Here is a 57,659-nt window from a genome sequence, read left to right as displayed (position 1 = left end):
GTCGGCCCCGAGCGCCGGGGCCCTGTCCGGCAAGCCCTCGGTGCCCGCCGCCGGCACACCGCCGGACGGGTCCGCCGGAGCCGGGTGGGCGGCCAGCCAGCGCTGGATGGCGATCCGCGCGGCGGCGGTGTGCGCGTGCTCCAGCCACTCCCTGGAGGGCTCCGAGGCCGGGTCCTGGCCCATGAGGAGCTGTACGGTGTCCCCATCCCTCAGGACCGTGCTCAGGGTCGCCAGCCTGCCATTGACGCGGGCGCCGATACAGGCGTGCGCGTCCTCGCCGTACTGCGCGTACGCCGCGTCCACGCAGCTCGCGCCCTCCGGGAGCCCCAGCGCGCCCCCGTCGGCGCGGAACACGGTGATCTCCCGGTCCTGAGCGAGGTCCTCGCGCAGCGTCGACCAGAAAGTGTCGGTGTCCGGGGCCGCCTCCTGCCACTCCAGGAGCCGGGAGAGCCAGCCGGGCCGGGTGGGGTCGGCACGCTCGCCGTCGGCCGGGTCGTCGGATCCGGGGGCGTAGGGATTGCCGAGCGCGATCACACCGGCCTCGGCGACCTTGTGCATCTGGTGCGTGCGGATGAGGACTTCGGCGACCTCGCCGTCCTCGCGTGCGACCGCGGTGTGCAGTGACTGGTACAGGTTGAATTTGGGGACGGCGATGAAGTCCTTGAACTCCGAGACCACCGGAGTCAGGCAGGTGTGCAGTTCGCCGAGGACTCCGTAGCAGTCGGCGTCCTCGTTCACGAGTACCAGGAGGCGTCCGAAGTCGGCGCCGCGCAGCCTGCCCCGCTTGCGGGAGATGCGGTGCACGGAGACAAAGTGACGGGGCCTGATCAGGACTTCGGCCTGGATCCCGGCCTCGCGCAGGACCGTGCGCACCTGGTCGGCCATGTCGGCGAGCGGGTCGTCGCCGTGTGCCGCGTTCTCGGCGATCAGCTCTCTGGTGTGCTCGTACTCCTCGGGGTGCAGGATCGCGAAGACGAGGTCCTCGAGTTCGGTCTTGAGCGCCTGGACGCCGAGACGTTCGGCGAGCGGGATGAGCACGTCCCGGGTGACCTTGGCAATACGCGCCTGTTTCTCCGGGCGCATCACACCCAGGGTGCGCATGTTGTGCAGCCGGTCGGCGAGTTTGATCGACATCACGCGCACGTCGTTGCCGGTGGCGACGAGCATCTTGCGGAAGGTCTCGGGTTCGGCGGCGGCGCCGTAGTCGACCTTCTCGAGCTTGGTGACGCCGTCGACGAGATAGCGCACCTCCTCGCCGAACTGCTCGCGTACCTGATCCAGCGTCACATCGGTGTCCTCGACGGTGTCGTGGAGCAGGGACGCGGTCAAGGTCGTTGTCTCGGCGCCCAGTTCGGCCAGGATCAGGGTCACGGCGAGGGGGTGGGTGATGTACGGCTCGCCGCTCTTGCGCATCTGGCCGCGGTGCGAGGACTCGGCCAACAGATAGGCGCGGCGCAGAGGTTCGAGGTCGGCGTCGGGGTGATGGGCGCGATGCGCCTCGGCGACATGGCCGATCGCGTCGGGCAGCCGGTCGCGGGTGGCGGGGCCGAGCAGGGCAGCCCGGCCCAGGCGGCGCAGGTCGATCCGGGCGCGGCTCTTCCTGCGGTTCGCCCCGGGCGTCGCGGGGGCGGGGTTGGCAGGATTCGTGGCCTCCGCACTCATTGGGCACCTCCGGCTGCGTGGACCGGCGGACGGGATGCCCCATGGCTTACACGGCGCAGGGGTTGGCGCCGGTCCCCCGTCCGGTCCGGTGCTTGATGCTACCGAGCCCATCACGCGCACCCGACCGGCTCTCGCCGAGCGTGAAACGGATCACCCATTCGAGCGAAGGCGGCGAGGTTTGCGCTTTTCAGCCACCCAGAGAAGCGTCGGCCGTCGATTCAAACGCCCCAAGCCGTCCATGGGCTGCGGTTCGGACCACCTTGGGCGGTCCTGGCTGGGATACGGAGCCACATACGGCACGGCCGGGTGGGATTTTCAGCCATGGAACCCTGCGGAGGGTCACCGTCCGTGTGCCACGCCGTGCTTCCACGCGCCGCCCGTTCGCCCCCAAGGGGCCGCTCTTCGGCGCCTCTTGACGATCCGTCGGAGGTCAGCGGAGCGCGGTCTCCAGCCACTGGGCGTCGATCTCGCCCTCGGCGACGATCACCGCGGGGCCGGTCATCTCGATCTCGCCGTCCGGGCGCTCGGTGATCACCAGGGTGCCGCCGGGGACGCCCACGGTGTACGTCGCCGGGGTGCCGGTCACGGCCGGGTCGGCGCCGTCCCGGCGGGCCGCTGCGACGGCCACGGCGCACGCGCCCGTTCCGCACGAGCGGGTCTCGCCGGAGCCGCGTTCGTGGACGCGCATCGCGACGTGCCGGGGTCCCCGGTCGACCACGAACTCGACGTTCACCCCGGCCGGGTAGGCCGAGGCGGGGCTGAACGGTGGCGGGGTGAACAGGTCGCCCGCGTGCGCGAGGTCGTCGATGAAGGCGACCGCGTGCGGGTTGCCCATGTTGACGTTGCGCGCGGGCCAGCTGCGCTCACCCACGCTCACGGTGACGTCCCCCTCGGGCAGGAGCGCCCTTCCCATACCGACGGTGATGTCACCGTCCCTGGCGATGTGCACCGTCTTAACACCTGCACGGGTGGCGACTGCGAGTTCACCCTCGGCCGCGTGCCCGGCACGCTGGAGGTAGCGAGCAAACACCCTTACGCCGTTGCCGCACATTTCCACGGCCGAGCCGTCCGCGTTGCGGTAGTCCATGAACCACTCCGCCTCGGCGGCCATCTCCCTGGCCTCGGGGTGCGCGGCGGAGCGCACGACATGCAGCAGACCGTCGCCGCCGATGCCCGCGCGGCGGTCGCACAGGGCGGCGACGGCGGCCGGGGGCAGGTCGATGACGTTCTCGGGGTCCGGGACGATCACGAAGTCGTTCTCGGTGCCGTGACCCTTGAGGAAGGCGATCCGCGTGCTCATTCCTCGATCGTACGATGTCGGTGCGACATCCCCGACGACGTGGTCCGACGGCGGACCGTGACTCAGCGCAGTCGGGCCACGCGCCACACGGCGAGCACGACGACCGCGGCGAGCACCACGGCGTACGCCAGGACGACGCGCCAGTCCGGGCGCCGTCCGGAGCCGCGCTTCGGCAGGCCGGGCCAGGTGTGGCCGACGCGACGCGCGGCCATCATGCCCCAGCCGGCCGCACACGAGCAGATCAGCAGACCGAGCATGGCGACCACGGCACCGCCGTCACCGAACTCGAACGCCAGCGGGAAGGCGAACATCAGGGAACCGACCGTCGCCAGCGCCACGATGGGGGCGAGCTGCCAGATCCGCAGCCGGCGCTGCGGGCGCAGCTCGACCTCGACCTCGGGCCCGACGGACAGCTCGTCCGCCCCCGGCCCGTCGGCGGTCACGCCGACCGGGGGCTGGTCGTCGGGGCCGTCGGAACTGAGCCGCTGGTCCCCGGCCTCCACGGCCCCGGGCTCCACGCCTTGTGCGGTGTCGCGAGGGCCGGCCTCCATCGCCACGCGCCCTCCCAACTCGGACTCCACTTGGTCGATCGAAGCTTGATGATGGCATGCCGTCACAGGCCCGGACGGACGCCGGAGCGTCCCGATGCCATCACGTGATCAGGCTGTAACCGGTCGTTCGACCAACGCCAGTGCGAGGTGCGGAAGTTCCGCGAGGTCGGCCGCGGCACCACTGAGCCAGTGCACCCGCGGGTCACGACGGAACCAGGAGTCCTGGCGGCGGGCGAAGCGCTTGGTGGCGCGTACGGTCTCGGAGCGCGCCTCCTCAAGAGTGCACTCCCCCGCGAGCGCCGCGAGCACCTGCTGGTACCCGAGCGCGCGCGAGGCGGTACGCCCCTCGCGCAAGCCGTGTGCCTCCAGCGCACGCACCTCGTCCACGAGCCCCGCCTCCCACATCCGGTCGACCCGGCGCGCGATGCGCTCGTCGAGCTCGGGGCGCGCCACGTCGACGCCGATCTGGACGGTGTCGTAGACCGAGTCGTGGCCCGGGAGGTTGGCGGTGAAGGGCCGGCCGGTGATCTCGATGACCTCGAGGGCCCGGACGATACGGCGGCCGTTGCTGGGCAGGATGGCGTGCGCCGCCTCCGGGTCGGCGGCCGTAAGACGCGCGTGCAGCGCTCCCGGGCCGCGCAGCGCGAGCTCCTCCTCGAGCCGGGCGCGTACCTCGGGATCGGTTCCTGGGAACTCCAGGTTGTCCACCGCACCGCGCACATACAGCCCGGAGCCGCCGACCAGGATGGGCCAGCGGCCCTCGGCGAGCAGCGCATCGATCCGGGCGCGGGCGAGGCGCTGGTACTCGGCCACGGAGGCCGTCACCGACACGTCCCAGATGTCCAGCAGATGGTGCGGGACGCCACCGCGCTCCTCGGGTGTCAGCTTGGCGGTGCCGATGTCCATCCCGCGGTAGAGCTGCATGGAGTCGGCGTTGACGATCTCGCCGCCGAGGCGCTGGGCCAGAAATACGCCCAGATCGGACTTTCCGGCCGCGGTCGGTCCGACGACGGCGATGACCCGCGGGGCGGGGGCTGCACTACTCACCGCAACAGTCTCGCAAACCTCCCGACCCACCCTCGAACGAGTTACGTGACGCCCTCCGCACAAGGTCGTTGCCTGATGCGAGGTTCCGGTCACCGGTTCGAGAACAGGTGAACCGGGCGATGCAAACGGGCGCACCGGGTTACGCGGTATTTCGTCCGCACGAGTAACGTATGGAGTTGATATGGGCGTTTTTGAACGGCTTTTCCGGAGGTCGACGACGACGGAGGAGGCGCAGTCCGCCGAGGGCCCGGAGGCCACGCAGGCGCCGGCCGGGGTCGAGGCGGAGGCAACGGACGAGGCGAAGGGTGCGGCCGCGGCGGGGGCCGGGGCCGGAGCGGAGGCCGCCGCGGAGGAGTCCGCGCAGGCCGCCGCCGACGAAGGCGTCGGAATCCCCAGGCAGCAGTCCGCCGAGAAGGTCGCCGAGAGCGAGGCCGACGAGGGCGCCCGCACATGATTGCCCCGCAAGGGAAGGTGGACCATGCATCTCGTGCACAATCTGAAAGCCAAGGCCTCTGACCTCGCACAACGGCACGGGGGCAAGGTGGAGCGAGGCATCGACAAGGCCGCGAAGCTGGTCGACGAGAAGACCAAGGGCAAGTACAGCGACAAGATCCACACGGGCACGGACAAGGCGAAGGGCGCGATGGACCGCATCGCGCACCGGGACGCCGGCCCGGCGGCCGGCGGGCAGACGCCCCCGGACGTCCCGCAGCCGCCCTCGGCTTCCTGACACAGGAAGACACATCGACGCACGGCCGCGGGGCACCCGGCCTCCCGGCCGTCCGTCGTGCGCGCCGCGTCGGGGGCGCCACGACCAGGCCGACCGTCGGAACAACCACGGCCAGGCGCTCGCCGGGCCCTTAGCCGTGCCGACACCGCGGACAGCCGCGTCGATACCGCGCAGGCCCAACCATCAGAGAAACCGCCGGGCCCCACCGGCCGCGCCGACACCGCGGAGGCCCGACGAGCGACCAGGGCAACCGGCGACATGGCCACGGTCAGGCGACCGCCAGGCGCCGCTACGACCAGGCCGACACCAGGTAACCCACGCCGTACGGCGCGTCGTCGTACAGGAGGGTGCCGGACAGACGCGCCTTCTCGGCCGCGCCCGCGAGGAACTGCCAGGGAGCCCGGCCGCAGGCCTGCAGCTCATGGGCCAGGCCGGCGTCCAGCGCCTTCAGGGCCGGGACGTCCGCCGCCGCCAGCGCACGCGCGACCTCGGCGTCGAAGCCGGCCGCGCGCTCGTCCAGATAACCCGGCGCCTTGACCGTGCGGCACGCACTGGCGTCCCCCATGACCAGCAGGGCGACCCGCTCGTCCTGCCCGGCGAGCTGTGCTCCGGCCTCGACGCACCGCTCCGGGGGCAGCAGCTCCCCCACTCCCAGCCCCTCGACGGGCGCGTCGGCCCAGCCGGTGCGTTCCAGCAGCCACGCGGCGACGGCGAGCGAGAGCGGCAGCTCACGCTCCTGCGCCCCCGGCTCCGCCCCGCCGGCGCCCAGCCGTACCTCGACCTCCGCGCCGAACCCGTGGAACGACCCTCGCGTGCCCTCCGGGAACGGGCCGCGCCCGTCTTCTCCGGCGGGGCCGACGACCACCAGCCGGTCCGGACGGGCGGCGGCGAGCACGCCGAGTGCGTCCTCGCACGCGGCACGGGCGGCGTCCAGTTCGGGGGCGGCACCCGCGGCGACCTCGGGCACGAGCAGCGGCGGACAGGGGCAGACGGCGGCGGCGACAAGCATGATCCGCAGCGTAACCCCCGCCGGGCGGCGGCCCGTACCCCCGAGGTTCCGTGGAGCCCTCGCGAAGCCGGGCTCAAGCACCTCACTGCGTCGGAGCCGCGATCACCTCAGTCGCAGCCGGACGCGCACCTCAGTCGCAGCCGCACGCGCCGGCCGTGGCCGCGGGCAGGGGCTCGGGGACGCCGATCTTCGGCAGTCCGAGCATCACTCCGGCCGGCTTGGCGGCCTCCACGGCGTTCCGCTTCGCCCACGCTTCGCCCGCGCCCGTACGGCGCACGTCCAGAACCGGGCCCTCGGCGAGTAGGTGGTGCGGGGCGGCGTACGTGACCTCGACCGTCACCACGTCGCCCGGACGGACGGCCTCGTCCGGCTTGGTGAAGTGGACCAGCCTGTTGTCGGGGGCGCGGCCGGACAGCCGGTGGGTGGCGCCGTCCTTGCGGCCCTCGCCCTCCGCGACCATCAGCTCCAGGGTGCGGCCGACCTGCTTCTTGTTCTCCTCCCAGGAGATCTCCTCCTGGAGGGCGACGAGACGCTCGTAGCGCGCCTGGACGACCTCCTTGGGGATCTGGTTCTCCATGGTGGCGGCGGGGGTGCCGGGCCGCTTGGAGTACTGGAAGGTGAACGCCTGCGCGAATCGGGCCTCGCGGACTACGTGCAGGGTCTGCTCGAAGTCCTCCTCGGTCTCGCCCGGGAAGCCGACGATGATGTCGGTGGTGATCGCGGCGTGCGGGATGGCGGCCCGTACCTTCTCGATGATCCCCAGGTACCGCTCCTGGCGGTACGAGCGGCGCATCGCCTTCAGGACCGTGTCCGACCCGGACTGCAGCGGCATGTGGAGTTGCGGCATCACGTTCGGCGTCTCCGCCATGGCGGCGATCACGTCGTCGGTGAAGTCGCGCGGATGCGGTGAGGTGAAGCGGACCCGTTCCAGGCCCTCGATCTTCCCGCAGGCGCGCAGCAGTTTGCTGAAGGCTTCGCGGTCGCCGATGTCCGAGCCGTACGCGTTGACGTTCTGGCCCAGCAGGGTGATCTCGGAGACGCCCTCACCGACCAGGGCCTCGACCTCGGCGAGGATGTCGCCGGGGCGGCGGTCCTTCTCCTTGCCGCGCAGCGCCGGGACGATGCAGAAGGTGCAGGTGTTGTTGCAGCCGACGGAGATCGACACCCACGCCGCGTACGCGCTCTCCCGTCGCGTCGGCAGGGTCGACGGGAAGGCCTCGAGGGACTCGGCGATCTCGACCTGCGCCTCCTCCTGCACCCGGGCGCGCTCGAGCAGGACGGGCAGCTTGCCGATGTTGTGCGTACCGAAAACGACGTCCACCCAGGGCGCCTTCTTCACGATGGTGTCGCGGTCCTTCTGCGCGAGACAGCCACCGACGGCGATCTGCATACCGGGACGCGAGGCCTTCTTGGGCGCGAGGCGGCCGAGGTTGCCGTAGAGCCGGTTGTCGGCGTTCTCCCGCACGGCGCAGGTGTTGAAGACGACCACGTCCGCGTCGCCGTCCGACCCCTCGGGCGCGCGCACGTACCCGGCCTCTTCGAGCAGCCCGGACAATCGCTCGGAATCATGGACGTTCATCTGGCACCCGTAGGTGCGGACCTCATAGGTACGGCTGACGTCCACGGGCTGGCTCCGGTCGATGCTGCTCATGCCATAAGGGTAGGCGGTCCCGGAGAGCGCCCCGCCACCCTCGGTACCGCACCGCGAAGGGCGGTATCGGTCATCGCGGACGTCTCCGTGCTCAGGAGGTCTCAGGCCGTCACACCCGCTCGGCGTCCCCGCCCCCGGCCCCGCGTCCACGCACCGCGACCGTCGTCGACAGGACCGCGACCGCCGACAGGACCGCCGCGAAGCAGATCATCGTCGTCTGCATGCTCACATGACGGATCACCTCGCTGAAGAGGATCGTGGGCAGGCCCATGCCCGCGTAGGCGACGACGAAGTAGACGGCGAGGACCCCCGCCCGGGAGGCGGGATCGGCGGCCGTCACGGACTGCGCGACTCCGGCCTTGAACAGAACGCCCGCACCCGCCCCTGCCACCGCCGTGGCGCCCAGGTACAGCCATGGCGTGGAGCCGTACACGGACAGCGCCACCAGGGCAAGCCCGGCCGGGAAGGCCATCGTTCCCACGGCCAGGAGGCGGCGCGCCGGGAGTGGGGCCAGGGCGAGCTGCGCCAGCGCGGCGGCGATGAACATGAGGAACGGCGCCAGACCCGCGACGAACGCCGAGGAGATGCCCAGCTCGGTGTGGAGGATGACCGATCCCAGCGCGTTGACCAGCCCGAAGAGCGCGAAGGAGCTGAAGCCGAGCCCGGCCGCGGAGACGAACGCCGGGAGCCCGCCGGGCCGCAGGGCGAACCTGGCCGGCCTGTGGCGCGCCGTCCGGGTCCGGTCCACGGTCTCCGGTGAGACCAGGGTGAGCAGCAGACACACCGCAAGGGCCACGGCGAAGCCGAACTGCGTGACCGTCAGCGGATGCGCCACCCACTGGGCAATCACTCCGGCCACCAGCGGACCGAGGGCGAGACCGCCCAGGTTGGCCGCGGTCGCGACCACCTCCGGCAGCCCGGCGCGGGACCGGTCGGGGTGGGCCCTGCGGTACAGGTCGTGCAGATACGTGGTGGCCGTGGAGGCCATGAGCCCGATGCCGACGCCGTTCAGGAAGCGGCCGACGACCAGACCGGGGAGGGTCGTCCACCAGGTCAGGGCGACGGCGGCGGCCAGGGTCACGGCGAGGGCCGACACGACGATCCGCCGGCGGCCGAGGCGGTCGGAGAGGTGCCCGAGGGCGAGGAAGCCGAGGGCCGCCCCGCCGACCAGTACCGCGAACACCACCGTGATCGTGGTCACGCCGAATCCGTCGCGAGCGGCGTAGAGCGGCCAGAGGGGGGTGGGGGCGGTGCCGAACGCCATCAGGACGGCGAACGCCGCCGCCACGAACCAGAACCCCGTGCCGTCGGTGAACAGGGGCATTCCCCCGCCCGATGGGGTCGGTGCGGTGGATTCGGCAGTCCGTGTCCGATGCTCGGCCGGCATGGGATGACCTCTCCGCAGGGTGGGCGCCGCCCGGGCGCCGTGGAAGTCGTGCACCCCGGAGTCACCACGATACGAGCATCAAATCCCGCGCCGCTCTTGGACCGTGTCCATCGCATGCACTGATGGAGCGCACGGCAATGACGGCCCGCCCACCGGGCTGCGGGTGCGTGAGCTGTAAACCGCGCCGATGGGACTCCTCCTACCGGTCGGTCGTCATGGACACGTGGCGGCCGGCCGTTCGGCCCCTCGCGGACCCGTCCCTGCGGTGGACCCTGTCGTGGGAGTCTCCGCGACCCGCCGGGCGAGTGCGCCCCTGCGAGCCCTGCTGGACGTGCTGGACGTGCTGGCCGGGGCGGCGCCGCCCCGGCCCTGAGGCCTTACGGTCCCCGCGTGGCACAGTTCACAACGGTTCAGGGCTTGCGCAACCCTTAAAGTGCAGACATGGATCTTCATGTCGCCACCAAGTGGGAGACAGCTGTGCTCACGGGAGGGCCGGCCGACGGCCTGCGCATGCGGGTCGCGGGCCGGCCCTCGGTGCTGCAGGTGACCTACCCCTGCCGGGTCGAGGCCCCGGCGGACGGTGTACAGGTGGCCGCGCTGTATGTCTACCGGCGCCAACTCGCTGTGCACAGCGAGCCGTTGACGTACGGCTACGACAGCGCCAGCCCCTGACGGGGCCCGGCCGGGCGGGTCTCAGTGCGCCGCGGTCGGCCGCTCCGCCGCGGCGGTCTCCGCCGCGGTCCGGATGGCCGTCGGCATCACGGGAGCGGGTTCGGACTCCCCGGGCGACGAAGGTGCGTTCTCCTCCTTCATCGCCTTCGCCTCGCTCTTGAGGATGCGCATGGACTTGCCCAGCGCGCGTGCGGTGTCGGGCAGCTTCTTCGAGCCGAACAGCACGATGACGACGATCGCCACGATCAGCAGGTGCCAGGGTTCCAGTCCGTTGCGGAACATGAGCGGGTCCGCCCTCTCCTCGCCTCGGCCGAGGACGCCTTCCGCCGCTCGCCCGTCCAGTATTGATTGCTACATTGCGCAACTGTACAACCATGCAGCGGGACCGGACCGGATGAGGTGCCGATGACCATGACCAGCAGCCGACGCATCCCGTCTGCGCGCCGCCAAGACGGCGGAGCGGGCCGGGGCAGCGCGTCCCGCAAGGGGAACGGCGACGGCCGGGGCAGCCGCCGGATACGTATGGCGCTTGCCCTCTGTGTGTCGCTGCTGGTGCTGGTAGTGGCCGGGGCCGGCTGGATCTACCTGCAGCTCAACGGCAACATCAACACCTTCGACGCGGGGGGCCTGTCCGACAACCGGCCCGCCGGATCGTCCAACGGCGAGAACGTCCTCGTCATCGGCTCGGACGCCCGCACCGGCGGCAACGACGCCCTCGGCGGCGGCAGCAGCGACGACGTCGGCCGCTCCGACACGGCCTTCCTCCTTCACGTCTACGCCGATCACCGGCACGCCATCGCCGTCTCCATACCCCGCGACTCCCTCGTCACCGTCCCCCCTTGCAAAGTCCCCGGCGGCACCTGGACCAAGTCCCAGCCCAACACCATGTTCAACGCCGCCTACTCCGTCGGCGACACCCCCCAGGGCAACCCCGCCTGCACCCAGAACACCGTCGAACACCTCACCGGACTCCGCGTCGACCACACCGTCGTCGTCGACTTCAAAGGCTTCGCCGGCCTCACCCAGGTCGTCGGCGGCGTTCAGGTCTGCCTCCCCCAGAACATCTACGAGAAGGACCTCAACCCCCACCTCCCCACCCGCGGCAACCTCCTGTTCTCCAAAGGCGTCCAGACCGTCTCCGGCCAGAAAGCCCTCGACTACGTCCGCATCCGCCACGGCATCGGCGACGGCTCCGACATCGGCCGCATCAAACGCCAGCAGGCCTTCGTCTCCAGCCTCCTCAAGGAAATCAAGAGCAACGGCCTCACCCCGACGAAACTCCTCCCCCTCGCCGACGCCGCCACCAAGTCCCTCACCGTCGACCCCGGACTCGGCAGCGCCGACAAACTCATCTCCTTCGCCATGTCCCTGAAGGACATAGACCTCCACAACACCAAGTTCCTCACCGTCCCCTGGCGCTACCAAGGCGAACACGTCGCCATCGTCCAGCCCGACGCCGACGCCCTCTTCGCCGCCCTCAGGGCAGACCGCACCCTCGACGGACACGACGCCGGCGGCGCCAAGCACGGGGCGAAGACCACCGCCGCCGCGAACCCCAGCCCCTCCGCCGCGGTCTCCGGCGCCGGCCGGCCCGTCGCCGTCTACAACGGCACCACCACCAGCGGCCTCGCCGCCCGGGCCGCCACCACGCTCACGACCCACGGCTTCACGGTCACCACCACCGCCACCGCACGCACCCAGAGCCACCCCACCACCCTCATCGAATACGGCCCCGGCGGGCAGGCCACCGCACAGGACGTCGCCGCCCTCTTCCCCGGCGCACAACTGGAGTCCGTCACCGCACCCGGCGTCAGCATCGTCCTGGGCCAGACCTACGCCGACGCCCCCGCCGCCACCGCATCCCCCACCCCCACCGCCGTCCCCAGCAGCGTCGCCGACAGCGCACGTTCCGCCGACGACAACCCCTGCTCCAACCTCACCTACGGCTGACCCGTACCGGCACCAGAGCCAGGGCCATCGGGCGAGGAGTTCAGCCGCCCTCGCCCGAGCGCCGTTCGTAGCGCGTCCTGACCGCCCACAGGGCCACCGCGTACAGCGCGAGGACGACGGTGAGGAGCAGGAAGTACTCCATGGGCAGGGCGGACAGACCGAGGAGGGCACCCAGCGGGGTGAGGGGCAGAAGGAGGCCGACGGCGGCGAGGACGGCCGCCGCCCGTCCGACCGGGCCCGGGCCGCGTCCCTCGGCCAGGCCCCGCCCGGAGCGCAGGAGCAGCATCACCAGGGCCTGGGTGAGCAGATTCTCGGTGAACCAGGCGGAGTGGAAGACCACTGCGTCGTCGAGGGCGTCCGGGCCGTACAGCGAGAGCGCGAGCACGCCGAAGGTGGCGAGGTCGGCGACCGAGTTGAGCAGGCCGAAGCCGGTGATGAAGCGCAGGAAGTCGCGTGGGCGCAGCACGGTGGGGCGCCTGAGCACACCGGGCGCGGGGCGGTCGTACGCGAAGGCGAGCTGTGCCGCGTCGAAGCACAGGTTCTGGACGAGGACCTGGGCCGGGAGCATCGGCAGGAAGGGCAGGAGGAGGCCGGCCGCGAGCATCGCGACGACGTTGCCGAGGTTCGAGGACAGCGTGACGCACAGATAGGTGGCGATGTTGCCGCTGCTGTGGCGGCCGGCGGTGACGGAGTGGTCGATCGCGGTGAGGTCCTTGTGCGCGAGGACCACGTCCGCGCTCTCGCGGGCCACGTCGACCGCGTCGCGCGGGACGATGCCCACATCGGCGGCGTGCAGCGCGGGCACGTCGTTGACGCCGTCGCCGAGGAAGCCGACCGTGTGCCCGGCCTTGCGCAGGGCGGTGACGATCCGCGCCTTGTCCTCGGGGGTGCACCGGGCGACAACGGTCGCGGCGTGGTCGTCCGCGGAGCCGGCGGTCCGTATGTCACCGGGGTCGAGGCCGAGGTCCCGGCAGACGCGGGCCGCCGTGCCCGGATGGTCGCCGGTGAGGATCCGGACGGTGACGCCACGGGTGGCGAGGTCCTTGAGGGCTCGCGCGGCGGTCGGGGCGAGGGCGTCGCGGAAGGTGACGAAACCCCGGAAGGTCAGGCCGCGTTCGTCGGCGGGAGTGTAGGGACGGATGCGGGCGGGACGGTCGGCAGTGGCGACGGCGAGCAGTCGCAGACCGTCGTCTGCCTCGCGCGCGGCCCGCGCGAGCAGGCGTTCCCGCTCGGCCGGCTCCAGCGCGCAGCGCTCGAGTACGTCCTCGGCGGCGCCCTTGACGACGAGGATGTGGGTGCCGAGCCGACCGCGGACCACGGCGGTGGCGAGCCGTCGCACCGGGTCGAACGGCAGGGCGGCGACGCCTTCGTACGGTTCCCGGGCTCCGTCGGCCGCGTCCAGGAGCGCCTCGTCGAGGGCATCCGGAACGGGCAGATCGGCGAGCTGGAGGGTCCACCAGGCGTTGACCGCCGCCCAGTCCAGGACGTCGGGCGCGTCCTGGCCGTCGCCGTCCAGGGCCCGTTCGACGACCGGCCGGTCCTGGGTGAGGGTGCCGGTCTTGTCCAGACACAGCACGTCGACGGCGCCGAGGTCGTGCAGGGCCGGCAGGCGCTTCACGATCACGCCGTGGGTGCGGGCCAGCAGGGAGGCACCGCGGGCCAGACAGGTGGTGACGATGACCGGCAGCATCTCGGGGGTGAGACCGACCGCGACCGCGACGGCGAAGGGAAGCGTCTCCAGACCCCGGTCGCGCAGCGTCGCGTTGGCCATGAGGACCAGCGGCGGGGTGAGGAGCATGAACCGGATCAGCACCCAGGAGATGCCGTGCACGGACCGGTCGAAGGCGCTCGCCTCCCGCCGGGCGGGCATGCCGTGGGCCTGCGCGAACCGGGTCCGGGCTCCCGTCTCCAGGACAAGGGCGGTGCCACTGCCGGAGGCCACGCCGCTGCCCTGGTAGCAGAGGTGGGGCTGTTCGAAGGGTCCGCCGTCGACCGGGCCGGGCACGTCGAGCGCCTTCTTGACGACCGGTGCCGACTCACCGGTCAGGGCGGCCTGGTGCACGGTGAGGCCGTTCGCACGGAGCAGCCGTACATCGGCCGGGACGAGGTCACCCGGCGCGAGCCGGATCACATCGCCCGGCACCAGTTCGGCGGCGGGTATCTCCCGTTCCAGCGGCAGCCCGTCCGCGTCGGGACGGCGCAGGACGGTCGCGGTGGTGGCGACCAGGTCGCGCAGCGCGGCCATCGAGCGGTCGGCGCGGTGCTCGCCGGTGGCACGCAGGACGCAGCTGACCACGACGAGGGAGAGGATCACACAGGCGGTGCCCCAGGCGGTGACGGTCGCCGAGACCACGCCGAGGCAGAGCAGGACCGTGGTGAACGGGTCGCGCACACCGCGCACGAAGAGGCGGGGCCATGAGGCGGTACGGGCTGCGGGGAGCACGTTCTCCCCGACGTCCGCGAGCCGTGCCTCGGCCTCGGCATCGGTGAGCCCGCGCCGGCTGCTCTCCAGCCGGCGCAGTTCCTGCAGGGACGTGGGCCCCGTGACGGCCGTGCCGGACGGCGGGGTCACCGAGGGTGGGGCGGTCTCAGAGGCCACGGATTCGGGCCGCCGGGGCGCTGGGCTGCACGGCGCGGTCGGTGAGCTGGCCCACCATGAGGCGCACCACGGTCACGACGTCCGCGTCGTCGACGAAGTACACCTGACGGCGGCCCTCGCGGCGGGAGCGGACCAGTCCGGCCAGCTTGAGCTTGGTCAGGTGCTGGCTCACGGCCGGCAGCGCACCGCCGACTCGCTCGGCGAGCCCGGTCACGTCACTCTCGCCCTGCGCCAGCGCCCACACGATGTGCAGCCGCGCGGGCGATGCCAGCAGCCCGAACGCCGCGGCCGCCTCCGACAACACCTCGGCGGACGGGTCCTCGAAACCACCGCCACCTGCCGTCACGGTCGTCCTCCCCTTCGAACCGGGTCCTGTCACACGAGGGTCTCAGTCTAGGCGGCGACGAGGCGCGGACCGACGGGCCGAACGCGCCGACCGGTGCGTGAAGCCGTGAAAGCCGTGCGGGTTCACCCCTGGACCTCTGACGACGTCCAGCCCTGGCTGCGGAGGATCGCCGCGATGTCCGGGGCGCGGTAGTGCTCGCCCTTGAGTACCTTGCCGTCGGGCCGTCGGGCAACCGTGCCGTCGGGGGCGATCTTGGTCATGTTGGCCCGATGGATCTCGGCGATCACGGCGTCCAGGTCGATGCCGTGCACCAGGGCCGTGCCGTACGCCACGTAGACGACGTCGGCCAGTTCGTGCGCCAGCCGGTCGAGCGGGCCGGTGACGGACACCTCGGCGGCCTCCGCGGCCTCCTCGGCGAGCAGCTCACCGCGGTGCGCGGCCAGCTCCGGGGATACCTCCGACGGCACCGTACGGGCATCGAGACCGAAGGCGAGGTGGAACTCATGGACGAGGGAGGCGGGAGAAGGGCGCATCCGGTGACCCTACCGGGCACCCGTGGCATCCCCCCGCGCCCTGCCCTGGTCAGGCCTGTGTGCGGCCTGGCAGGATCACGCGCATGCTCAAGGCACTTCCCCGTATCGGCAGACGCCGCGCGCTGCTGGGTTCGACGGCCGCGTGCGCGGTCCTCGGGCTGCTGCTGTGGTGGCTGCTGCCGCTCGGCGACGTGTCCCCGAGCGGCACGGTCACCTTCAGTACGGGCACCCCGACCGGCGTCTACCAGAAGTACGGCACCCTGCTGCAGCACGCGATCGCCCACGACATGCCGAAGCTGGACGTACGGCTGCTGAACAGCGACGGGTCGCAGGAGAACGTGCAGCGGGTGGCCACAGGGAGGGCGGACTTCACCATCGCGGCCGCCGACGCGGTGGAGACGTACCGGCTGGCGGGCAAGCCGGGAGCGGACCGGCTGCGCGGATGCGCGCGGTTGTACGACGACTATGTGCATCTGGTGGTGCCGCGCTCGTCCACCGTGCAGTCGGTGGCGGACCTGAAGGGCCGCAGGGTCGCCATCGGACCTGGCGGGTCGGGAGTACGGCTCGTCGCGGAACACCTGCTCGCCGCGGCCGGTCTTGACCCCCGGAAGGACATCACCCCGCTGTCCGACGGCATCGGGACCATGCCCGAGCAGCTGGAGCGGCACCGGATCGACGCGTTCTTCTGGTCCGGCGGACTGCCCACCAGTGCGATCACGGAGCTGTCGAGGCACTTCGCGATCCGCCTGGTGCCGATCGGCAGCGACCTGGTGGCGAAGCTGCACGAGCAGGGCGGCGCGTCGCGCTACTACCGAGCCGCGGTGATGCCCGCCGACGCCTACCCGTACGCGGAGCAGGGTTCCTCCGTGCAGACGGTGGCCGTCGCGAACCTCCTGATGACGCGGCAGGACATGAACGCGGACCTGACCGAGAAACTCACCCGGACGGTGATCGACAGCCGGGACGGCATCGGCGCGCAGGTGCACGCGGCCCAGCTGGTGGACCTGCGCACGGCGATCTACACGGATCCGCTGGAGCTGCATGTCGGCGCGCGGCGCTACTACCGGTCCGTGAAGCCGTGACCCACCTCGACGCCGAGGCACCCGGCGGCTGCCGCCTCCGGGTCCCCTCTCAAGCCTGAACGGCTTCGTCCTCGATCCCCGGACCGCCTCCTGCCCGGACACTCGTCCTCAATCCCCAGGCGCACTTGCCCTCGACCCCCGGATGCGCTCGTCCTCAATCCCCGGACGGGCCGTTCGAATCCATCATTCGCGGGACCGTGACCGTCACCTTCAGGCCCTGCGGTTCACGGCGCTCGTACGAGATCGAGCCGCCCCCGGCCGCCAGCAGTGCCCGCGAGATCGACAGTCCGAGCCCCGAGCCCTTGATGTTCTGGTGTGCCGCGCTGCGCCAGAAGCGGTCGCCGACGCGGGCGAGTTCCTCGTCGCCGAGACCCGGGCCGGCGTCGGTGACCACGACCATGGCGGTGTCGCCGCCCGCCACGACCTCCACCTCGACGCGCTCTCCCTCCGGCGTGAACTTCACCGCGTTGTCGATGACCGCGTCCAGCGCGCTGGAGAGGGTGACGGGATCGGCCCAGGCCGTGGTCGCCGGGCAGGTCCCGGTCAGCCGTACGCCCTTGGCCTCGGCGGCCGGACCCCAGGCCGCGACACGCTCGGCGGCCAGCGCGCCGATGTCGGTGACCTGGAGGTCCGCCTCGGCGTGCTCGGCGAGCGCCAGGTCGAGCAGGTCGTCGAGGACCTGGGCGAGGCGCTTTCCCTCGGTGCGGACGGAGGCGATCTCCTCGTTGTCCTCCGGCAGTTCGAGGGCGAGCAGCTCGATGCGCAGCAGCAGCGCGGAGAGTGGATTGCGCAGCTGGTGGGAGGCGTCGGCGACGAATGCGCGCTGCTGCTCCAGCACTTCCTCCACGTTGTCCGCCATCTCGTTGAACGACCGGGCCAGGCGCCTGAGTTCCGGTGGTCCCCCGGCGGCCGCCACCCGGGACTTGAGGCGTCCGGTCGCGATGTCGTGAGTCGTCGCGTCCAGGACCCGTACGGGCCTGAGCACCCAGCCGGTCAGGCGCAGCGCGGCGCCGACGGCGAGCAGCATCGCGGCACTCTCCCCGGCTCCGACGAGCAGCCAGCCGTGCAGGGTCTTCGCCCTCATCTGCCCGGTGGGCGAGTCGGTGACGACGACGGCGACGACATCGCCGTCGCGGATGACGGGGGAGGCGACCACGAGCCGGGAGCGCTGCCAGGGCCAGACCTGCTCGGGGTCGTGGCTGCGGCGGCCGAGGAGTGCCTCGTTGAAGGCGTCGCGGCCCTCGCCCCGTTGAGGCAGGTACCAGTTCGCCGGGGCATTGGCCATGGGCGAGTCGTCACGGTAGAACACACCGGCCCGGATGCCGTACACGTTGTAGTACATGGCGAGTTCCTTGCGCAGGGTCTCGCCGCGCTCGTCCGCGGCCCCCACCCGGGAGCCGGTCGGCCGGTCGGTGACGAACTGCGCGAGGGCCGCGAAGCGCGCGGTGTCGTCGATGCGGTCGACGACGACTCGCTGCTGCTCCGCGGCCGCGAGGCTCACCGCGAGCGGACCACCGAGCGCGAGCAGCACGGCCGCCATCAGGACGATGAGCAGCGGAAGCAGACGAGCGCGCACCCGTTCCCCGCTAGGCGGCGGGGGCGACGAGCCGGTACCCGACGCCGCGCACGGTCTCGATCAGCGCGGGCATGCGCAGCTTGGAGCGCAGGGAGGCGACGTGCACCTCGAGGGTGCGTCCGGTCCCCTCCCAACTGGTGCGCCACACCTCGCTGATGATCTGCTCCCGGCGGAACACCACGCCCGGGCGCTGGGCCAGCAGGGCGAGCAGGTCGAACTCCTTGCGGGTGAGCTGGACGGCCGAGCCGTCCACGCTGACCTGACGGGTGGGCAGTTCGATGCGCACGGGGCCGAGGCGCAGCGCGGTCTCGGTGGCGCCGGTGTCGTCCAGGTGCGGGATGCGCCGGGCGACGGCGTGGATGCGCGCGAGCAGCTCCCCCGTGTCATACGGCTTGACCACGTAGTCGTCGGCACCGAGGTTCAGGCCGTGGATCCGCGAGCGCACGTCGGAGCGGGCGGTCACCATGATCACCGGGGTGTTGCTGGTGCGCTTGCGGATCTTGCCGCACACCTCGTAGCCGTCCTGGTCGGGCAGGCCGAGGTCGAGCAGTACGACGCCGAAGCCAGGGCCCTCGGGCACCAGCGCCTGCAGGGCCTCCTCGCCGCTGCGGGCGTGCGTGACGTCGAAGCCGTGCCGGGCGAGCACCGCGGACAGGGCGGCCGCGACGTGGTTGTCGTCCTCGACGAGAAGCAGTCTCAAGCCGGCCCCCTCCGGTCCCTCCGCCGTACCTGCTCGGTCTCCGTATGCACATCCGCAGGTACAAGGGTTCTCTGTCGCCTTGCGCGAGAAAAGCGTCGTCCACACGAACGTGTGCACGCTCGCGCGTGCACCATGGCAGTCACGCCGATGAACAAGGACGGCGTCAAGGGGCTTCCGGTTGCGGACGGCTTCCGTTATGCAGCCGGTACGAGGCCGGCGCACACCTGCTACGGCATGTGTCCGGCCGCTATCGGATTGTGATGCTCAGATCTCCCTCAGATGTAATGACGCTGGTCGTATGCCGTTATTACTGTCCTCCGAAACCGAGCGAGGACGGAGCCAGTCAGCAATGACCGAAGTATCGGTGGCCAAGGACTCGGTGGCCGCGACCGACGAACTGGTCGTCCTGAGGAGCGTCAACAAGCACTTCGGCGCGTTGCACGTGCTCCAGGACATCGACCTGACCATCGCCCGTGGTGAGGTCGTCGTGGTCATCGGCCCCTCGGGGTCGGGGAAGTCCACCCTGTGCCGCACCATCAACCGCCTGGAGACCATCGACGCGGGCGAGATCCTGATCGACGGCAGTCCGCTGCCCCAGGAGGGCAGGCAACTGGCACGGCTGCGCGCCGACGTCGGCATGGTCTTCCAGTCCTTCAACCTCTTCGCGCACAAGACGGTGCTCGAGAATGTGATGCTGGGCCAGCTCAAGGTTCGCAAAACGGACAAGCAGAAGGCCGAGGAGAAGGCGCGTGGCCTGCTCGACCGTGTGGGCGTCGCCAGCCAGGCGGACAAGTACCCCGCTCAGCTCTCCGGCGGCCAGCAGCAGCGCGTCGCGATCGCCCGCGCGCTGGCGATGGACCCGAAGGTCATGCTCTTCGACGAGCCGACCTCGGCCCTGGACCCCGAGATGATCAACGAGGTCCTGGAGGTCATGCAGCAGCTCGCCCGGGAGGGCATGACCATGGTTGTCGTCACGCATGAGATGGGCTTCGCCCGCTCGGCCGCCAACCGCGTGGTCTTCATGGCGGACGGCCGCATCGTCGAAGAGGCCGCGCCGGACCAGTTCTTCAGCAATCCGCGCAGCGACCGAGCCAAGGACTTCCTGTCGAAGATCCTGCACCACTGACGAGCCGCGCCACACAACTCACCACCCGCGCCGCACAACCAGAGGCCCGCGCCACACGACCAGCGGCTCAGGGCACACAACCAGCGGCCCACGTCACACAACCAGCGGCCCGAGCCGCTCCGACGACCTGCTCCACGCCCCTGAAGAACTGCACCACTCCCCCGACGACCTGCACCACGCCCGTGTCGGCCCGGCGCACGCCCCCTGACGGCCTGCGCCACGTCACCCAGGGCACCCCCGGCGAACCGGGCCCCGTCACCAACGGCACCCCATGACGACCAGCGCCATCCGCCACCGACGGTCCGTCCCGGTCCTCGGCCCCCAACTCTTCACCAGGCAAAGGATGTTCACCATGAAGCTCCGCAAGGTCACCGCGGCCACGGCCGTCGTCCTCGCCCTCGCCACTGCCGCCACGGCCTGCGGGTCCGGCAGCAAGAGCGGCGGCTCCTCCTCCGGCGACGGCAAGACGATCAAGATCGGCATCAAGTTCGACCAGCCGGGCCTCGGCCTGAAGAAGCCAGACGGCTCCTTCTCCGGCTTCGACGTGGACGTGGCGACCTATGTCGCCAAGCAGCTGGGCTACAAGCCCGACCAGATCGAGTGGGTGGAGACCAAGAGCGCCGACCGGGAGAACGCACTCGCCCGCGGCGACGTGAAGTTCATCGCGGCCACCTACTCGATCAACGACAAGCGCAAGAAGAAGGTCGACTTCGCCGGCCCCTACCTGCTGGCCCACCAGGACCTGCTGGTGAAGGCCAACGCCGACATCTCCAAGGCCACGGACCTCAACGGCAGGAAGCTGTGCTCCGTGACCGGCTCCACCTCGGCGCAGAACGTCCACGACACGATCGCCCCGAAGGCCCAGCTGCGCGAGTACAGCGGCTACTCGGAGTGCATCGCCGGTCTGCAGAGCGGCGCCGTGGACGCCGTGACCACCGACGACTCGATCCTCGCGGGCTTCGCCGCCCAGGACAAGTACAAGGGCCAGTTCAAGCTCGCCGGTCTCAAGTTGAGCAACGAGAACTACGGCATCGGGGTCAAGAAGGGCGACACCGCGACCATGGACAAGATCAACGCCGCGCTGCAGAAGATGGTCGCCGACGGCTCCTGGAAGGCAGCGGTCGAAAAGAACTTCGGCCCGGCCAACTACAAGAACGAGCCCGCTCCGAAGATCGGCCAGATCGTCAAGTAACCCAGGGATCCGCAGCTAACGCAGGGTTCCGCAGGCGCGCCGTCGCTCGCCGCGATCACAGCGGCGGCGCGCCATGCCCTCCTCGTACGCCACACACCCGGAAGCGCGGGAGATCGTGTTCGACTTTCTTCAAGGTTACGACGTCCTAGGGGCGTTCTGGATGACGGTGAAACTCGCCGTCTTCTCCGCCCTGGGCTCCCTGGTCTGGGGCACCCTGCTGGCCGCGATGCGGGTCAGCCCGGTCCCGCTCATGCGCGGGTTCGGCACCGCCTACGTGAACATCGTCCGGAACATCCCCCTCACGGTCATCATCGTCTTCACCTCGCTCGGCCTCGCCGACATCTTCGGCGTGACGATGGGGACCTCCGACTTCAAGATCCAGGGCTTCCGGCTGGCGGTACTCGGTCTCGTCGCCTATCACGCGGCCTTCGTCTGCGAGGCGTTGCGCTCCGGCATCAACACCGTTCCCGTCGGACAGGCCGAGGCGGCGCGCGCCATCGGGCTCAACTTCAGCCAGACCCTCCGTCTCATCGTGCTGCCGCAGGCCTTCCGCGCGGTCATCGGCCCTCTGGCCAACGTACTGATCGCCCTGACCAAGAACACGACGGTGGCGGCCGCGATCGGCGTGGCCGAGGCCGCCAGCCTGATGAAGTCGATGATCGAGAACGAGGCCCAGACCGTGGCCATCGGCGCGGTCTTCGCCTTCGGCTTCGTGGTACTGACCCTGCCGGTCGGCCTCTTCCTCGGCTGGCTGGGCAAGCGACTGGCGGTGAAGCGATGAGCTCCGTTCTCTACGACGCGCCCGGCCCCCGTGCCAAGCGGCGCAATGTGGTCCTCTCGATCGTCTTCGTCGCCCTGCTCGTCCTGCTCCTGTGGTGGGTCTGGCGGACTATGGACGACAAGGGCCAGCTGAAGTGGCCCCTGTGGGAGCCCTTCACCACCGCCGAGGCCTGGACGACGTATCTGCTGCCCGGGCTCGGCAACACCCTGAAAGCCGCGGCACTCGCCATGGCCATCGCTCTCCCCCTGGGCGCGGTCTTCGGCATCGCCCGGCTGTCCGACCACCGGTGGGTCCGGGTTCCGGCCGGTGTGGTGGTCGAGTTCTTCCGGGCGATCCCGGTGCTGCTGCTGATGCTGTTCGCCAACGAGTTCTACGTCCGTTCCACGGACATCGGCAGCGACCAGCGGCCCCTCTACGCGGTCGTCACCGGCCTGGTGTTCTACAACGCCTCGGTCCTCGCCGAGGTCGTACGGGCGGGCATCCTCGCTCTCCCCAAGGGCCAGACCGAGGCCGCGTACGCGATCGGTCTGCGCAAGAGTCAGACGATGACCGGCATCCTGCTGCCGCAGGCCGTCACGGTGATGCTGCCGGCCATCGTCAGCCAACTCGTCGTCATCGTGAAGGACACCGCGCTGGGCGGTGTGATGCTGGCCTTCCCGGAGTTGCTGAACGCGCGCAGTACGCTCGCGGCCAACTACGCCGATGTCATCCCCAGCTTCATCGTGGTGGCGGTCGTCTACATCGTGGTGAACTTCGCCCTGACGAGCTTCGCGAGCTGGCTGGAGGGCAGGCTGCGGCGCAGCAAGCGGAGCACGGGAGCGGTCCTCGCTCCGGACGAGGTCGAGGAGCTCAACCCCGCCCAGACCGCGGGCACCTTCGGGACCGGCGCCGGCGGGACGATCTGACAACGGCCGATCCGGCCACGGCCGAAGGGCGTGACCTGCACGGAGGCAGCGGCGTGATGTCGCTGCCTCCGTCGCTTGCGAGGGGCCCCGGCCGTGCGTCCCGCTTGACCGGCTGGCGCGCAGTCTGTTGCATACGTTTTGTGATCGTGCACCCTGCTCCGACCTCCTCTTCACCTAAGCACCTCGGGACACCGCTGTGGGCAGGGGGCTCCGCGCCGTGGACCCGGTGATCATTGTCGGAGCGGGGCCCGTGGGCCTCTCGCTCGCGCTGGCGCTGGCACGCCAGGAGGTGCCGTCGGTGGTTCTCGACGAGGGCCCGGGCAACGACGAACAGCGGGCCGCACGCACGGTGGTGCTGCGCGAGGACACCGCCGACCTGATGGAACGACTGACGGGAACGACTCTCGACGAGGCCGGACTGCGCTGGACCGGATGGCGGTCGATGCGCCGCAAGCAGGTGATGCGGACGGTCACGTTCGCGTCGGCGGGTACGCGGGAGCAGCGCACGGGCGGGTACGGCGCCGCCGCAAACCGGAGCGACCAGGCCGACGAGCCCGGCGCCGCCGAGGTACCGGCCCCGCTGCACATCGCCCAGCATGTGCTCATGGGCGCCCTGCGGGCGGCCGTCGCCGCCGAACCGCTGGTCGAACTTGCCGTGGAGAGTCGTCTGGACTCCGTCGAGCAGGAGTCGTCGGGCGTCACGGCGCACACGCGCGGGCCCCGCGGCACGTGGTGGCGCGGCAGTCATCTGGTCGGCTGCGACGGACCGCGCTCCACGGTGCGCAAGCTGCTCGACATCCGCTTCCCCGGCCGTACGGCCGTGGAGCGCCACGCCGTTGCAGCGCTGCGCACCGAACTGCCTTGGCCGGGCGAAGCGTTGCTGCACCGCATGCCGCCGTGGCGGACGTCGGGCCCCTCGGCCGGCGAGGTCACGGCACGCCCTCTGCCCGGCGGGATGTGGCGTCTGGACTGGCTGCTGCCACCGGGCAAGGACCTGGTCACGCCCGAGCTGCTGGTCACCCTCGTCCGGGAGACCCTCGCGGGCTGGAACGGGGGCACCACTCCTGCGTACGACCTCCTGGACACGGGCGTGCACACCGTTCACCACAGGCTCGCCCGCCGCTGGCGCGTGGGCCGGGTCTTCCTCGCCGGGGACGCCGCACATCTGCTCGGCGCGTTCGGCACGCAGGGGCTGGACGAAGGACTCAGGGACATCGACAACCTCGCCTGGAAGCTGGCTCTGGCCTGGCACCACGGCGCGCGCGAGGGCCTGCTCGACAGCTATCAGGCGGAGCGCCGCGCCGTGGTCGCGGCCCGGCTGCGGGCCGCGGACCAGGCGCTGCCGTTGCTGCGGGGCGGCGGGGGTCTGCGGGCGTATGTGCCCGGGTCCGCCCGGGGCCATGAGGCACTGCTCGCGGACGGCCAACTGGGGCGCGGGGCGCTGGGCGCGCCGGGGGCGTACGCCGACTCGCCGCTCGCACCCGCGCCCGCCGAGTCGGCTGTGCCGGTGGACACCGAGCCCGGGGCGCCGGTCGTGGACGTGCGGGTGACGGCCGAGGACGGCGCCTTCGTACGGCTGCGGGACCGGCTGGGGCGGGGATCGCTGCTGGTGGTGCTGGTTGCTCCGGGGACGGGCGTGTGGGAGCGCAAGCACTGGGTGTCCGCCGGGATCATGCCCCGGCTGGCGGCGGCGGTGACGGCGCTGCCGCACCCGGCGGAACTGCTCGTCGCCGAGAGCTATCCGGGCGCGGCCGCGCATACCGTCCTCCTCGTCCGCCCGGACGGCCATCTAGTCACGGCGCTGAGCGGGGTGCGGCCGGCGGACCTGTACGAGGCGGCCGAGGCGGCGCTGGGCGGCGCGGAGAAGGCGCAGGCCACGGCGAGCACGGGCTGAGGGTACGGGCGGGGCGCGAGCACAGGCGCGGTGCGGGCGGAGGCGTGGCGCAAGTCGGTACGGGCGGAAGCATGGCGCAAGTCGGTACGGGCGGAAGCATGGCGCAAGTCGGTACGGGCGGAAGCATGGCGCGAGCACAGGCGTGGTGAGGCCACCGACATGGTGAAGGCACGGGCACGGTGAAGGCACGGGCACGGTGAAGGCACATGCGCCGCGAGGGAAGGGGCGTGGTGCGGGCGGACACCGGACTCACGGTCACCGTGGGGTCCACATAGTGACGGTGAGTTGACCGGTCTGGGCCGCCATGGTGTACTCCGGATCGTGACCGACACCTGCGTGCGCCTGTGGCGGAGGGTCCATATGGACCTCGTCCGCTATGCGGGCTGCGTGTGTCGTCCGTCCTGTTGACCTCGCTTCCCTTCACCCGCCCGCCGTACCCGTACCGGCGCGCGCCCCACGCGAACCCTCAGGACGGTACCCGTTGTCTCACTCTCCTTCTGCCCCCGTCTCCGCCCCGGCCCGGACCCCCACCCAGAGCGAACTGCTCGACTTCGTGCGCCGTACGGCAGCCGACACGGAGCTGATCGCCTCGCTGCCGCTCGACCCCGAGGGCCGTACCTGGGTACGCATCGAGGGCCCCGGCGGCAGCGAGGCCTGGCTGATCGGCTGGCCGCCCGGCACCGGCACCGGCTGGCACGACCACGCCGAGTCGATGGGCGCCTTCGTCACCGCGGCGGGCGAGCTCAGGGAGAACTCGCTCGCGGCCCGGCTGCCCTCCGACGGCTGGAAGACCCTGGAACTCACCGACGGGGTGGACCGGGAGCGGCGGCTACCGGCCGGCAGGGGCCGCTCCTTCGGACAGCACCATGTGCACGAGGTGCTCAACGGGTCCAGCGGGCAGCACGCGATCTCGGTCCACGCCTACTACCCGCCGCTGCCGCAGATCCGCCGCTACAGCCGTACGGGCCAGGTGCTGCGCCTGGAGCAGGTCGAGCGCCCGGAGGACTGGCAGTGACGGCCGTGCCCGAAGGCCCCCTAGGCATCGACGAGTTGCTGGAACGGGTCCGCGAGGGCCTCGACCGAGTGGAGGCGGCGGAGGCGTACGAGGCCGTCCGGGCCGGCGAGGTACTCCTCGTGGACATCCGGTACGCGGCCCTGCGCGACCGTGACGGGCTGATCCCCGGCGCCCTCGTCGTCGAGCGCAATGAACTGGAGTGGCGTCTCGACCCCCAGGGCAGCCACCGCGCCCCCGAGGCCACGGGCCACGATCTGCGCGTGGTGGTCGTGTGCAACGAGGGCTACGCCTCCAGCCTGGCCGCCGCATCCCTGCGCCGACTGGGCCTGCACCGCGCCACGGACCTGGTGGGCGGCTTCCAGGCCTGGAAGGCGGCGGGCCTGCCCGTGACGGCATAGCCCCGTCCCGGGCGGGCCGCGACGCCCGGACCCGCACCGCACCTCGCGGCGAGCAGCCGACTGGGCGGGTGCGCTGTGGCCGAGCCGAGCGGTGTGGCCGGGCCCTGAACGCGATCGGCGCCCCCGCGCGTCCACCGTGTCCAGGGCCCGCGTCCGTGGTGACCGGCACACGGGTCGTCATGTCCGGCCGCCGTCCGCCCTCGGCGTACGCCCTCACCGTCGGGCGCGCTCAGGCCGCGTGGGCCATGGCCGTCCCGTCGGTTCCGTGCCGCGGTCGAGGTAACCCGACCTGGTTCAGAACTCCGCGTCCCCCAAGGCCTCCGTGTCTTCCCCCTCGTCCTCCAGCGCCTGCCGGACCACTCTCAGGGCCATTCCCTCGGAGTAACCCTTGCGGGCGAGCATGCCCGCGAGGCGGCGCAGGCGCTTGTCGCGCTCGAGTCCTCGTGTCGCACGCAGCTTCCGGGCGACGAGTTCGCGTGCGGTGGCCTCCTCCTGCTCGGCGTCGAGCTGCCCCACCGCTTCGTCGATCAGCGCCGAGTCGACGCCCTTGGTCCGCAGCTCCTGCGCGAGCGCCCGGCGGGCCAGGCCCCGGCCGTGGTGCCGGGACTCCACCCATGCGTCGGCGAAGGCGCTGTCGTCGATCAGACCGACCTCCTCGAACCGCGACAGCACCTCGTCCGCCACGTCCTCGGAGATCTCCCGCTTGCGCAGGGCGTCCGCGAGCTGTTTCCGCGTGCGCGGGGTCCCGGTGAGCAGGCGCAGACAGATCGCCCGTGCCTGCTCAGCCGGGTCCCCTGGGGGTTCCTTCTTCTCGGCCCTCGACGAGAAGGAGGAACCTCCGTCCTGTGGGCCGTCGGCCGGCTCCCCGACATCGCGCCGCCCCCCTCGCCCGCGGTCCCCATGCGCACGACCGTCGCCGCGTGGAACGCCCTCGGCGTACGCCCCCGCGTCACCGCTCCTGTCGTCGTACGCCCCGTCATCGGCCCCGACCGACCCCCCGCCACCCCGGCTCCCCCGCCCCCGCCCCCGCGGGGCAACGGGCTGGGCGTACTCGGCCCAGTCGGTTCGTCGTGTCATGGGCTAGCTCTTGGCCGCCGGGGCCTTGGACTTGGTGGTCTTGGCCGCGGACGCGGGCACCGTCTTGGCGGTCTCCGCGGCCGCGGGCACGGCGCTCGCCGCGTCCACGCCCGGCTCGGCGGTGGGCTCCTCCGGGCGCACGCCCACGCCCAGCTTCTCCTTGATCTTCTTCTCGATCTCGTTGGCCAGGTCGGGGTTGTCCTTCAGGAAGTTGCGCGCGTTCTCCTTGCCCTGGCCGAGCTGGTCGCCCTCGTACGTGTACCAGGCGCCGGCCTTGCGGACGAAGCCGTGCTCGACGCCCATGTCGATCAGGCCACCCTCGCGGCTGATGCCCTGGCCGTAGAGGATGTCGAACTCGGCCTGCTTGAAGGGCGGCGCGACCTTGTTCTTGACGACCTTGCAGCGCGTGCGGTTGCCGACCGCCTCCGTGCCGTCCTTCAGGGTCTCGATGCGTCGGATGTCGATGCGCACCGAGGCGTAGAACTTCAGCGCCCGGCCACCCGTCGTGGTCTCCGGGGAGCCGAACATCACGCCGATCTTCTCGCGCAGCTGGTTGATGAAGATCGCGGTGGTCTTCGACTGGTTGAGCGCGCTGGTGATCTTCCGGAGCGCCTGGCTCATCAGGCGGGCCTGCAGACCCACGTGCGAGTCGCCCATCTCGCCCTCGATCTCCGCGCGGGGGACGAGCGCGGCGACGGAGTCGATGACGATGAGGTCGAGCGCGCCGGAGCGGACGAGCATGTCCACGATCTCCAGCGCCTGTTCGCCGTTGTCCGGCTGGGAGAGGATCAGGTTGTCGATGTCGACGCCCAGCTTGCGCGCGTACTCGGGGTCGAGGGCGTGCTCGGCGTCCACGAAGGCGACCTGGCCGCCGGCCTTCTGCGCGTTCGCCACCGCGTGCAGGGTCAGGGTCGTCTTACCGGAGGACTCCGGTCCGTAGATCTCCACCACACGGCCGCGCGGCAGTCCGCCGACGCCGAGGGCCACGTCGAGCGCGGTCGACCCGGTCGGGATGACCTCGATGGGCTCCTTCGACCGCTCGCCCATGCGCATGACCGCGCCCTTGCCGAATTGCCGTTCAATCTGTGCGAGCGCGGCATCCAGGGCCTTCTCGCGGTCGGTTCCTGCCATGGGTTCCACCCGGTTTGCTTGAGTCGATCGCTTCACGTCAAAGACGCTAACGCCTGCCACTGACAATGCGCCCCGACGCTCGTCCGGCCTGTGGATAACTCGGGTACTTCTCCATCGAAACCGTGGCGAAATCCCCGCCGCGACCCCCGCCGGAGCCTCCATAAGAATGGATGTTCGATTTCCATGTCAAGCGCACCGCACGGCAGTTCCGAGGCTACGTCCGCGCACTGACAGCACCGGCTCCCCCACGCGCCGAGGCCTCCTGCTCCCGGGGACGTACGCGAGGAGCATCCGCCCGTACGACGACCGTCCGGCCCGTCGCGCCCACGCTGGCCTCATGGACCGCCGCGCCACCACCTCACCCGCCACCGCCGCCCCGGGCCCTCCGGCCGACGCCCCCGCCGCCGGCCCCGGCGGCCGGACGGCCGCCCTGTGGCGCGCCGCCCGCCCCGCCGAACGCCTGTGCTGTGCGACCGGTGCCCTACTCGTGCTGTCCGGGCTCGCGCACCTGGTGGTGTTCGCCCTCGACGGGGGCCCGTGGGACGGCCCCGTCTCCTGGCGCAAGCCCGTCACCTTCGGGCTCTCCTTCGGGCTGACGCTGATCACGGTCACCTGGGTGACGTCGTATCTGCGCATCGGTGCGCGAAGGCGCAGCGTCCTGCTCGTCGTGTTCGCCGCCGGCTGTGTGGTGGAGGTCGCCGGGATCACCCTCCAGGCCTGGCGTGGTGTGCCTTCGCACCTCAACACCGAGACGCCCTTCGACACCGCCGTCGCGATGACCCTCGCGGTGGGCGGGGGCGTCCTGGTCGTTGTGCTCTCGGCGTTCGCCGCCGCCGCGTTCCGGCACCGGCTCGGTGGCCCGCCGGAGATGGCGCTCGCGCTGCGCTCCGGATTCGCCGTCCTGATCATCGGGCTGCTCTCGGGGGCCGCGATGATCGCGCGCGGGGTCGTCCTGTCGCGCGCCGGGCATCAACAGGCGGCTTACCACTCCACGGCGCCGCTCAAGCCGCTGCACGGGGTGGGTCTGCACGCCGTGCTGGTGCTGCCCGCGCTGGCCTGGCTGCTGTCCCGCACGTCCTGGGGCGATGTCACGAAGCGGCGAATCCTGTACGCGGCGGTGGGCGGCTACGCGGCCGCGGTGCTCGCCGCGGGCGCATGGGCGGCCCTCACCTGGTGATTCCCGCACGCCGCCGGTGACGTCGCCCATGCCACCGACATCCGGTCACGGCCTGCGGGTCTTCGCGGGCCCTCAGCGCTTGTCGTGCGGAACGTTCACGGCCGTGCACACCGCGCGCCACACGTCCTTGGCCTCCCAGCCGGCCTCCAGCGCCTGGTGCACGGTGCGCCCGCCGAGCTCCGCCATCACGTGATCGCGCGCGAAGGTGTCGGCGTACACCTCACCGAAGTGATCCGCCATCCGCTGCCAGAAGACCGTCAACCGCATGACCCCAGTATCGCGCCCCTGAGGGTGGGCCCTGGCCGGAAGCACTTGCCGAGAACGCTTTCCGTCCTACGGTCTGAGCCATGGCCGAAACCGGAGCATCTCCACTCCCCTCTGCGCCCCCGGCGCACACCCCGCTCTCCCGCGCCGAGCACTTCGTCTGGCTCACCGCGCGCGTGCTGGAGCAGCGCCGCTTCGCGTACCACTTCCTGGGCGGTGCCGCCGACCCCGTGGAGACCGCGCTGGCCGCCTATCGCAACGAGGACGAGGGGTACGGTCACGCCCTCGAGCCCGATCTGCGCGGCCCGGTGAGCCAGCCTCTGCACACCGCGCACGCGCTGCGCGTCCTGGACTCGATCGGGCGCTGCGGCGGACAGCGCGTGGAGCACGTGTGCCGCTATCTGACCTCCGTGTCGACGCCGGACGGCGCCCTTCCGGCGATCCATCCCAGCCAGCGCGGTTATCCGGCGGCTCCCTTCGTTCCGGTCGTCGACGATCCGCCGAGCGACCTCCTCGCCACGGGCCCCGTGGTGGGCCTCCTGCACCGCAACGAGGTGTGGCACGCATGGCTGTTCCGGGCCACCGACTTCTGCTGGCAGGCGGTCGAGTCCCTGGAGAACTCGCATCCTTACGAGGTGGAGGCGGCCGTGGCGTTCCTGGACTCGGCACCCGACCGTGCGCGCGCGGAGGCGGCCGCCGACCGCCTCGGCCGCCTGGTGCGGGAGCGGCGGCTCGCCGTCCTGGACCCGGACCGCCCGGAGGCGTATCCGGTCGCGCCCGGCTATGCGCCGGGCGAACACCACTTCCCGTACGACTTCGCGCGCACTCCCGACTCCCTCGCGCGCGCGTGGTTCACCGACGAGGAGATGGCGCGCGCCCTGGACTTCCTCGCGGCCGAACAGCAGGAGGACGGCGGCTGGCCCGTCCGCTGGCGCCAGTGGGCACCGGGCACCGCCCTGGAGTGCCGCCCCATGGTGACCCTCGAGGCGTTGCGCACCCTCCGGGCGTACGGGCGCCCCATCGGCTGACGGCCCACGGCCCGGGCCTCGGGCACGGCGACCGGACGCCCGGTCCGTCATCGTCCGCACCCCCGCCGTCACCACGACGGCTGCGGCCACGACGAGCGGGAGGGGGGCGCGCCGGAGCCTGCCACGGCCCCGTTCTGCGCCACGGCCCCGAAGGGCTCCGCGCCGCGCCCCGGGCCCCGCCGGTAGCCCGACGACCGCACCCCCCATGGGCATCTGCGCAGGTCAGGGGGTTTGTCAGTGGGTGGGTGCAGGATGGAACGCATGGCAAGTCCAGCACACCGAGCCCTCGACGGCTTCTCCCCCGCGACCCGCGGCTGGTTCACGGGGGCGTTTTCCGCGCCCACCGACGCCCAGGCCGGGGCGTGGCGCGCCATCGCCGAGGGCTCGGACGTGCTGGTGGTCGCCCCGACCGGCTCCGGCAAGACGCTGGCCGCGTTCCTCGCGGCGCTCGACCAACTGGCGTCCAGCCCCCCGCCCGCCGACCCGAAGAAGCGCTGCCGGGTGCTGTACGTGTCCCCGCTGAAGGCGCTCGCGGTCGACGTGGAGCGGAATCTGCGCAGCCCGCTCACGGGCATCCGCCAGGAGTCGGTGCGGCTCGGCCTGCCCGAGCCGGAGGTGAAGGTGGGCATCCGCTCCGGCGACACCCCGGCCGCCGAGCGCCGTGCCCTGGCCACGCGCCCGCCGGACATCCTGATCACCACCCCGGAATCACTGTTCCTGATGCTGACGTCGTCCACGCGAGACGCGCTGACGGGCGTGGACACGGTGATCCTGGACGAGGTGCACGCGGTGGCGGGCACCAAGCGGGGCGCGCATCTCGCGCTCTCCCTGGAGCGTCTCGACGAGCTGCTGCCGAAGCCCGCGCGCCGCATCGGCCTGTCGGCCACCGTGCGCCCGGTGGACGAGGTCGCCCGGTTCCTCTCCCCTCGCCGCAACGTGGAGATCGTCCAGCCGGAGTCCGGCAAGGAGTTCGACCTGTCGGTCGTCGTCCCCGTCGAGGACCTCGGCGAGCTGGGCGGCTCCCCCGTCGCCGACGGGTCCGAGGGCGCAGAGCGCCCCTCCATCTGGCCGCATGTGGAGGAGCGGATCGCCGACCTGGTCCAGGCCCACCGCTCCACGATCGTGTTCGCCAACTCCCGCCGTCTCGCGGAGCGCCTGTGCAACCGGCTCAACGAGATCGCGTACGAGAGGGCCACCGGTGAGACGTTGGAGGAGCACCACGCGCCCGCCCAGCTGATGGGCGGCTCGGGCGCGGCTCAGGGGGCGCCCCCGGTGCTCGCCCGCGCCCACCACGGCTCGGTCTCCAAGGAGCAGCGCGCCCTCGTCGAGGAGGACCTCAAGGCGGGCCGGCTGCCCGCCGTGGTCGCCACCTCCAGCCTCGAACTGGGCATCGACATGGGCGCGGTGGACCTTGTCGTCCAGGTCGAGTCCCCGCCGTCCGTGGCCTCCGGACTGCAGCGCGTGGGCCGCGCGGGGCACCAGGTCGGCGCGGTCTCCACGGGTGTGGTCTTCCCGAAGTACCGCGGCGACCTCGTCCAGTCCGCCGTGGTCACCGAGCGGATGCGCACCGGTTCGATCGAGTCGCTGAGGGTTCCGGCGAACCCGCTGGACGTGCTCGCGCAGCAGCTCGTGGCCATGACGGCGCTCGACACCTGGCAGTTCGACGACCTTCTCGCCACGGTCCGCCGGGCGGCCCCCTTCGCCTCGCTGCCGGAGTCGGCCTTCACGGCGGTGCTGGACATGCTCGCCGGCCGCTATCCCTCCGACGCCTTCGCGGAGCTGCGCCCGCGGGTCGTGTGGGACCGGGTCGCGGGCACGATCACCGGCCGCCCGGGCGCCCAGCGGCTCGCCGTCACCTCCGGGGGCACGATTCCCGACCGCGGGCTCTTCGGAGTCTTCCTCGCTGGGGCCGACCCGAAGAAGGGCGGCGGCCGGGTCGGCGAGCTGGACGAGGAGATGGTGTACGAGTCCCGGATCGGGGACGTGTTCACTCTGGGCACCAGTTCCTGGCGGATCGAGGACATCACGCGCGACCGCGTCCTGGTCTCCCCCGCCCCCGGTGTCCCCGGCCGACTGCCCTTCTGGAAGGGCGACCAGCTGGGCCGCCCGCTGGAACTGGGCCGCGCGGTGGGCGCGTTCCAGCGCGAGGTGGGATCGCTTTCCAAGGAGGACGCGCGGCTGAGGCTGCTGGCGGCGGGGCTCGACGCCTGGGCCGCGGACAACGTGCTGTCGTATCTGGACGAACAGCGCGAGGCCTGCGGTCACGTCCCGGACGACCGCACCATCGTCGTCGAGCGCTTCCGCGACGAGCTGGGCGACTGGCGGGTGGTGGTGCACTCCCCCTTCGGTGCCCAGGTCCACGCCCCGTGGGCGCTCGCTCTTGGTGCCCGTCTGTCCGAGCGGTACGGCATGGACGCCCAGGTCATGCACGCCGACGACGGCATCGTGCTGCGCCTGCCCGACGCCGACCTGATGGGCCTGGACCTGCTGGACCAGGAGCCGATGAGGGCGGGCACCGAATACGACACCGAGCAGGCGCCCGTGGGCGCGGCGGACGTCTCCTTCGACAAGGGCGAGGTCGACCAGGTCGTCACCGACCAGGTCGGAGGCTCGGCGCTGTTCGCGTCCCGGTTCCGCGAGTGCGCGGCGCGGGCACTGCTGCTGCCGCGGCGCAACCCCGGCAGGCGGACCCCGCTGTGGCAGCAGCGCCAGCGAGCGGCCCAACTGCTCCAGGTGGCCAGCGAGTTCGGCTCGTTCCCGATCGTCCTCGAGGCGGTCCGCGAGTGTCTTCAGGACGTCTTCGACGTCCCGGGTCTCGTGGAGCTGATGGGTGACATCGAGTCCCGCAAGGTGCGGCTCGTCGAGGTCACCACACCGGAGCCGTCCCCCTTCGCCCGCTCGCTCCTGTTCGGGTACGTGGCGCAGTTCCTCTACGAGGGGGACTCACCGCTCGCCGAGCGGCGCGCCGCCGCCCTGTCGCTGGACTCGCGGCTGCTTGCCGAGCTGCTGGGCCAGGCGGAGCTGCGGGAACTGCTCGACGCCGAGGTCCTGACCGAGCTGGAGCGCGAGCTGCAGTGGCTCACCGAGGACCGGCGCGTCAAGGACGCCGAGGGAGTCGCGGACGTGCTGCGGCTGCTGGGCCCGCTCACCGACGCCCAGTTGACGGAACGGGGCGCCGAGCCCCACTGGGCCCAGGAGCTGGCCGCCGCCCGCCGGGCGATCAAGGTCCGTATCGCGGGCGTCGACCGCTGGGCGGCGGTCGAGGACGCGGGCCGGCTGCGCGACGCGCTGGGCACGGCGCTGCCGGTGGGCGTCCCGGAGGCCTTCACCGAGCCGGTCAAGGACCCGCTCGGCGACCTCCTCGCACGGTATGCGCGCACGCACGGCCCCTTCACCTCGGCCGCCGCGGCAGCGCGGTTCGGACTCGGGGTCGCGGTCACCGAGGGCGCACTGCAACGGCTGGCGGCCTCGGGCCGGATCGTCCAGGGCGAGTTCCACCCGGCGGGGATCGGCCAGGAGTGGTGCGACGCGGCGGTGCTGCGCAGGCTACGGCGCCGTTCGCTGGCGGCGCTGCGGCACGAGCTGGAGCCGGTGCCCCGGGCCGCGCTGGCGCAGTTCCTGCCACAGTGGCAGCACGTCGGCAGCGGGCACGGGCTGCGGGGCGTGGATGGTCTGGTGCGCGCGATCGAGCAGCTGCAGGGGGCCTCCGTGCCCGCGTCCGCCCTGGAGAAGCTCGTTCTGCCCTCCCGCGTCGCGAACTACACACCCGCGATGCTGGACGAACTCACGGCCGCCGGCGAGGTGGTGTGGGCGGGCGCGGGCGCTCTGCCCGGCAAGGACGGCTGGATCTCCCTCTATCTGGCGGACGCGGCTCCCTTGCTGCTGCCCTCCCCGCACCCCCTCGAGCTCACCCCGCTCCACCAGTCGGTCCTGGACACCCTCTCGGGGGGATACGGCCTGTTCTTCCGTCAGATAGCCGACCAGGTCCGCGCCACGACGCACCCGGACGCCACGGAACCCCAACTGGCCGACGCGATCTGGGATCTGGCCTGGTCGGGACGGCTGACCAACGACACTCTCGCGCCGATGCGGTCGTTGCTCGGCTCGGGCCGCACCGCGGGCTCCACCGCGCACCGGGCAAAGCGGGCGGTCCCGCGCGGACGGTACGGCTCGCTGACGGCCGCGGTCCGCCCCCAGTCCCGTACGGGCCCACCGACCGTCGCGGGCCGCTGGTCGCTGCTCCCCAGCCGCGAGGCCGACCCGACGGTCCGCGCCCACGCCCTGGCCCGGACGCTGCTGGACCGGCACGGTGTGGTGACCCGCGGCGCGGTGGGCGCGGAAGGGGTGGAGGGTGGCTTCTCGGCCGTGTACCGCGTCCTGTCCGCCTTCGAGGAGAGCGGTCAGGCGCGGCGCGGCTACGTGGTCGAGGGGCTGGGCGCGGCGCAGTTCGCGATGGACGGCGCGGTGGACCGGCTGCGCGCGGTGGCGAACGCCCGCGAGCGGGGCGAGCCGCTGCCCGGCGCGGGGACGGGCCCCGGCGCGGGGAACGGCTTCGCCAACGGTTTCACCGGGGCCCACGCTTTCCCGTTCGACTCCACCGGGGCTACCGGCACCGGCCTGGGACCCACCGGGGCTCCGGGCGCCGGGCCCGATCCCATCGGGACTCCCGGCACTGGCCTCGCCCCCCTCGACGACTCGGACACCGCATTCGGTGCCGACCAACGCTGGGCCCTGGGCAGCCCGTCAGGCACCGGCTTCGACGAGGGTCCCGGCGCCGGGCCCGGCACAGGATTCGACGATGCCCTCGCCACGGGCCCGGCCCTCCCGGACCCGCTGTCCGCCCCCGGTTTCGGGGGGCCGCGCTCGGGTTCCGGCTTCACTTCCGGGGACCCCGGCTCCCGTTCCGGGTACGGGCATCCCGGACGAGGCCTCGCGCCCCACCGCACCCGGGCCACCGGCTCGGCACGGACGGTTGTCCTGGCCGCCGCCGACCCGGCGAACGCCTACGGCGCGGCGCTGCCCTGGCCCGAGCCGCCGACGGGTGCCGGGCACAAGCCGGGGCGCAAGGCGGGGTCGCTGGTGGTCCTGGTCGACGGGGAGCTGGCGCTCTACATGGAGCGCGGCGGCAAGACCCTGCTGGCCTGGCCCGCCGATCCCGAGGCCAAGCCGACGGAGGACGCCCGGCTGCGCACGGCCGCCGAGGCGCTCGGGGCCGCCGCACGGGCGGGTTCCCTCGGCACGGTCACGGTGGAGCGCGTCAACGGCGCCGCCGCCCTGTCGTCCCCCTTCGGCATTCTCCTGGAAGGAGCAGGCTTCATCGCGACCCCGCGTGGGCTGCGCATCCGCGCCTGAGCCTCCGGCACGACGACGCAGCACGGCGCGCCATGGCACGGCTCGACGACGATGCGCTTGCGGCACACGCCTTCCGGAAGGTGCGCGGCGCAGTACAGGCTCACGCCCGTGTCGGCCGAGGCGCTCTCTGCCGGGCCGCGCACCAAGCGGCCACCGGTCGGCGCAGCGCCCTGGCACACGCCCCGCACAGCCGTCCGCCGCCGTGGGCGCGACTCCGCTGCGGCAGGCATCGCACCGTGCCTCCGCCCGCCGCGCCACCAACCAGCGGGGCGTCCGCCGCTCACCAGCCCGGTGGCCCGCGCCGTCCCCACGCCCGCCCGGCCCCCTGCCGCCCCGGCGTGCCACCCTTGAACCCATGCCCGAAGGCGACACCGTCTACCAAGCCGCGAAGCGTCTGCACGGGGCGCTCGCGGGCAAGGTGCTGACCCGTTCGGATCTCAGGGTGCCCAGGTACGCCACGGCCGACCTCACCGGCCGTACCGTCCTGGACGTCACCCCGCGCGGCAAGCACCTCCTCACCCGCATCGAGGGAGGGCTCACGCTGCACTCGCATCTGAAGATGGACGGCGCGTGGAAGATCTACGCGGCGGGGCAGCGCTGGAGCGGCGGTCCCGCCCACCAGATCCGGGCGATCCTCGGCACCGTCGACCGCACGGCGGTCGGCTACCGGCTGCCCGTCCTGGAGCTGCTGCGCACTGCCGACGAACAGCGAGCCGTGGGCCACCTGGGTCCCGACCTCCTGGGCCCCGACTGGGACCCCGCCACGGCGCTGGAGAACCTGTTGCGCGACCCCGCCCGCCCCCTCGGCGAGGCGCTCCTGGACCAGCGCAACCTGGCCGGCATCGGCAATGTCTTCAAGAGCGAGCTGTGCTTCCTGCTCCAGGTGACCCCCTGGCTCCCCGTGGGCGACCTCCCCGCCGAGCAGTCCGCCCGGCTCCCCGCGCTCGCCAAGCGGCTGCTCGAGGCGAACCGCGAGCGCCCGGCGCGCAACACCACGGGACGGCGCGAAAGCAACCTCTTCGTGTACGGGCGCGCGCCCCGCCCCTGTCTGCGCTGCGGTACCCCGGTCCGGGTGGCCGACCAGGGCGACGGCTCCCGTGAGCGTCCCACCTACTGGTGCCCGGCCTGTCAGTGGGGCCCGGCCCCCGCGCCGGTTCCGGCCCCGGGGCGGGCGAACCATCGCAGTACCCGTCCCCGTACGACCAATTGACGGACCGTCAGAACTGCTCGTACCGTCGCTGTCATGCCCGTCACGGCGTACGACCTCAGCGGACGCAGCGCATTCGTCACCGGGGCCGCCAGCGGCATCGGCCGCGCCTCGGCCGTGCTGCTGGCAGAGGCCGGCGCGACCGTGCACTGCGCCGACCGTGACGCACAGGGCCTGCACGAGACGGCCGCTCTGATCAAGGTCCGCGGCGGCACGGCACACACCCACCACCTCGACGTGACCGACCGGGCACAACTCGGAGAGGCGGTCGCTTCCTGCGAGCGCCTCGACGCGATGGCGGCCGTCGCCGGGATCATGCACAGCAGCACCGTCCTGGAGACGCGCGACGAGGACCTGGACCGGGTGCTGGCCGTCAACTTCAAGGGGGTGCTCCACGCCTGTCAGGCGGCCGCCCTCCGCATGATCGCGGACGGCACCCACGGCAGCATCGTCACGATGGCCTCGGGCGCCGTCGACACCGGCGGTCCGGGGCTTCTCTGCTACGGCGCGGCGAAGGCGGCCGTGGTGCAGCTGACGAAGACCCTGGCGACGGAGGTGGGACGGCACGGGATCCGGGTCAACGCGGTAGCGCCGGGCTGGACGCGTACGCCCATGACCGACGGCCACATCGACCGCCACATCGACCGCCACGGACCGACGCAGGCACGGACGGAGGCGTTCATGGCCCGGATGTCACCGCTGGGCCGGGTCGGTGAGCCGGAGGACATCGCCCACGCGGTTCTGTACCTGGCCTGCGACGCCTCGTCCTTCACCACCGGCCAGATCCTCCGCCCGAACGGGGGCGTGGCGATGCCGTGGTGACATCGCCCGCGCGGTGATGCGCGGCCGGGTCGGCCGACCGTCTCCGGGGACCCCCTGAATGCCCCCGGAGACGGTCCTGCCGACCCCGCTCGCTCCCCCGCGTCCCCACCCCTCACCCTGGTTGCGCGCCCCTCCCGCGCCCCCTGGCGGTTCGCCACCGCAGCCAGGACCTGGCCCACCGGTCCGACCCGGCCGCCCCCACGGCGCGGGCCTTCGGCACACAGTGCACCGGCAGCAGGCTCAGTCCCCACCCCCCGGTCGCGACCGCCCCTTCCAGCACCCCCGCATCGGGTGCCAGCACGAGTCGGAGCATCCCCCACCACCACAGCGCACCCAGCGCCAGCGTCGCCCCCCAGCGCGCCGCGCGCCACGCCATGGCCGTCACCTCCAACCCGAGGAACCAGACCCTAGACCGGCACGTCACCGCCAGGGAGGGCGCACCAGCGGCACACGGGCGCACCGAACCCAGCGCATGCCCCCGGTATCCGTCGAACACGGCGCACCCAGCGCACGCCCTCACCCAACCAGCCCCCACCCTCAGGGGCGCCCCCACTCTCAGTGGCGCCGCCACCGGCCGGGGCGCACAGACGCCCCTCGGGCCCCGCGCTCACCCGTTCTCCGCCTGGAACATCCAGTGATGCTTCTCGAGGTCGGCGGTGATGCCGATGAAGATGTCCTGGCTCACCGGATCCGGCTGGGCGGTCGCCTCCACGCGCTCCCGCATGCGCACGATCACCGCGCCCAGTGCCGATACGAGCGTGCCCACCGCGTCCGTGTCCTTGACCCAGCCCTGGGGAACGGCACCGATGCCGCTGCCCTGGGCGACGGTCGCGGCGCGCCCGTCCGGCGGCACGCCCAGCGCCGAGGACCGTTCCGCCACGGTGTCGGAGTGCAGCCGTGCGCTGTCCACGACTTCGTCGAGCTGCAGATGGATGGAGCGGAAGCGCGGTCCGATCACGTTCCAGTGCACCTGCTTCGCCACCAGGGAGAGGTCCAGCAGGTCGACCAAGGCGCCCTGCAGCGCCTCGGAGACGATCTTGAGGTCCGCGTCGGACAGCGGGCTCTTCACGACGTACATCGGCATCCTCCGCAAGCGTTCGTACGGCCCCGAGCCCCTGACCCTTCCACGATGACCGCAGCGCACGGACCCGGCAAACGGGGACCGTGACCCGCCAGGCCCCGCTTCCGGCCGCCGGGCCGCCCGGCACACAGCCGCAGGAGCCGCCCCGGCCACAGGCGAGAAACCCCGCCCGGGCCACAGGCGAGAAACCCCGCCCGGGACATGCGAGAGCCCCGGCCGCACCCCTCCGGGAATCATCCCCGGAGAAGCCCCGGCCGGGGCTTCTCGCACACGTCACCGCCTCATCCGCCCAGGGGCGTGAACTCAGGCGGCGACCACGTCCACTGCCTCGGTGGGCGCCTTGATCGTGACCCGTTCCGGCGGAACACCGGCGACAGACACGGAATTGAGCATCGGGCGACGCACCGGTGCGGGCACCGGCTCGGTTGCCGCAGCCGACTGTGCCAGCTCGGCGAGGGCGAGCTCGTCGCTCACTTCCCGCATGAGCTCGGACATCCGTACGTCCAGCGCGTCGCAGATCGCGGAGAGCAGCTCGGAGGACGCCTCCTTCTGCCCCCGCTCCACCTCGGAGAGATAGCCGAGCGAGACTCGGGCGGACGAGGAGACTTCGCGCAGAGTACGGCCCTGGCGCTGGCGCTGCCGACGCAGCACGTCACCCAGCAGGCGACGGAGCAGAATCATCGGTGGCTCCCTCCTCGGACCGCGAGACCGCATCCTTCACGCCCCACCGTACCGCCTTGCGCCGCGGCCGTGCGGGGAGCGCTGTTGTGTTCACTCAGGGCTGTAAACATCAAGTCCCCCCGTTCTGTTCCGTATCCTGTGCCCGCTCATTCCCGGTCTGTTCGCCTGCCAGCTCCTGAAGGAGCAGCGCGAGTACGCTCCGTACACTCTCCATACGGATTTCCGCACGGTCACCGTTCAACCGCAGAGCGGCCACTTTCCCGCCACCAAGTTCGCCGGAAACCTCTTCGAACGGGCCGTCCACGGCGACGAAAACCGTGCCGACCGGCTGTCCGTCCTGGGGCTCGGGGCCTGCCACACCGGTGGTCGCGAGCCCCCAGTCCGCGCCCAGCGCCTTCCGCACGCCGACCGCCATCTGGGCCGCGACCTGCGGATCCACGGCCCCGCGTGCGGCCAACAGGGTGCCGTCGACCCTGAGGACGTCCCGCTTCAGATCGGTGGCGTACGCGGTCACCGAACCGCGGAAGACCTTGGAGGCCCCGGGCGCCGCCGTGATCTCCGCGGCCACCAGGCCACCGGTCAGCGACTCGGCGACAGCGAGCGTTTCCCCCCTCACCGTGAGTAGCCGCACCACTTCGGTGGCCAGAGGATTCACCGCTCCGCCTCCTGAGCCGTGGCCCGGCGCTCGGCGATTCCGCGCCTGCGCAGCACAATGGCTTGTCTCACATAGTCGAGGCCGGTGACGACGGTCAGCACGATCGCGGCCGCCATCACCCAGAACCTCAGGGTGGCAAGCCACCCCGTGAGCGGCAGGACGTACATGCCGACGGCCACGCCCTGCGTCAGCGTCTTCAGCTTGCCGCCCCGGCTCGCCGGGATCACGCCGTAGCGGATGACCAGGAAGCGCAGCAGGGTGATCCCGAGCTCGCGGCCGAGGATGACTCCCGTCACCCACCACGGCAGATCGCCGAGCCAGGACAGACAGATCAGCGCCGCACCCATGATCGCCTTGTCGGCGATGGGGTCGGCGATCTTCCCGAAGTCGGTGACGAGGTTGTACGTGCGCGCCAGGTGGCCGTCGAACAGGTCGGTGATCATGGCGATGGCGAAGGCCGCCCAGGCGAGCGAGCGCCATGCCGGGTCGTAACCGCCGTTGCCGAGCATCAACGCGACGAAGCCCGGCACGAGGACCAGGCGGAGCATCGTCAGGAGGTTGGCCACGTTCCAGACGCTGGCCTGGTTGACCGCGGCGGCCGTCAGCTTGCCGCCCCGCACCGACCGGGCGCCTTCCTGGGCACCGGCGCCGCCCGGCGCATCCGGACCCTGGACCGAGTCGGCGGACTGGCTGCCGGAGGGTCCCTTGGCGGCCTTGGCGCCCGACCTGCCCGCGCCGCCGGCGGCGCCCGGCGAGGACGCCCCGCCCCGCGCGCCGGAGGAGCCGCCCGCCGCGGATGCCGGGATTCCGGTCATCTGCCCGCCTCCTCAGGACACCCGAGCGAGCCCTCGAGCGGCTCGGCCACCAGGTCGACACCCTCCGCACCGACCACCTTCGCCTCGACCATACGGCCGACGCGGAGACCTTCGCCCCTCGTGAACAGGACCTGGCCGTCCGTCTCGGGCGCCTGGTGCGCGGCGCGGCCGTACGCGGCCGCCTCCTCGTCGTCCTCGTCCACCGACTCCACGAGCACGTGCACGGTCTCGCCGCCGCGCTCCTCGGCGCGCTGCGACACCAGTTCCTCGGCCAGCCGGGAGACATGGGCCAGACGCTCGGCGACGACGTCCTCGTCGAGCTTGTCGTCGTACGTCGCGGCCTCGGTGCCCTCCTCGTCGGAGTAGCCGAAGACACCGATCGCATCCAGCCGCGCACCGTTCAGGAAGCGCTCGAGTTCGGCCAGGTCGGCCTCGGTCTCGCCGGGGAAGCCCACGATGAAGTTGGAGCGCACCCCGGCCTCCGGCGCCTTGCTCCGGATGGTGTCGAGGAGCTCCAGGAAGCGGTCGGTGTCGCCGAAGCGCCGCATCGCGCGCAGGACGCCGGGCGCGGAGTGCTGGAAGGACAGGTCGAAGTAGGGCGCGACCTTGGGCGTGGAGGTCAGCACGTCGATGAGACCGGGCCGCATCTCGGCGGGCTGAAGGTAGCTGACGCGGACACGCTCGATGCCGTCCACCTCGGCGAGCTCCGGCAGCAGGGACTCCAGGAGACGGATGTCGCCCAGGTCCTTGCCGTACGAGGTGTTGTTCTCGGAGACCAGCATGATCTCCCTGACGCCCTGCTCGGCCAGCCAGCGCGTCTCGTTCAGCACATCGCTGGGGCGGCGGGAGATGAAGGAGCCGCGGAAGGACGGGATGGCGCAGAAGGAGCAGCGTCGGTCACAGCCCGAGGCGAGCTTCACCGAGGCGACGGGCGAGCCGCCGAGCCGCCGGCGCAGGGGCGCACGGGGGCCGGAGGCCGGAGCGACGCCTTCCGGCAGGTCGGTGGGACCGTGCCCCGGCAGTGCGACGACTGCCGCGGACTCCTGCCGCCGCGCCGGGCTGATCGGCAGCAGCTTGCGCCGGTCGCGAGGGGTGTGCGAAGCGTGGATACCGCCGGACAGGATGGTCTGGAGGCGGTCGGAAATGTCCGCGTAATCGTCGAAACCGAGCACACCGTCGGCCTCCGGGAGGGCCTCGGCGAGCTCCTTGCCGTACCGCTCGGCCATGCAGCCCACCGCCACCACGGCCTGCGTTCTGCTGTGGCTCTTGAGGTCGTTGGCCTCCAGCAGGGCGTCCACGGAGTCCTTCTTCGCGGCCTCGACGAAGCCGCACGTGTTCACGACGGCGACGTCCGCGTCCCCGGCGTCCTCCACGAGCTGCCAGCCGTCCGCCTCCAAACGGCCTGCGAGCTCCTCCGAGTCCACCTCGTTACGGGCGCAGCCAAGGGTGACGAGTGCGACGGTACGGCGTTCAGGCATGGGCTCAAGACTACTTCGTCCCGCTGACACCCCACGTCGACGGGGTTGGCCGATCTTGGCCAACCCCGTGTGTTCAGTGCTCGTGGGTCCCGCGTGGGCACCGTCCGGGTGCCGCGGACGTCCGTCACCCGCTGACGGGGTCGCCCTTCGTGTAGGTCAGACGCTCGACCTGGCCGGACTGGAAGACGTCCTGGATCTTCTTGCCGTTGACGTACAGCTCGATGGCGCCCGCGTCGCCGAGGACCAGGTCGATCTTCTCCTTGTCCTGGAAGGTCTGCGAGTCACCCTTCTTCAGCAGCCCGTCGAACAGGCTCCGTCCGTTGTGGTCCTTGGCGGAGAGCCAGCTGCGGCCCTTGGCGGCACTGACCTGGACGGTCACCTTGTCCCTGGGCGCGGCTGCGATGGCGCTGTCGGAGGGCTCGGGCTTCTGGATGCCCTTGCCGCTCTTGGGCGTGGCAGTGGCGGGCTTGCCGGTACTCGCCGCGGGACCCTTGGCGACCTGCGTCTTGACGGTGTCCGAACCGCCGGTCCCCTTGATCGCGGTGAATCCGACGAAGCCGATCACCGCGACGATCGCCGCGACCATGGCCGCGGTCCAGTTGGGTCCGCGCCGCTCGGGGCGGATACGTTCCGCCTCGAAGAGCGGGGTCGCCGGGGTCGGAGCGGGCCGTGCGGCGTGCTCGGCGGCGTACTGCTCGAGAAGCGGGTCCGGATCGATGTGCACAGCCCGCGCGAGCGTGCGAATGTGACCTCGTGCGTAGACGTCGCCGCCGCAGGGGGCGAAATTGTCCTCTTCGATCGCGTGGACGATGGCCATGCGGACCCGGGTGGCGTTGCTGACGTCGTCGACGGTCAGCCCGGCCGCGATGCGCGCCTGTTGCAGGGCTCGGCCGATCGAAGGGCGGTCCGACGCGGCGGCGTCGTCACGCTGGTCCTCGAACGGACGCTCGTCCTCAGGGGAGTTGCCGTCAGGGGAGTTGCCGATGGACACGGGGGCGCCTTTCGAGCGTGTAGCCACCTGTGCTGGAAGTACAGTCTAGGGGGGTTACGAAAGGGTGGGGCAACCCGGCGGTATTACTTTGTACGCCATCAGAATGGCCGGTCATCCTGATGTTGGGACATCTACCCGTCCCCTCGCTCAACTTGACGTATGTGGGCGGGAAACAGTTGCTCACGGATCACTTACGAGTGGGTCACGATCATGCGGCCGAACGCGCCGCCGGGTGCAGGCGACCACGCTCGGGCGAACCACTCGTACGGCGAAACCGGGACCGCCCGCGTCCCTATGGTTGAGACTCCCCCCGGATCAGGGCGAGCACTCCGTCCAGGTCGTCGGGTTTCACAAGAACGTCACGTGCCTTGGAGCCCTCGCTGGGGCCGACGATGTTCCGCGACTCCATGAGGTCCATCAGCCGTCCGGCCTTGGCGAAGCCGACGCGCAGCTTCCGTTGGAGCATCGAGGTCGATCCGAACTGTGTGGAGACGACCAGTTCGGCCGCCTGGCACAGCAGGTCGAGATCGTCGCCGATGTCCTCGTCGATCTCCTTCTTCTGCTTCGTGCCGACCGTGACGTCGTCCCGGAAGTTGGGCGCCATCTGGTCCTTGCAGTGCTGGACGACCGCCGCGACCTCTTCTTCGGTCACGAACGCGCCCTGCATGCGCACCGGTTTGTTCGCGCCCATCGGCAGGAAGAGGCCGTCTCCCTTGCCGATCAGCTTCTCGGCACCGGGCTGGTCGAGGATGACCCGCGAGTCGGCCAGGGACGAGGTGGCGAAGGCGAGCCGGGAGGGCACGTTCGCCTTGATCAGACCGGTGACGACGTCCACGGACGGCCGCTGGGTGGCGAGCACCAGATGGATGCCGGCCGCCCGCGCGAGCTGTGTGATGCGCACGATCGCGTCCTCGACGTCACGCGGCGCCACCATCATCAGGTCGGCGAGCTCGTCGACGATCACCAGCAGGTACGGGTACGGCTGGAGCTCTCGCTCGCTGCCCTCGGGGGCCTTGACCTTGCCGTTCCTGATGGCCTCGTTGAAGTCGTCGATGTGCCGGAACCCGTAGGCCGCCAGGTCGTCGTAGCGCAGGTCCATCTCCCGCACGACCCACTGGAGCGCCTCGGCGGCCCGCTTCGGGTTGGTGATGATCGGCGTGATCAGGTGCGGGATGCCCTCGTAGGCGGTCAGCTCGACGCGCTTGGGGTCGACGAGGACCATCCGCACGTCCTCGGGGGTCGCGCGCATCATGATCGAGGTGATCAGGCAGTTGATGCAGGAGGACTTGCCGGAGCCGGTCGCGCCGGCGACCAGCATGTGCGGCATCTTCGCCAGGCTGTGCATCACATAGCCGCCCTCGACGTCCTTGCCGAAGGCGACCAGCATCGGGTCGTCGTCCTCGGCGGAGTCCGCAAGTCGCAGGACGTCACCGAGGTTGACCATCTCACGGTCGGTGTTCGGGATCTCGATGCCGACGGCGGACTTGCCGGGGATCGGGCTGATGATCCGCACATCGGGGCTCGCGACGGCGTACGCGATGTTCTTGGTGAGGGCGGTGATCCGCTCGACCTTCACGGCGGGACCCAGCTCCACCTCGTACCGGGTGACCGTCGGCCCGCGCGTGAAGCCGGTGACGGCGGCGTCGACCTTGAACTCGGTGAAGACGTTGGTGAGCGATGCGACGACGGCGTCGTTGGCGGCGCTGCGCGCCTTGCCGGGGCCGCCGCGCTGAAGGAGGTCCAGGGCCGGCAGCGCGTAGGTGATGTCGCCCGAGAGCTGGAGCTGCTCGGCACGCGGCGGCAGCTCGCGGGACTCGGCCGGTGCCGCCTTGGTCAGGTCGGGCACCGCGGACCCGGCCGTGAGCTTTTCCTGCTGGGGGCGCGCGGCCGGCACGGGCGTCGGGGTCGGCTCCGCGCGGTCGCCCACACTTACGCCCTGCGTGAGGTCGGCGACGACCGGGGACGGCGGCATGCCGTGCAGGACGGCACCGTCGAGCGCCGCGGCGGCGGCCGCCGCGACGTCCACGGCGTCCATCCGACGGCCCACGGCGGGCTGCTGCGCGGCCGGGCGGCGCGAACGGCCCCGGCGCTGGGAGAGCGCTTCCTGCTCGGCTGCGTCCGGCTCGTACTCCTCCGGGGCGGAACCGCGCCGCCGGGAGCGGGGCAGCGCCTCGCGCCACTGCTCGTCGTACCGCTCGTCGTCCTCGGTGAAGTCGTCGACGGGGTCGTGCAGGATCCCGAGCTTCACGCCCAGCAGCCGCAGCCGCTGCGGGATGGCGGTGACGGGTGTGGCGGTGACGACGAGCAGGCCGAAGAACGTCAGCAGGGCGAGCAGGGGCACCGCGAGGACGTCGCCCATGGTGAAGGTCAACGGGGTGGCCGCGGCCCACCCGATCAGCCCCCCGGCGTCCCTTATCGCCTGCATCCCGTCGCTGCGCGCGGGGGCGCCGCATGCGATGTGCACCTGGCCGAGCACGCCGATGACGAGCGCGGACAGGCCGATGACGATGCGGCCGTTGGCATCCGGCCGCTCCGGGTGCAGGATCAGGCGCACGGCGATCACGCCGAGCAGGAGCGGCACGAGCAGGTCGAGACGGCCGAAGGCACCGGTCACCAGCATCTGGACGAGGCCGCCGACCGGGCCGTGCAGATTGGCCCAGGTGCCGGCGGCGACGATCAGCGAGAGCGCGAACAGCAGGAGCGCGAGACCATCCTTGCGGTGCGCCGGGTCGAGCCCCTTCGCGCCCCGCCCTATGCCGCGGAACATGGCCCCGACGGCGTGCGCGAGGCCGAGCCACAGGGCCCGCACGAGTCGGTACAGGCCCGCGGTCGGGTTGGGCGCCGGCGCGGGAGCGGGCTTCTTCGCCGGAGCCTTCCTGGCGGGCGCCCTCTTCGCGGCGGCTTTCTTCGCCGGGGCCTTCTTCGCCGGAGCCCTCCTGGGAGCGGCCGCCTTCTTGGCGGGCGACTTCTTGGCTGCGGGACGTGGGGCCATGGGTGTGAGATTACCGGTGGAGACGGCAGGGGACACGCGTGCCCACAGCTTCACCCGTTCGTGTCGTACCACGAGAGGCACGAAACTGACGCGGACTCAACGCGGGTACACCCGCTTGGCGCAGAGTCGACCTACGGGGCAGCCTGCGGAACGGCCGCGAGGCATGACCCGCCCGCCCCGCGAAGCGGACCGTCAGCTCTGGGACGGCACCGGCGGTGTACCGCTGCCGGTACCCGGCTCCAGGGCGTCCAGGGCCCTGCGCAACCCAGTGAGTTTGCGTTCGAGATGGGCCGCCGTCGCTACTGCCGCCGCGTCCGCGGAGTCGTCGTCGAGCTGCTTCGACAGCGCCTCGGCCTGCTCCTCCACCGCCGCGAGCCGCGCGGAGAGCTCGGCGAGGAGTCCGGCGGGCTCCTTGCTCTCACCGGCCGCCGACTTGCCGCCGCCCTCCAGCTGGAGCCTCAGCAGGGCCGCCTGCTCGCGGAGTTGGCAGTTCTTCATGTAGAGCTCGACGAACACCGAGACCTTGGCCCGCAGCACCCACGGGTCGAACGGCTTGGAGATGTAGTCGACCGCACCCGCCGCGTACCCCCGGAAGGTGTGGTGCGGGCCGTGGTTGATGGCGGTCAGGAAGATGATCGGGATGTCACGGGTCCGCTCCCGCCGCTTGATGTGCGCGGCCGTTTCGAAACCGTCCATGCCCGGCATCTGGACGTCCAGCAGAATGACCGCGAAATCGTCCGTCAGCAGTGCCTTGAGCGCTTCCTCCCCGGACGATGCCCTGACCAGCGTCTGATCGAGCGCAGAGAGGATGGCCTCCAGCGCCAGCAGATTCTCCGGCCGGTCATCGACCAGGAGGATCTTGGCCTTCTGCACCATGGCCCGCCCTCCTCGCCCCGGCGTGGGGCCTCCCCTGTCCTCAGGACTCGGAATGACACCGCCCGGCGCCACCCCAGGGGACGACTCCCTTGCGCCGCCCGTCCTTGTGCCGGTCATCGTAGCCGCACCCCGCCTGTCGCCACACCCTGTCACCGCGATGTCACTGTGCACGTAGCAGAAACGCAGCAGGAGACCAGAAGGTTCCCCGTACCCCGCCGTTCTACACGGCTTCCACCACACTCAGTCAGCAACTCCGCGTGAACGTTCGGCCTTCCCGTCAGCCCTCACGCATCCACTGCCGCATCACTGTCAGCAGATGGTCGGGGTCGACCGGCTTGGTGACGTAGTCGGAGGCTCCCGACTCGATGGCCTTCTCCCGGTCGCCCTTCATGGCCTTCGCCGTCAGCGCGATGATCGGCAGACCCGCGAACTGCGGCATCCGCCGGATCGCCGTGGTCGTGGCGTACCCGTCCATCTCGGGCATCATGATGTCCATCAGGACGACCGCGACATCGTCGTGCTGTTCCAGGACCTCGATGCCCTCACGTCCGTTCTCCGCGTACAGCACCGACAGGCCGTGCTGCTCCAGGACGCTGGTGAGCGCGAACACGTTGCGGATGTCGTCGTCGACGATCAGGACCTTCTCGCTGTCGAACCGCACACCGTGACGCGGCTGCGGCCCCTCCTGCTGGTCCGCGGCCCACTGCTCCTGCCCGGCGCCGCCGCCGCGCTGCGCGCCCGCGGAGACCGCCTTGCGCCGACGCCGGAAGAGCGCCGCGGGCCCGTTCTGGGTGTCCTGGTACGACTTCACCTCGGCCGGGGTCTCGATGTCCGGCGCGATCAGGCCCGCCTCGGACGCCAGCAGTTCGTCCGCCTCCATGGCGGGCGCGAGCTGCGCGTAGCCCTGCGGAGGCAGTTCACTCGGGTGCAGCGGCAAATACAGTGTGAAGGTCGAGCCGCGCCCGGGCTCGCTCTGCGCGTGGATCTCACCGCCGAGCAACCGAGCGATCTCCCGCGAGATGGACAGCCCCAGACCCGTGCCGCCGTACTTGCGGCTCGTGGTGCCGTCGGCCTGCTTGAACGCCTCGAAAATCACCCGCATCTTGCTGGCGGCGATGCCGATGCCCGTGTCGGCCACGGAGAATGCGATCAGTTCCGCATCCATGTCCCGCAGCGAACCGGCCTCGAGCAACTGCTCCCGGATGGCCATCGGGACATCGTTGGCCGCCGGCCGGATGACCAGCTCGACGGCCCCGGTGTCGGTGAACTTCACCGCGTTGGACAGCAGGTTGCGCAGCACCTGGAGGAGGCGCTGCTCGTCGGTGTGCAGCGTGGCGGGCAGCTCGGGCGAGACCCGTACGGAGAAGTCGAGGCCCTTCTCCGCGGTCAGCGGCCGGAAGGTGGCCTCCACGTAGTCGACCAGCTGGACGAGCGCGATGCGTGTCGGCGAGACGTCCATCTTGCCCGCCTCCACCTTGGACAGGTCGAGGATGTCGTTGATCAGCTGGAGCAGGTCCGAGCCGGCCCCGTGGATGGTCTCGGCGAACTCGACCTGTTTCGGCGAAAGGTTGCCCTCGGCGTTGTCGGCGAGCAACTTGGCCAGAATCAGCAGCGAGTTGAGCGGTGTGCGCAGCTCGTGTGACATGTTGGCCAGGAACTCGCTCTTGTAGCGCATGGACACCGCGAGTTGCTCGGCGCGCTCCTCCAGGACCTGCCGCGCCTCCTCGATCTCGGTGTTCTTGACCTCGATGTCGCGGTTCTGCTGGGCCAGCAGCTCGGCCTTCTCCTCCAGTTCGGCGTTGGACGCCTGGAGGGCCTTCTGCCGCTGCTCCAACTCCTCCGATCGCATCCTCAGTTGATCGGTCAGCTCCTGCGACTGCTTCAGCAGAACCTCGGTCTTGGTGTTCACGGAGATGGTGTTGACGCTCGTCGCGATCATCTCGGCGATCTGGTTGAGGAAGTCCCTCTGGATCTGCGTGAACGGCGTGAAGGACGCCAGCTCGATGACCCCGAGCACCTTGCCCTCGAAGAGCACCGGAAGAACGATGACCTGGGCGGGCGGCGCCTCCCCGAGACCGGAGGAGATCTTCAGATAGCCGCTCGGTGCGTTCTCCACCAGGATCGTGCGCTTCTCCATGGCGGCCGTCCCGATGAGCGCCTCACCCGGCCGGAACGACGTCGGCATGGAGCCCATCGAATAGCCGTACGACCCCAGCATGCGCAACTCGTACGCGTCGTCCGCTTCGGGGCCCAGGTCCTTGCCGTCGACCAGCGGCATGGCGAGGAAGAACGCGCCGTGCTGCGCGGAGACCACCGGCGTCAGCTCGCTCATGATCAGCGAGGCCACGTCCTCCAGGTCCCGGCGGCCCTGCATCAGCGCGGAGATCCGGGCCAGATTGCCCTTGAGCCAGTCCTGCTCCTTGTTGGCGATCGTGGTGTCGCGCAGGTTGGCGATCATCTTGTTGATGTAGTCCTGAAGTTCCTGGATCTCCCCGGAGGCGTCCACGTCGATCTTCAGGTTGAGATCGCCGCGGGTCACCGCGGTCGCCACACGCGCGATGGCGCGCACCTGCCGGGTCAGGTTCCCGGCCATCTCGTTCACCGACTCGGTCAGGTCCCGCCAGGTGCCGTCGACGTCCCGCACCCGGGCCTGGCCGCCCAACTGGCCCTCCGTGCCCACCTCACGGGCGACCCTGGTGACCTCCTCGGCGAAGGAGGAGAGCTGGTCGACCATGGTGTTGATCGTGGTCTTGAGCTCGAGGATCTCACCCCGCGCGTCGATGTCGATCTTCTTGGTCAGATCACCCTTGGCGATGGCCGTGGTCACCATCGCGATGTTGCGCACCTGACCGGTGAGGTTGGACGCCATCTGGTTCACGGACTCGGTGAGGTCCTTCCACGTGCCGGCGACACCCGGTACGTGCGCCTGGCCGCCGAGGATGCCGTCCGTGCCCACCTCGCGGGCCACCTTGGTGACCTGGTCGGCGAACGAACTCAGCGTCTTCACCATGGTGTTGAAGGTGTCGGCCAGCTGGGCGACCTCACCGCGCGCCTCGATCGTCACCGTCCGCGTCAGGTCGCCGTTCGCGACGGCCGCCGCGACCTGCGAGATGTTGCGCACCTGTGTGGTCAGGTTGTTGGCCATCAGGTTGACGTTGTCGTTGAGGTCCTTCCAGATGCCCGTGACGCCCGGTACGTGCGCCTGGCCGCCGAGGATGCCCTCGGTGCCCACCTCGCGGGCCACCCGCGTCACCTGCTCCGCGAAGGACGACAGCTGATCGACCATCGTGTTGACGGTGGTGACCAGCTCCAGGATCTCGCCCTTGGCGTCGACGGTGATCTTCTTCGACAGGTCGCCCTTGGCGACCGCGGTGGTGACCTCGGCGATGTTGCGCACCTGGATGGTCAGGTTGTTCGCCATGAAGTTCACCGACTGGGTGAGGTCCTTCCAGGTGCCGGAGACACCCTGAACCTCGGCCTGGCCGCCGAGGATGCCCTCGGTGCCCACCTCGCGGGCCACCCGCGTCACCTGCTCGGCGAAGTTGGAGAGCTGGTCCACCATCGTGTTGATGGTGTTCTTCAGCTCCAGGATCTCGCCGCGCGCGTCCACGTCGATCTTCTGCGACAGGTCGCCACGGGCCACCGCCGTCGCCACCTGCGCGATGTTGCGCACCTGGGTGGTGAGGTTTCCGGCCATGCCGTTGACCGAGTCGGTCAGGTCACGCCACACGCCGGCCACGCCGGGCACCTGCGCCTGACCGCCGAGCCGGCCCTCCGTGCCCACCTCACGGGCCACCCGCGTCACCTGCTCCGCGAAGGCGGAGAGCTGGTCCACCAGGTTGTTGATGGTGTTCTTCAGCTCCAGGATCTCGCCGCGCGCGTCCACGTCGATCTTCTGCGACAGGTCACCACGGGCCACCGCCGTGGTGACCTGGGCGATCTGCCGCACCTGCGAAGTCAGGTTGCCCGCCATGAAGTTGACGGAGTCGGTGAGCTCCTTCCAGGTGCCGCTGACGCCCGGCACCACGGCCTGGCCGCCCAGGCGGCCCTCCGTGCCCACGTCCCGAGCCATGCGCGTGACCTGGTCCGCGAAGGCGGACAGCTGGTCCACCATCGTGTTCACGGTGTTCTTCAGCTGGAGCATCTCACCGGAGACGTCCACGGTGACCTTCTGCGAGAGGTCGCCGTTGGCCACCGCCGTCGTGACCTGGGCGATATTGCGGACCTGGCCGGTGAGGTTGCGGAAGGCGGTGTTGACCGAGTCCGTGAGGTCCTTCCAGGTGCCGGCGGCACCCGTCACCTGCGCCTGGCCGCCCAGCTCACCCTCGACGCCGATCTCCCGGGCCACGCGCGTGACCTCGGAGCCGAAGGCGGACAGCTGGTCCACCATCCCGTTGACGGTGTTCTTCAGCTCCAGCATCTCGCCCGCGACGTCGACGGTGACCTTCTGCGACAGATCACCGTTGGCCACGGCCGTCGTCACCGCGGCGATGTCCCGCACCTGGGTGGTCAGATTACGGAAGACCGTGTTCACCGAATCGGTGAGGTCCTTCCACGTTCCCGCCGCCCCCGGCACGTTGGCCTGCCCGCCGAGCCGTCCCTCGGCACCGACCTCGTTGGCCACCCGGGTGACCTCGTCCGCGAAGGTGCGCAGCGTCTCGGTCATCTGATTGATCGTCTCGGCGAGCTGGGCGACCTCGCCGCGCGCCGACACGGTCACCTTCTGCGACAGATCACCATTGGCGACCGCGGTCGTCACCTGCGCGATCCCCCGCACCTGGGCGGTCAGGTTGCCCGCCATCAGGTTCACCGAGTCGGTGAGGTCCTTCCACACGCCGGCCACCCCGGGCACCTGCGCCTGCCCGCCCAGCTCACCCTCCGTGCCCACCTCGCGGGCGACCCGGGTCACCTCGGAGGAGAACGAGGACAGCTGGTCCACCATCGTGTTGACGGTTTCCTTGAGCTCCAGCATCTCCCCGGCCACATGAACCGTGACCTTCCGGGACAAGTCACCCTTCGCGACCGCCGTCGTCACGAGGGCGATGTCCCGCACCTGCGCGGTCAGCCGGTACGCCATCGTATTGACCGAATCCGTGAGGTCCTTCCACGAACCGGACATACCGCGCACCCGGGCCTGCCCGCCCAGCTTGCCCTCCGTGCCCACCTCACTGGCCACCCGTGTGACCTCGTCGGTGAACGTCGACAGCTGGTCGACCAGATTGTTGACCGTACGCCCGACCTTCAGGAACTCCCCGCGCAGTGGATGCCCCGCCCCGTCCGGCACCTGCGTCCGCAGCTCCATGCGCGGCGACAGATCGCCCTCGGCCACCGCGGACAGCACCCGGCCGACCTCGGAGACGGGTCGTACGAGATCGTCGACCAGGGCGTTGGAGGCATCGATCGCGGCCCCCCAGGAACCCTCGCAGGCCCCCGTCTCCAGCCGCTCGGTGAGCTTGCCCTCACGCCCCACCATGCGCCGCACCCGCGCCAGCTCGCCGGTCAGATGCAGATTCCGGTCGGCCACCTCGTTGAAGACGGCCGCGATTTCGGACATCACTCCGTCTCCGGAGACGGTCAGCCGCTTCCGGAAGTTGCCGTCCCTCATCGAGACCAAAGCCGCAAGGAGCCGGTTCAGGGCCGCCGTGTCCACCGCGGTGGTTCCCTTGCGCGCACCGCGCTGGCTGCCCAGGGACTGTCCGCCTTTCGCGCGCGTATTCGTGCTCCGCGTCGCCGCGCCAGACTCCACTGTGTCCCTCCCGCAGGGGTCGACCGTCACTGCTGTGCTCAGGGGTACTGCTCGACGTACTGGTTACTGATGCGTAGTGCTGCCCGATATACCAGGCACACGGGCGTGCTCCTGCCCCAAGTGGCGGAGGACACTCGGCCTGTGCGGACCATCACCACAAGCTTGCCCAGTGTTTCACCATGCCTGAACCAGGCCATAACAGTTCGGCAGCTTCGCACACGCTCCGCACACTCTCCGGACGTAAACACCGGCGACCGGCATCCGCATGGACGGCGAAGGTAAGTAACCTTGCATGCGGCTGTCCAGCCGCGGTCCATCGGCCTGGGCGGTGGCACGAGTACGAGCGGGCAGGCATCGGAGGGGCGCCGCACCATGACCACCGGACTGCATCCCGGGGGACCACCCCAGGATCCCCGGGAGACGGGGAACCAGCCACTGCCTCGGCAGGAGCGGGTCGGCCCGGAAGCCCCGCACGTCGAGAACCGGACAGGGAGTTCTGTGATCACCGCGCGCGCGGCCGCCAGCTTCGAGCCCGTCGGACGATCGGTCGCAACCGCCCGGTCCTTCGTCCGTGACACCCTGCATGGCTGGGGCTTCGCCGACATCGTCGACGACGCCGTGGTCCTCACCAGCGAACTGGTCACCAACGCCGTCGTCCACGCGGGCACCTCCGCGGACGTCCTGTGCCTGCGCAGCGACGACGGCGTACGGATCGAGGTCGCCGACCGGTATCCGGAGCGCGAGATCCCCCTGCAGACGACCGCCGTCAGCATGGGCAGCCCCGACCGCGAGGGCGGCCGCGGGCTCCAGCTGTGCGCCGCCCTGGCCGGCCGCTGGGGTGTCGAGTACACGCCCACGCACAAACAGATCTGGTTCCAGCTGGATCTCCCCGAGCGCCCGGTGGGCACGCGCGCCGCCGGTCCCTCCCTGCCCGCCGATCTCCTCCCGCTGGCCGACGCGCGGGTCCGCGTCGCGGTCGTCCAGATCGACAGCAACGGCTCCATCGCCGCCTGGAACGAGGACGCGGAAGAGCTCTTCGGATACGCGTCCGAGCAGGTCACCGGCAAACCGCTCACCGACCTCGCGGCGTGGCCGCACACCCCGGGCACCGGAACGGGCGTCGCCGAGGCCCTCCAGCTCTCGCGTTGGGAGGGCAGCTACGGCATCCGCGGCGCCGACGGCCGCGTGAGCCCCGTCTACGCCTCCCATCTGCGCGTACGGGACACGGCGGGCGAACCGTCCACGGTCTGCCTGCTGGTCCGTGATCACGAACGCGCCATCCTGCAGACCCCGCTGCGGGGATCCGCCGGCGACACCACGACCGCTCCGGACGGACAGGCCCCGGACCCCTTCGAGGTCTTCATCGGCTCCCCCGCCCCCGACGACCTCGACGGCCTCCTCCAGAGAACGGTGGAACGCGCCCGCGACATGCTGGACGGCGACGCGGCCTTCCTGCTGCTGGCCACCGACGACGAGACGGAGCTGGAGGTACGCGCCTCCACGGGCCTGCCCTCCGCCCGCCAGCGCTTCGCCCGCGTCCCGGTCGAGGCGGGCCCCGGCCGCTACGGCTCGGCCCGTATGCCGGCCGTCCACGACGATCTGGCGGCCGTACCGGGCGCCGTCCCCCTGCTGAGCGGCACGGGCATGCGCTCGGTGGTGACGGTCCCGCTGAAGGTCGAGGGCCGCCTCACCGGCTCCCTCGGCGTCGCGGCCGAAGCGCCCTCCCGCTACTCCAACGAGGAGGCGCTGCGCCTGCAGTTCGCGGCCGACCGCATCGCCCTCGCCGTGGAGTCGGCACGCCTGGGCGAGCTGGAGCGGCTGCGACGAGGCTCACTCAGCTTCCTCGTCGAGGCCTCCGACCTCCTCGCGGGCACCCTGGACCGTGACCAGACGCTGGCGCTCATGGCCCAGATGACGATCCCGACCCTGGCCACCTGGTGCGCGGTGTACACGATCGCCGACCAGGCATCCGACCCGTACCTCTCCTACGTCCTGCACGAGGACGAGGAGCGCATCGACGGGCTCAAGGCACTCCTGTCCAAGATCCCCCCGCCGGAGCCGATCCCCACGCCCGGCGCCCGGGTCTGGACGGCCCCTGCGGCGGCGGCCCATCGGACGGCGCTGCGCACCTCGATGCGGAGCCTGGGTCTGGGCGAGCTCCCGACGGTCAGCAACGGTATCGGCACGAGCCTCGCGACAGCCTCGGCGGTCGGCGGCGAGACGGTCGTACTCCCCCTCGTGGCCCGCAACCGGGTCATCGGCATGCTGACCCTGGGCAAGCCCACGGATGAACACTTCCGGCAGGAAATCCTGGAGCTGGCCGAGGACCTGAGCCGCCGGGCGGCCCTGGCACTGGACAACGCCCGCCTCTACTCGGAGCGCACCGCCATCAGCCAGTCCCTCCAGCGCAGCCTGCTCCCGCCGGAGCTCCCGCAGATCGACGGCGTCGAGGTCGAGGTCATCTACCGCGCGGCCGGCGAGGGCAACGAGGTCGGCGGCGACTTCTACGACCTGTTCCCGATCCGGGACGGCGCGTACGGCTTCGCCATCGGCGACGTCTGCGGCACGGGCCCGGAGGCGGCGGCGGTCACCGGCCTGGCCCGCCATGCCCTCCGTCTGCTCGCGCGCGAGGGCTTCGGCGGCCCGGCCGTCCTGGAGCGCCTCAACTCGGCCATCCTCGACGAGGGTGCCCGCAGCCGCTTCCTGACGCTGCTCTACGGAGAGATGTGGCCGCAGGAGGACGGCAGCGCGGTGCTGAAGGTCGTCTGCGCGGGGCACCCGCTCCCGCTCCGGCTGCGCCAGGACGGCACTGTGGAACCGGCCGCCGAACCGCAGCCGCTCCTAGGCGTCATGGACGACCTCGAGCTGTACGAGCAGACGGTGACGCTCGACCCTGGCGACGTCCTGCTGTGCGTCACGGACGGCGTCACCGAACGCCGGGAGGGTGCCCGCATGTTGGGCGACGACGGCCTCGCCGACGTCCTCACCAACTGCACGGGCCTCACAGCGGGCGCGGTGGCTGCCCGCATCATGCGGGCGGTCGAACGCTTCGCCTCCGACGCCCCCTCGGACGACATGGCGATTCTCGCGATGCGGGTGCCGGGTCTTCCCAAGGAGTGAGGGAAGGCCGGGCCACCGGCCCGAGTTGGGCCGGAACCCGACTAGTGACAGAAAGAGGCCTCGCCCATCAGGGCGAGGCCTCTAGTTGTGGAGCCCCCAAACGGAATCGAACCGTTGACCTTCTCCTTACCATGGAGACGCTCTGCCGACTGAGCTATAGGGGCCTGTCGCGCTTTCGGAGTTTTCCTCGCGCCAACGGAATAGATCATACCCCGAACAGACCTGTGCTCCCAACCACGGGAAGTGGCTCAGAAGGCGGGCTGCAGCAATCCGCCCAAGGCATTGCACACGGAGACGATCCGGTTCATCTCACGTCTCGTCAGCGAGGCGTCCACCGGAAGCGAGAGCGTCTCGTCGGCGGCCCGCTCGGTCTCGGGCAGACACACATCGCGACGGAATCCCGGGACACGGTGCGCGGGCGTCTTCACCGGCACCCGGCACTCAACTCCCCTGGCCCTCACGGCCCGTGCGAAGGCATCCCGGTCCGGTCGGCCGTTGCCCGGCACACGCACCACGTACTGCTGATAGGTGTGGCCGCCACTGCTCTCGGGCGTCCGCACCCCACGCAGCCGCCGGTCGAGGTACGCGGCCCGCTCCCGACGCTGCGCCACCTCGGCGTACGGCGTCTCGGACTCCGCCTGCTCCAGCACGAGAAGATCATGGCGCTGCCCCAACTCGTGCAGCGCCGCGACGTCCGCCGGCCGCCCGAAGCGGTGGACGACGACGACCGCGGTCGTGTGCGGGGTCACCACGGCTTCGACGGCGACGGGGTCCAGGCAGTACGTCGCCGGGTCTATGTCGGCGAAGACCGGCGTCGCGCCCGTCAGGGCCACGGCTTCGGCAACCTCGATGTTGCCGAAGGCCGGCACGATGACCTCGTCACCGATGCCGATGCCTGCGGCCCTGAGCATTCCTGCAGTACCCATGGCCGGGATGCTGCTCCGGCAAAGTGAACCCGGCGTGACGCCCAAAACAAAAGAGCTGGTCCCCGAACCGAAGCTCGGGAACCAGCTCTGAAGATTTGTTCGGCGGTGTCCTACTCTCCCACAGGGTCCCCCCT

Annotated in this window: 46 protein-coding genes and 1 tRNA gene; 19 read left to right on the top strand and 28 right to left on the bottom strand. The window is 71.2% G+C overall.

What is annotated here, in order from left to right:
* From AAW14_RS31635 to miaA, 4 genes are all read right to left on the bottom strand, one after another.
* Positions 1 to 1,662, bottom strand: a 1,662-nt coding sequence (locus AAW14_RS31635; protein ID WP_265567864.1) for a RelA/SpoT family protein, incomplete at its 3' end; no start/stop codon positions are given.
* A 430-nt stretch (positions 1,663 to 2,092) separates the two neighbouring features.
* Positions 2,093 to 2,962: a diaminopimelate epimerase gene (gene dapF, locus AAW14_RS31630; protein ID WP_265567863.1), complete on the bottom strand. Its 870-nt coding sequence runs from the start codon at positions 2,960 to 2,962 to the stop codon at positions 2,093 to 2,095.
* 62 nt (positions 2,963 to 3,024) lie between these two features.
* Entirely contained in the window at positions 3,025 to 3,513 is a 489-nt protein-coding gene (locus tag AAW14_RS31625) for a hypothetical protein (RefSeq protein ID WP_265567868.1), read from the bottom strand.
* A 108-nt stretch (positions 3,514 to 3,621) separates the two neighbouring features.
* Positions 3,622 to 4,560 carry a tRNA (adenosine(37)-N6)-dimethylallyltransferase MiaA gene (gene miaA / locus AAW14_RS31620; RefSeq protein ID WP_265567862.1) on the bottom strand — a complete coding sequence of 313 codons (939 nt, stop codon included), beginning with the start codon at positions 4,558 to 4,560 and terminating at the stop codon, positions 3,622 to 3,624.
* Between the two features lie 181 nt (positions 4,561 to 4,741).
* Here miaA and AAW14_RS31615 point away from each other — a divergent pair, with 181 nt between their 5' ends.
* The gene (locus AAW14_RS31615) at positions 4,742 to 5,014 is read left to right on the top strand and encodes a hypothetical protein (RefSeq protein ID WP_265567861.1); all 273 of its coding nucleotides are present in this window, start codon (positions 4,742 to 4,744) and stop codon (positions 5,012 to 5,014) included.
* A gap of 24 nt (positions 5,015 to 5,038) precedes the next feature.
* Positions 5,039 to 5,290: an antitoxin gene (locus tag AAW14_RS31610; protein WP_265567860.1), complete on the top strand. Its 252-nt coding sequence runs from the start codon at positions 5,039 to 5,041 to the stop codon at positions 5,288 to 5,290.
* Between the two features lie 289 nt (positions 5,291 to 5,579).
* On the opposite strand, the gene AAW14_RS31605 is transcribed toward AAW14_RS31610, so the two are convergent.
* The 3 genes from AAW14_RS31605 to AAW14_RS31595 form a co-directional block, all read right to left on the bottom strand.
* The gene (locus AAW14_RS31605; protein WP_265567859.1) at positions 5,580 to 6,299 is read right to left on the bottom strand and encodes a class III extradiol dioxygenase subunit B-like domain-containing protein; all 720 of its coding nucleotides are present in this window, start codon (positions 6,297 to 6,299) and stop codon (positions 5,580 to 5,582) included.
* A 130-nt stretch (positions 6,300 to 6,429) separates the two neighbouring features.
* Positions 6,430 to 7,950 carry a tRNA (N6-isopentenyl adenosine(37)-C2)-methylthiotransferase MiaB gene (miaB, locus tag AAW14_RS31600; RefSeq protein ID WP_265567858.1) on the bottom strand — a complete coding sequence of 507 codons (1,521 nt, stop codon included), beginning with the start codon at positions 7,948 to 7,950 and terminating at the stop codon, positions 6,430 to 6,432.
* Positions 7,951 to 8,059: 109 nt separating this feature from the next.
* Positions 8,060 to 9,274 (bottom strand): MFS transporter, encoded by a 1,215-nt coding sequence (locus AAW14_RS31595; protein ID WP_265567857.1) that lies wholly within the window; start codon positions 9,272 to 9,274, stop codon positions 8,060 to 8,062.
* Positions 9,275 to 9,778: 504 nt separating this feature from the next.
* On the opposite strand from AAW14_RS31595, the gene AAW14_RS31590 reads away from it, so the two are divergent.
* Entirely contained in the window at positions 9,779 to 10,009 is a 231-nt protein-coding gene (locus tag AAW14_RS31590; RefSeq protein WP_265567856.1) for a hypothetical protein, read from the top strand.
* Positions 10,010 to 10,030: 21 nt separating this feature from the next.
* Here AAW14_RS31590 and tatA read toward each other — a convergent pair whose 3' ends face one another.
* Entirely contained in the window at positions 10,031 to 10,291 is a 261-nt protein-coding gene (gene tatA / locus AAW14_RS31585) for a Sec-independent protein translocase subunit TatA (RefSeq protein WP_265567855.1), read from the bottom strand.
* A 129-nt stretch (positions 10,292 to 10,420) separates the two neighbouring features.
* Here tatA and AAW14_RS31580 point away from each other — a divergent pair, with 129 nt between their 5' ends.
* The gene (locus AAW14_RS31580) at positions 10,421 to 11,959 is read left to right on the top strand and encodes an LCP family protein (protein ID WP_416223406.1); all 1,539 of its coding nucleotides are present in this window, start codon (positions 10,421 to 10,423) and stop codon (positions 11,957 to 11,959) included.
* A 40-nt stretch (positions 11,960 to 11,999) separates the two neighbouring features.
* Here AAW14_RS31580 and mgtA read toward each other — a convergent pair whose 3' ends face one another.
* The 3 genes from mgtA to AAW14_RS31565 all read right to left on the bottom strand — a co-directional run bounded on the left by mgtA (position 12,000) and on the right by AAW14_RS31565 (position 15,437).
* Entirely contained in the window at positions 12,000 to 14,558 is a 2,559-nt protein-coding gene (gene mgtA, locus AAW14_RS31575) for a magnesium-translocating P-type ATPase (RefSeq protein ID WP_265567853.1), read from the bottom strand.
* Entirely contained in the window at positions 14,548 to 14,904 is a 357-nt protein-coding gene (locus AAW14_RS31570) for an ArsR/SmtB family transcription factor (protein WP_265567852.1), read from the bottom strand. Before AAW14_RS31570 ends, mgtA begins: the two co-directional genes overlap by 11 nt.
* 122 nt (positions 14,905 to 15,026) lie before the next feature.
* Entirely contained in the window at positions 15,027 to 15,437 is a 411-nt protein-coding gene (locus AAW14_RS31565) for a MazG nucleotide pyrophosphohydrolase domain-containing protein (RefSeq protein WP_265567851.1), read from the bottom strand.
* Between the two features lie 83 nt (positions 15,438 to 15,520).
* Between AAW14_RS31565 and AAW14_RS31560 the strand changes: the two genes are divergently transcribed.
* On the top strand, positions 15,521 to 16,519 hold the full coding sequence (locus AAW14_RS31560; protein ID WP_265567850.1) for a TAXI family TRAP transporter solute-binding subunit: 999 nt from the start codon (positions 15,521 to 15,523) through the stop codon (positions 16,517 to 16,519).
* A 154-nt stretch (positions 16,520 to 16,673) separates the two neighbouring features.
* On the opposite strand, the gene AAW14_RS31555 is transcribed toward AAW14_RS31560, so the two are convergent.
* Both AAW14_RS31555 and AAW14_RS31550 read right to left on the bottom strand, forming a co-directional pair.
* Positions 16,674 to 18,095, bottom strand: a complete 1,422-nt coding sequence (locus tag AAW14_RS31555; protein WP_265567849.1) for a sensor histidine kinase — start codon at positions 18,093 to 18,095, stop codon at positions 16,674 to 16,676.
* Positions 18,096 to 18,105: 10 nt separating this feature from the next.
* The gene (locus AAW14_RS31550) at positions 18,106 to 18,795 is read right to left on the bottom strand and encodes a response regulator transcription factor (RefSeq protein ID WP_265567848.1); all 690 of its coding nucleotides are present in this window, start codon (positions 18,793 to 18,795) and stop codon (positions 18,106 to 18,108) included.
* 349 nt (positions 18,796 to 19,144) lie between these two features.
* Here AAW14_RS31550 and AAW14_RS31545 point away from each other — a divergent pair, with 349 nt between their 5' ends.
* From AAW14_RS31545 to AAW14_RS31515, 8 genes are all read left to right on the top strand, one after another.
* Complete coding sequence (locus AAW14_RS31545) at positions 19,145 to 19,921, top strand: amino acid ABC transporter ATP-binding protein (RefSeq protein ID WP_265567847.1); 777 nt, start codon at positions 19,145 to 19,147, stop codon at positions 19,919 to 19,921.
* 352 nt (positions 19,922 to 20,273) lie between these two features.
* Positions 20,274 to 21,113: a glutamate ABC transporter substrate-binding protein gene (locus AAW14_RS31540; RefSeq protein ID WP_265567846.1), complete on the top strand. Its 840-nt coding sequence runs from the start codon at positions 20,274 to 20,276 to the stop codon at positions 21,111 to 21,113.
* Positions 21,114 to 21,228: 115 nt separating this feature from the next.
* Positions 21,229 to 21,894: an amino acid ABC transporter permease gene (locus AAW14_RS31535; RefSeq protein WP_265567867.1), complete on the top strand. Its 666-nt coding sequence runs from the start codon at positions 21,229 to 21,231 to the stop codon at positions 21,892 to 21,894.
* On the top strand, positions 21,891 to 22,799 hold the full coding sequence (locus AAW14_RS31530) for an amino acid ABC transporter permease (protein ID WP_265567845.1): 909 nt from the start codon (positions 21,891 to 21,893) through the stop codon (positions 22,797 to 22,799). Before AAW14_RS31535 ends, AAW14_RS31530 begins: the two co-directional genes overlap by 4 nt.
* A gap of 217 nt (positions 22,800 to 23,016) precedes the next feature.
* A complete protein-coding gene (locus AAW14_RS31525) occupies positions 23,017 to 24,693 on the top strand; it encodes an FAD-dependent monooxygenase (RefSeq protein ID WP_265567866.1) in 1,677 nt (558 codons plus the stop codon).
* Between the two features lie 321 nt (positions 24,694 to 25,014).
* Complete coding sequence (locus AAW14_RS39900) at positions 25,015 to 25,101, top strand: putative leader peptide (protein ID WP_313960178.1); 87 nt, start codon at positions 25,015 to 25,017, stop codon at positions 25,099 to 25,101.
* A 73-nt stretch (positions 25,102 to 25,174) separates the two neighbouring features.
* Complete coding sequence (locus AAW14_RS31520) at positions 25,175 to 25,708, top strand: cysteine dioxygenase (RefSeq protein WP_265567844.1); 534 nt, start codon at positions 25,175 to 25,177, stop codon at positions 25,706 to 25,708.
* Entirely contained in the window at positions 25,705 to 26,106 is a 402-nt protein-coding gene (locus tag AAW14_RS31515; protein WP_265567843.1) for a rhodanese-like domain-containing protein, read from the top strand. Before AAW14_RS31520 ends, AAW14_RS31515 begins: the two co-directional genes overlap by 4 nt.
* A gap of 294 nt (positions 26,107 to 26,400) precedes the next feature.
* Here the strand turns inward: AAW14_RS31515 and recX are convergent, their stop codons facing one another.
* Positions 26,401 to 27,183, bottom strand: coding sequence for a recombination regulator RecX (gene recX / locus AAW14_RS31510; protein WP_265567842.1), 783 nt, complete (start codon positions 27,181 to 27,183; stop codon positions 26,401 to 26,403).
* Between the two features lie 3 nt (positions 27,184 to 27,186).
* Positions 27,187 to 28,314, bottom strand: coding sequence for a recombinase RecA (recA, locus tag AAW14_RS31505; protein WP_265567841.1), 1,128 nt, complete (start codon positions 28,312 to 28,314; stop codon positions 27,187 to 27,189).
* A 337-nt stretch (positions 28,315 to 28,651) separates the two neighbouring features.
* On the opposite strand from recA, the gene AAW14_RS31500 reads away from it, so the two are divergent.
* Complete coding sequence (locus AAW14_RS31500; protein ID WP_265567840.1) at positions 28,652 to 29,491, top strand: hypothetical protein; 840 nt, start codon at positions 28,652 to 28,654, stop codon at positions 29,489 to 29,491.
* 72 nt (positions 29,492 to 29,563) lie between these two features.
* Here the strand turns inward: AAW14_RS31500 and AAW14_RS31495 are convergent, their stop codons facing one another.
* Positions 29,564 to 29,758: a DUF3046 domain-containing protein gene (locus AAW14_RS31495; protein ID WP_265567839.1), complete on the bottom strand. Its 195-nt coding sequence runs from the start codon at positions 29,756 to 29,758 to the stop codon at positions 29,564 to 29,566.
* Positions 29,759 to 29,838: 80 nt separating this feature from the next.
* On the opposite strand from AAW14_RS31495, the gene AAW14_RS31490 reads away from it, so the two are divergent.
* The 4 genes from AAW14_RS31490 to AAW14_RS31475 all read left to right on the top strand — a co-directional run bounded on the left by AAW14_RS31490 (position 29,839) and on the right by AAW14_RS31475 (position 38,164).
* Positions 29,839 to 30,783 (top strand): hypothetical protein, encoded by a 945-nt coding sequence (locus AAW14_RS31490; RefSeq protein WP_265567838.1) that lies wholly within the window; start codon positions 29,839 to 29,841, stop codon positions 30,781 to 30,783.
* A gap of 261 nt (positions 30,784 to 31,044) precedes the next feature.
* Positions 31,045 to 36,135, top strand: a complete 5,091-nt coding sequence (locus tag AAW14_RS31485) for an ATP-dependent helicase (protein WP_265567837.1) — start codon at positions 31,045 to 31,047, stop codon at positions 36,133 to 36,135.
* A gap of 355 nt (positions 36,136 to 36,490) precedes the next feature.
* Entirely contained in the window at positions 36,491 to 37,345 is an 855-nt protein-coding gene (locus AAW14_RS31480) for an Fpg/Nei family DNA glycosylase (protein WP_265567836.1), read from the top strand.
* A gap of 33 nt (positions 37,346 to 37,378) precedes the next feature.
* Positions 37,379 to 38,164 (top strand): SDR family NAD(P)-dependent oxidoreductase, encoded by a 786-nt coding sequence (locus AAW14_RS31475; protein ID WP_265567835.1) that lies wholly within the window; start codon positions 37,379 to 37,381, stop codon positions 38,162 to 38,164.
* 112 nt (positions 38,165 to 38,276) lie between these two features.
* Here AAW14_RS31475 and AAW14_RS31470 read toward each other — a convergent pair whose 3' ends face one another.
* The 10 genes from AAW14_RS31470 to AAW14_RS31425 all read right to left on the bottom strand — a co-directional run bounded on the left by AAW14_RS31470 (position 38,277) and on the right by AAW14_RS31425 (position 53,479).
* Positions 38,277 to 38,540, bottom strand: a complete 264-nt coding sequence (locus AAW14_RS31470; RefSeq protein WP_265567834.1) for a hypothetical protein — start codon at positions 38,538 to 38,540, stop codon at positions 38,277 to 38,279.
* 231 nt (positions 38,541 to 38,771) lie between these two features.
* Positions 38,772 to 39,242 carry a Dps family protein gene (locus tag AAW14_RS31465; RefSeq protein WP_265567833.1) on the bottom strand — a complete coding sequence of 157 codons (471 nt, stop codon included), beginning with the start codon at positions 39,240 to 39,242 and terminating at the stop codon, positions 38,772 to 38,774.
* Between the two features lie 306 nt (positions 39,243 to 39,548).
* The gene (locus AAW14_RS31460) at positions 39,549 to 39,926 is read right to left on the bottom strand and encodes a helix-turn-helix domain-containing protein (protein ID WP_055511872.1); all 378 of its coding nucleotides are present in this window, start codon (positions 39,924 to 39,926) and stop codon (positions 39,549 to 39,551) included.
* Between the two features lie 109 nt (positions 39,927 to 40,035).
* Entirely contained in the window at positions 40,036 to 40,581 is a 546-nt protein-coding gene (locus AAW14_RS31455) for a CinA family protein (RefSeq protein WP_265567832.1), read from the bottom strand.
* Complete coding sequence (gene pgsA / locus AAW14_RS31450; RefSeq protein ID WP_265567831.1) at positions 40,578 to 41,396, bottom strand: CDP-diacylglycerol--glycerol-3-phosphate 3-phosphatidyltransferase; 819 nt, start codon at positions 41,394 to 41,396, stop codon at positions 40,578 to 40,580. The genes AAW14_RS31455 and pgsA overlap by 4 nt, the downstream gene beginning before the upstream one ends.
* Positions 41,393 to 42,874 carry a 30S ribosomal protein S12 methylthiotransferase RimO gene (gene rimO / locus AAW14_RS31445; protein ID WP_265567830.1) on the bottom strand — a complete coding sequence of 494 codons (1,482 nt, stop codon included), beginning with the start codon at positions 42,872 to 42,874 and terminating at the stop codon, positions 41,393 to 41,395. The genes pgsA and rimO overlap by 4 nt, the downstream gene beginning before the upstream one ends.
* A gap of 124 nt (positions 42,875 to 42,998) precedes the next feature.
* Positions 42,999 to 43,865: a helix-turn-helix domain-containing protein gene (locus AAW14_RS31440; protein WP_265567829.1), complete on the bottom strand. Its 867-nt coding sequence runs from the start codon at positions 43,863 to 43,865 to the stop codon at positions 42,999 to 43,001.
* A 292-nt stretch (positions 43,866 to 44,157) separates the two neighbouring features.
* Positions 44,158 to 46,857, bottom strand: coding sequence for a DNA translocase FtsK (locus tag AAW14_RS31435; RefSeq protein ID WP_265567828.1), 2,700 nt, complete (start codon positions 46,855 to 46,857; stop codon positions 44,158 to 44,160).
* Positions 46,858 to 47,049: 192 nt separating this feature from the next.
* Positions 47,050 to 47,733, bottom strand: coding sequence for a response regulator (locus AAW14_RS31430; RefSeq protein WP_265567827.1), 684 nt, complete (start codon positions 47,731 to 47,733; stop codon positions 47,050 to 47,052).
* A 277-nt stretch (positions 47,734 to 48,010) separates the two neighbouring features.
* Positions 48,011 to 53,479, bottom strand: coding sequence for a HAMP domain-containing protein (locus tag AAW14_RS31425; protein ID WP_265567826.1), 5,469 nt, complete (start codon positions 53,477 to 53,479; stop codon positions 48,011 to 48,013).
* A gap of 372 nt (positions 53,480 to 53,851) precedes the next feature.
* Between AAW14_RS31425 and AAW14_RS31420 the strand changes: the two genes are divergently transcribed.
* Positions 53,852 to 56,599, top strand: coding sequence for a SpoIIE family protein phosphatase (locus AAW14_RS31420; protein ID WP_265567825.1), 2,748 nt, complete (start codon positions 53,852 to 53,854; stop codon positions 56,597 to 56,599).
* Positions 56,600 to 56,687: 88 nt separating this feature from the next.
* Here AAW14_RS31420 and AAW14_RS31415 read toward each other — a convergent pair.
* Both AAW14_RS31415 and AAW14_RS31410 read right to left on the bottom strand, forming a co-directional pair.
* Positions 56,688 to 56,763 (bottom strand) — tRNA-Thr (locus tag AAW14_RS31415).
* A gap of 84 nt (positions 56,764 to 56,847) precedes the next feature.
* Positions 56,848 to 57,510 carry a DegT/DnrJ/EryC1/StrS family aminotransferase gene (locus AAW14_RS31410; protein ID WP_265567865.1) on the bottom strand — a complete coding sequence of 221 codons (663 nt, stop codon included), beginning with the start codon at positions 57,508 to 57,510 and terminating at the stop codon, positions 56,848 to 56,850.
* Positions 57,511 to 57,659 lie beyond the last annotated feature (149 nt).

It is taken from the genome of Streptomyces hygroscopicus, from assembly GCF_026168105.1.
GTDB lineage: Bacteria > Actinomycetota > Actinomycetes > Streptomycetales > Streptomycetaceae > Streptomyces > Streptomyces hygroscopicus_D.
The sequence above is the reverse complement of the archived record's forward strand: the minus strand, read 5'-3'. Positions and strand labels throughout refer to the sequence as shown.

What these genes read in the sequence shown, in the direction of transcription:
- dapF (WP_265567863.1), bottom strand. Translation starts at nt 2,962, where the DNA reads ATGAGCACGCGGATCGCCTTCCTCAAGGGTCACGGCACCGAGAACGAC.
- AAW14_RS31625 (WP_265567868.1), bottom strand. Translation starts at nt 3,513, where the DNA reads ATGGAGGCCGGCCCTCGCGACACCGCACAAGGCGTGGAGCCCGGGGCC.
- AAW14_RS31615 (WP_265567861.1), top strand. Translation starts at nt 4,742, where the DNA reads ATGGGCGTTTTTGAACGGCTTTTCCGGAGGTCGACGACGACGGAGGAG.
- AAW14_RS31610 (WP_265567860.1), top strand. Translation starts at nt 5,039, where the DNA reads ATGCATCTCGTGCACAATCTGAAAGCCAAGGCCTCTGACCTCGCACAA.
- AAW14_RS31605 (WP_265567859.1), bottom strand. Translation starts at nt 6,299, where the DNA reads ATGCTTGTCGCCGCCGCCGTCTGCCCCTGTCCGCCGCTGCTCGTGCCC.
- miaB (WP_265567858.1), bottom strand. Translation starts at nt 7,950, where the DNA reads ATGAGCAGCATCGACCGGAGCCAGCCCGTGGACGTCAGCCGTACCTAT.
- AAW14_RS31595 (WP_265567857.1), bottom strand. Translation starts at nt 9,274, where the DNA reads ATGCCCCTGTTCACCGACGGCACGGGGTTCTGGTTCGTGGCGGCGGCG.
- AAW14_RS31590 (WP_265567856.1), top strand. Translation starts at nt 9,779, where the DNA reads ATGGATCTTCATGTCGCCACCAAGTGGGAGACAGCTGTGCTCACGGGA.
- tatA (WP_265567855.1), bottom strand. Translation starts at nt 10,291, where the DNA reads ATGTTCCGCAACGGACTGGAACCCTGGCACCTGCTGATCGTGGCGATC.
- AAW14_RS31580 (WP_416223406.1), top strand. Translation starts at nt 10,421, where the DNA reads ATGACCAGCAGCCGACGCATCCCGTCTGCGCGCCGCCAAGACGGCGGA.
- AAW14_RS31565 (WP_265567851.1), bottom strand. Translation starts at nt 15,437, where the DNA reads ATGCGCCCTTCTCCCGCCTCCCTCGTCCATGAGTTCCACCTCGCCTTC.
- AAW14_RS31560 (WP_265567850.1), top strand. Translation starts at nt 15,521, where the DNA reads ATGCTCAAGGCACTTCCCCGTATCGGCAGACGCCGCGCGCTGCTGGGT.
- AAW14_RS31545 (WP_265567847.1), top strand. Translation starts at nt 19,145, where the DNA reads ATGACCGAAGTATCGGTGGCCAAGGACTCGGTGGCCGCGACCGACGAA.
- AAW14_RS31540 (WP_265567846.1), top strand. Translation starts at nt 20,274, where the DNA reads ATGAAGCTCCGCAAGGTCACCGCGGCCACGGCCGTCGTCCTCGCCCTC.
- AAW14_RS31530 (WP_265567845.1), top strand. Translation starts at nt 21,891, where the DNA reads ATGAGCTCCGTTCTCTACGACGCGCCCGGCCCCCGTGCCAAGCGGCGC.
- recX (WP_265567842.1), bottom strand. Translation starts at nt 27,183, where the DNA reads ATGACACGACGAACCGACTGGGCCGAGTACGCCCAGCCCGTTGCCCCG.
- recA (WP_265567841.1), bottom strand. Translation starts at nt 28,314, where the DNA reads ATGGCAGGAACCGACCGCGAGAAGGCCCTGGATGCCGCGCTCGCACAG.
- AAW14_RS31500 (WP_265567840.1), top strand. Translation starts at nt 28,652, where the DNA reads ATGGACCGCCGCGCCACCACCTCACCCGCCACCGCCGCCCCGGGCCCT.
- AAW14_RS31495 (WP_265567839.1), bottom strand. Translation starts at nt 29,758, where the DNA reads ATGCGGTTGACGGTCTTCTGGCAGCGGATGGCGGATCACTTCGGTGAG.
- AAW14_RS31490 (WP_265567838.1), top strand. Translation starts at nt 29,839, where the DNA reads ATGGCCGAAACCGGAGCATCTCCACTCCCCTCTGCGCCCCCGGCGCAC.
- AAW14_RS31485 (WP_265567837.1), top strand. Translation starts at nt 31,045, where the DNA reads ATGGCAAGTCCAGCACACCGAGCCCTCGACGGCTTCTCCCCCGCGACC.
- AAW14_RS31480 (WP_265567836.1), top strand. Translation starts at nt 36,491, where the DNA reads ATGCCCGAAGGCGACACCGTCTACCAAGCCGCGAAGCGTCTGCACGGG.
- AAW14_RS31475 (WP_265567835.1), top strand. Translation starts at nt 37,379, where the DNA reads ATGCCCGTCACGGCGTACGACCTCAGCGGACGCAGCGCATTCGTCACC.
- AAW14_RS31470 (WP_265567834.1), bottom strand. Translation starts at nt 38,540, where the DNA reads ATGGCGTGGCGCGCGGCGCGCTGGGGGGCGACGCTGGCGCTGGGTGCG.
- AAW14_RS31465 (WP_265567833.1), bottom strand. Translation starts at nt 39,242, where the DNA reads ATGTACGTCGTGAAGAGCCCGCTGTCCGACGCGGACCTCAAGATCGTC.
- AAW14_RS31460 (WP_055511872.1), bottom strand. Translation starts at nt 39,926, where the DNA reads ATGATTCTGCTCCGTCGCCTGCTGGGTGACGTGCTGCGTCGGCAGCGC.
- pgsA (WP_265567831.1), bottom strand. Translation starts at nt 41,396, where the DNA reads ATGACCGGAATCCCGGCATCCGCGGCGGGCGGCTCCTCCGGCGCGCGG.
- rimO (WP_265567830.1), bottom strand. Translation starts at nt 42,874, where the DNA reads ATGCCTGAACGCCGTACCGTCGCACTCGTCACCCTTGGCTGCGCCCGT.
- AAW14_RS31435 (WP_265567828.1), bottom strand. Translation starts at nt 46,857, where the DNA reads ATGGCCCCACGTCCCGCAGCCAAGAAGTCGCCCGCCAAGAAGGCGGCC.
- AAW14_RS31430 (WP_265567827.1), bottom strand. Translation starts at nt 47,733, where the DNA reads ATGGTGCAGAAGGCCAAGATCCTCCTGGTCGATGACCGGCCGGAGAAT.
- AAW14_RS31420 (WP_265567825.1), top strand. Translation starts at nt 53,852, where the DNA reads ATGACCACCGGACTGCATCCCGGGGGACCACCCCAGGATCCCCGGGAG.
- AAW14_RS31410 (WP_265567865.1), bottom strand. Translation starts at nt 57,510, where the DNA reads ATGCTCAGGGCCGCAGGCATCGGCATCGGTGACGAGGTCATCGTGCCG.